This window comes from Pseudomonas sp. GW823-FHT06B06 (assembly GCF_058795195.1).
The window spans coordinates 111,224-166,465 of the sequence record NZ_JBXAHO010000001.1 but is presented as its reverse complement, the minus strand read 5'-3'; the positions used below and the strand labels follow the sequence as shown (position 1 = coordinate 166,465).

Below are 55,242 nucleotides of genomic sequence, written 5' to 3'. Positions count from 1 at the left end.
CAATCTTTTCCGCGGCCCAGGGCAAGTCGGCCGGATTGCGAATGGCGCTGACCGCGATACGGTCGCCGTTGACGGTCAGGCTTTCCTGATCATGCTGGACATCGGCGTCGAACGTGCCGTGAACCGTGTCGTACTTGAGCAAATGCGCATTGATTGCGCTGTCACCCAGGTCGTTGATGGCGACGATCTGCAGATCCTGGCGATAGCCTTGGGTATAGAGTGCTCGGAGGACGTTGCGACCAATACGGCCAAAACCATTGATTGCGATTCGTAGAGTCATTTGTCAGCGCCGCCGTCGTTTTGTTGTTGGAATTACAAGATTATTCGCAAAAAAATAGAAAACAAGCCTTTTTAATGGCAATATTTTCTTCAATCTACAACGAGTGACCTGAATCAACTGGTCCGAATGGTCAGAAAAGCCGTCTGTCATCCCATCGACACCGGTGTTTGATCAGCATAGACAATCAGGTCGCCACATCCGTTAGCCTGGAGTTCTACACATGCATCCCCGCGTACTTGAGGTCACCGAACGGCTTATCGCCCGCAGCCGCGCCACGCGTGAGGCTTACCTTGCACTGATCCGTGATGCCGCCAGCGACGGTCCGATGCGCGGTAAGCTGCAATGCGCCAACTTCGCCCACGGCGTGGCCGGTTGCGGCAGCGACGACAAGAACAGCCTGCGGATGATGAACTCCGCCAACATCGCAATTGTTTCGTCATATAACGACATGCTCTCGGCGCACCAGCCGTACGAAGTCTTCCCGGAGCTGATCAAGAAAGCCCTGCGCGAAATCGGTTCCGTCGGCCAGTTCGCCGGCGGCACCCCGGCCATGTGCGATGGCGTGACCCAGGGCGAGCCGGGCATGGAACTGAGCCTGCCGAGCCGTGAAGTGATCGCGCTGTCCACCGCCGTGGCGCTCTCGCACAACATGTTCGATGGCGCGCTGATGCTCGGCATCTGCGACAAGATCGTCCCGGGCCTGATGATGGGCGCGCTGCGCTTCGGCCATCTGCCGATGATCTTCGTGCCGGGCGGGCCGATGGTGTCGGGTATTTCCAACAAGCAGAAAGCCGACGTGCGCCAGCGCTACGCCGAAGGCAAGGCCAGCCGTGAAGAGCTGCTGGAGTCGGAAATGAACTCCTACCACAGCCCTGGCACCTGCACCTTCTACGGCACCGCCAACACCAACCAGTTGCTGATGGAAGTCATGGGCCTGCATTTGCCGGGCGCTTCCTTCGTCAACCCGAACACGCCACTGCGCGACGCCCTGACCCGCGAAGCGGCGCACCAGGTGACGCGCATTACCAAACAGAACGGCGACTACCTGCCGATCGGTGAAATCGTCGACGAGCGTTCGCTGGTCAACTCCATCGTTGCCCTGCACGCCACCGGCGGCTCGACCAACCACACCCTGCACATGCCGGCGATTGCCATGGCGGCGGGCATCCAGTTGACCTGGCAAGACATGGCCGACCTCTCCGAGGTCGTGCCGACCCTGAGCCACGTCTACCCGAACGGCAAGGCCGACATCAACCACTTCCAGGCTGCGGGCGGCATGTCGTTCCTGATCCGCGAACTGCTGGACGCCGGGTTGCTCCACGAAAACGTCAACACCGTGCTGGGCCACGGATTGCGCCGCTACACCATGGAACCGTTCCTCGATAACGGCGAACTGGTCTGGCGCGAAGGCATCACCGAAAGCCTCGACGAAAGCATCCTGCGTCCGGTTGCCCGGGCGTTCTCGCCGGAGGGCGGCCTGCGTGTGATGGAAGGCAACCTCGGTCGCGGCGTGATGAAGGTGTCGGCCGTGGCATTGGAAAACCAGATCGTCGAAGCGCCGGCCATGGTGTTCCAGGATCAGCAAGACCTGGCTGATGCGTTCAAGGCCGGTTTGCTGGAGAAGGATTTCGTCGCGGTGATGCGTTTCCAGGGCCCGCGTTCCAATGGTATGCCGGAATTGCACAAAATGACGCCGTTCCTCGGCGTGCTGCAGGATCGCGGCTTCAAGGTTGCCCTGGTCACTGACGGGCGCATGTCCGGCGCGTCGGGGAAAATCCCGGCGGCCATCCACGTCAGCCCCGAGGCCTACGTGGGTGGGCCTTTGGCGCGGGTGCAGGAGGGCGATATCATCCGCGTCGATGGCGTCAAAGGCACCCTGGAGCTTAAGGTGGACGCCGAAGAATTCGCAGCGCGCACGCCGGCCAAGGGCCTGTTGGGCAACAACATCGGCACCGGTCGCGAACTGTTTGGTTTCATGCGCATGGCCTTCAGCTCGGCAGAGCAGGGGGCCAGCGCCTTCACTTCTGCCCTGGAGACGCTTAATTGAAACTGGCTTTGGTCGGTGACATCGGTGGCACCAACGCACGGTTCGCGTTGTGGAAAAACCAGCAGCTGGAATCGGTCCAGGTGCTGGCGACGGCCGACCATGCCAGCCCGGAAGAGGCCATCAGCCTCTACCTGGACGGGCTGGGCCTGGCGCCGGGTGCGATCGGTTCGGTGTGCCTGTCGGTGGCAGGCCCCGTGAGCGGCGACGAATTCAAGTTCACCAACAATCACTGGCGCCTGAGCCGCAAGGGTTTTTGCCAGGCCTTGCAGGTGGATCAACTGCTGTTGGTCAACGATTTCTCGGCCATGGCCCTGGGCATGACGCGTTTGCAGCCGGGCGAATTCCGCGTGGTCTGCGAAGGCACGCCGGAGCCGTTGCGCCCGGCGGTGGTCATTGGCCCGGGCACGGGTTTGGGTGTCGGCACCCTGCTAGATCTCGGGGAAGGGCGTTTTGCCCCGCTGCCGGGGGAGGGCGGTCACGTCGATCTGCCGCTGAGCAGTCCGCGCGAGACTCAACTGTGGCAGCAGATCTTCAACGAGATCGGACATGTCAGCGCCGAAACGGCATTGAGCGGCGGCGGCTTGCCCCGAGTCTATCGGGCGATCTGTGCGGTGGACGGCCACGAGCCGGTGCTCGACACGCCAGAAGCGATTACGGCTGCCGGTCTGGCGGGTGATCCGATTGCAATGGAAGTACTCGAGCAATTCTGCTGCTGGCTCGGTCGCGTGGCGGGCAACAACGTGCTGACCACCGGTGCGCGTGGTGGCGTGTACATCGTTGGCGGGGTGATTCCACGCTTTGCCGATTTCTTCCTCGAAAGTGGGTTCGCCCGGTGCTTTGCCGACAAGGGGTGCATGAGCGATTACTTCAAAGGGATACCGGTGTGGCTGGTGACGGCGCCGTATTCGGGGCTGGTTGGCGCGGGTGTGGCGCTGGAGCAGGCATAAGACCGCGTCGTGCCATTCGCGAGCAGGCTCGCTCCCACAGGATCGCCGATAATCTTGTGGGAGCGAGCCTGCTCGCGAAGAGGCCCGCACAGACACCAAAGATTTACGCTCAATCAGGCATAATCCGCCCAATTCAAACAACAAGGACGCCGCCCCGTGAGCTCAGTCAACAAGTCGATTTTGTTGGTCGATGACGATCAAGAGATACGCGAGTTGCTGGACACCTACCTGACCCGCGCCGGGTTCCAGGTGCGTACCACGCCCGATGGAGCGGGCTTTCGCCAGGCCCTCAACGAGGCCCCCAGCGACCTGGTGATCCTTGACGTGATGCTGCCGGACGAAGACGGTTTCAGCCTGTGTCGCTGGATTCGCCAGCACCCGCGCCAGTCGCAGGTGCCGATCATCATGCTCACCGCCAGTTCCGACGAGGCCGACCGGGTCATCGGCCTGGAACTGGGCGCCGACGACTACCTAGGCAAACCTTTCAGCCCTCGCGAATTGCAAGCACGCATCAAGGCTTTGCTGCGCCGGGCGCAGTTCGGTCAGGAGCGCTCCGGCAGCGAAGTGCTGGCCTTCGATGACTGGCGCCTGGACATGGTCAGCCATCGCCTGTTTCACATCGATGGCGAAGAGGTGATTCTGTCCGGTGCCGATTTCGCCCTGTTGAAGCTGTTTCTCGACCATCCGCAGGAAATCCTCGACCGCGACACGATTGGCAACGCCACCCGTGGCCGCGACTTGATGCCTCTGGATCGCATCGTCGACATGGCGGTCAGTCGCTTGCGCCAACGCCTGCGCGATACGGAAAAACCACCGCGACTGATTCGCACCGTACGGGGCAGCGGTTATCAGTTGGCAGCCAGTGTGGTTGCCTCCAATGGTCACTGATTTCTTGCGCAAGCTGGCCGGCCGCGTGCCGGTGCCACGCTCGCTGCTCGGGCGCATGTTGTTGCTGACGCTACTCGCGGTGTTGTTCGCCCAGGCATTGTCGAGCGTGATCTGGGTTTCCCAACTGCGTGCGACCCAGCTTGAAGGCCTGGTCACCAGTGCGCGCAGCCTCGCTCACTCGATGAACGCCAGCGTCAGTTACCTGCGCTCGTTGCCGGTGGCGTACCGCCCGTTGGTGCTCGACCAGTTGCGCAGCATGGGCGGCACGCGTTTCGTGGTGACGCTCAATGACAAACCCCTGGGCATGGAAGTGCTGCCGATCACCCCGCGCAAGGAGGCGGTGATCAACGCGGTGGACGAAGTGCTGCGCCAGTCCCTGGGGCAGGACACCGACATCTCGGTGACCTTTGTCAGCCCCGAAGACCTGCGGATCTTCAATGGCGGTCTCAAGCTCGACGAACTGCCGCGTTCCTGGGCGCACTACGCATTGACCCTGGAACCGGTGAACCCGCCGGTGCTGGTCACGCAGATCCAGATGGCGCCGGGGGAATGGCTGTACATCGCCTCGCTGCTGCCCGAACCCTACACCAGCCTCGAAGAGCAGGGTCTGCCGGCGCAGCAAGTGTGGTTCATCGTCCTCACCAGCGGTTTCCTGCTGTTGTTCATCGGCCTGCTGGTGCACTGGCAAAGCCGGCCGCTCAAGCGCCTGGCGCGGGCGGCGCGCGACCTGTCGCTGGGTGCCGACGTCGAGCCGGTGGCCGAAGGTGGCGGCAGTGAAGTGGTCGAGGTCGGCCGCGCCTTCAACACCATGCGCGAACGGATCAGCCGTTACCTGACCGAACGCAGCCAGTTGTTCAGTGCGATTTCCCACGACCTGCGCACGCCCATCACCCGTTTGCGACTGCGCGTCGAGTTGTTGGAAGACGAAAAGCTGCAAGCCAAGTTCGGTCGCGATCTGGATGAGCTGGAGCTGCTGGTCAAGGGCGCACTGCAGTGTGTGAAAGACACCGACATCCACGAGAACATCGAACCGGTGGACCTCAATCATGTGCTCGAGTGCCTGGTGGAGCCGTACCTGTCGCCCACCGGTAACGGTCGCGTGACCCAGGAAGGCCGTGCCCTGGCGGCCTATCCGGGCAAACCGCTGGCGCTCAAGCGTTGCATTGGCAACCTGATCGACAACGCCCTGAAGTACGGCCAGAACGCCCACCTGCACATCGACGATGACGACAGCGCCTTCGTCCTGCATGTAGACGATGAAGGACCGGGGGTTCCCGAACAGCGGCTGGAGCAGGTGTTCGAGCCGCACTTTCGCTTGGCTGGGCAGCAGCAGGGGTATGGGTTGGGCTTGGGGATTGCGCGCAACATTGCCCATAGTCATGGCGGTGAAGTGAGTTTGCAGAATTTGCGCGAGGGCGGTTTGCGGGTGACCCTGCAATTGCCTCGTAGTGTTGATTAGGGATACCGCGTCATCGTTCTTCGCGAGCAGGCTCGCTCCCACAGGAATCGGTGGTGACTTTGTGGGAGCGGGCTTGCTCGCGAAGGCGCCAGGCCATTCAGTACATCCTTCAAGGTAAATGTCACAGCTTGGTGACATAACTCCCCCCCTTCGTTACAAGCCCGCCATCGCCCGTTGTTTAGACTGCCCCTCAGTCATAACAACAAAAAAGGCACCCCATGGACTCCTCTCAACCCGCCTTCAGCAGTTGGCTGAACGCCCCCGCCCACCAGCAATGGCTCGCCGCCGAAGGCTTGCGGCTGCTGGCATTTGCCAAGGCTTCGAAGCTCCCCGAGGGCTTCGGCAACCTTGATGAAAAGGGCCGCTTGCCGGGCGACGCGCAAGCACAAACCATGAACACCGCGCGTATGACCCACAGCTTCGCCATGGCGCACATCCAGGGCCTGCCGGGTTTTGCCGAGCTGGTGGATCACGGCATCCGGGCCCTGCGCGGGCCGTTGCGCGATGCCGTGCACGGCGGTTGGTTCGCGGTTGCCGAACACCGCGACGGCAACACCGGCAAAAATGCCTATCTTCATGCCTTCGTGGCCCTGGCCGCCAGTTCCGCGGTGGTTGCACAACGGCCCGACGCGCAAGCCTTGCTCGATGACGCGGTCGACATCATCGACACGTACTTCTGGAGTGAGGAGGAGGGCGCCATGCGCGAATCCTTCAATCGCGACTTCAGCTGCGAGGAAGCCTATCGCGGCGCCAACAGCAACATGCACGCCACCGAAGCCTTCCTCGCCCTGGCCGATGTCAGCGACGACAAGCGCTGGTTGTGCCGCGCCCAGCGCATCGTCGAGCGGGTGATTCATGGCCGCGCCGCCGCCAACGGCTTTCTGGTGATCGAACATTTCGACCGCGACTGGCAGCCCCTGCGCGAGTACAACCGCGACAACCCGGCCGACGGTTTCCGCCCCTACGGCACCACGCCAGGCCACGGTTTCGAATGGGCCCGATTGCTCTTGCATCTGGAAGCCGCGCGTGTGCACGCCGGCATGCTCACGCCGGGATGGTTGCTCACCGACGCGCAAAAACTCTTCGAACAGAACTGCGTGCACGGCTGGGAGATCGATGGCGCACCGGGCATGGTCTACACCCTCGACTGGGACAACAAGGCGGTGGTTCGCCATCGCCTGCACTGGACCCATTGCGAAGCCAGCGCCGCTGCCAGTGCCTTGCTCAAGCGCACGGGCGATGAGCAGTACGAACGCTGGTACCGACTGTTCTGGGAATTTTGTGAGTGTCATTTCATCGACCGTGAATGCGGCAGCTGGCACCACGAACTCGACCCATTGAACCGCCCCAGCGGCGATATCTGGGCGGGCAAACCCGATCTCTATCATGCCTGGCAAGCGGTGCTGATCCCGCGCCTGCCGCTGGCGCCGAGCATGGCCAGTGCGCTGGCAGCGTTGTCCCAGAGCGTTTCCATGTAACCATGCGGTGACATTCGCGCGTCCCTTCGTTACCTGCGAAGGGACTTCCCCTGTTTAAACTCCTCTGCAGCGCAAGCACCAGACTTGCATGCATAACAACAAGAAAGGTACTTATCGATGAATGCGATTTCTCGCCTCGCTACTGTCATTTCTCTCGTCTCCCTGTCTGCGCTCCCTCTCAGTGTGCTTGCCGCCGAATCCAAGGGTTCCGTGGAAGTCGTTCACTGGTGGACGTCGGGTGGTGAAAAAGCAGCGGTCGATGTCCTCAAGGCTCAAGTCGAAAAAGATGGCTTCACCTGGAAGGATGGCGCAGTCGCCGGTGGTGGCGGTTCCACGGCCATGACCGTGCTCAAGAGCCGCGCTGTAGCGGGTAACCCGCCGGGCGTTGCCCAGATCAAGGGGCCGGACATCCAAGAGTGGGGCAGCACTGGCCTGCTCAGTACCGAAACGTTGAAAGACGTCGCCAAGTCGGAAAACTGGGACAGCCTGCTGCCTGTGAAAGTCTCCGACACCGTGAAATACGAAGGCGATTACGTCGCCGTGCCGGTGAACATCCACCGCGTCAACTGGCTGTGGATCAACCCGCAAGTATTCAAGAAAGCCGGGATCGAGAAAGCGCCAACCACCCTCGAAGAATTCTATGCCGCTGGCGACAAGCTCAAGGCCGCCGGCTTCATCGCGCTCGCCCACGGTGGCCAGCCTTGGCAGGACAGCACCGTGTTTGAAGACGTGGTGCTCTCGGTCATGGGCGCCGACGGTTACAAGAAAGCCCTGGTAGACCTGGACCAGAAAACCCTCTCGGGCGCCGAGATGACCAAGGCCTTCACCGAGCTGAAAAAAATCACCACCTACATGGACCCGAACCGCGCCGGTCGTGACTGGAACATCGCCGCCGCCGACGTGATCAACGGCAAGGCCGGCATGCAGATGATGGGCGACTGGGCCAAGAGCGAATGGACCGCGGCGAAGAAAGTCGCGGGCGAGGACTACCAGTGCGTGGCGTTCCCGGGCACGGAAAAAGCCTTCACCTACAACATCGACTCCATGGCTGTGTTCAAGTTGAAAGCTGATCGCAAGGGCGATATCGCCGCGCAGCAAGACCTGGCCAAGGTCGCCCTGGGTAAAGATTTCCAGAAAGTTTTCAGCATCAACAAGGGCTCGATCCCGGTGCGTACCGACATGTTGAACGACATGGCTGGCCAGGGCTTCGATTCCTGCGCCCAAGCGGCGGCCAAGGACTTCCTGGCGGACGAGAAAAACGGCGGCCTGCAACCGAGCATGGCGCACAACATGGCCACCTCCCTGGCCGTTCAAGGCGCGATCTTCGACGTCGTCACCAACTTCATGAACGACAAGGACGCCGACCCGGCCAAGGCCAGCGCCCAACTGGCTTCCGCGGTCAAAGCGGCCCAGTAATCCCTGACACCGAGCACCCCTCTGTGGGAGCGAGCCTGCTCGCGAACGCGGTCTGACATTCAGAAATGATGTCGACTGAAACACCGCCTTCGCGAGCAGGCTCGCTCCCACAAGGGATCACTGTGTCGATCATTTCTCTAACCTGGATTATCCCGATGAGCTCTGTGGCGGTTTTCAGCAAAGCCTCACCGTTCGATGCGCTGCAACGCTGGTTACCCAAGTTGGTACTCGCGCCGAGCATGCTGATCGTGTTGGTTGGCTTCTACGGTTACATCATCTGGACATTCATACTGTCCTTTACCAACTCCAGCTTCATGCCGACCTACAAGTGGGTCGGCCTGCAGCAATACATGCGCCTGATGGACAACGACCGCTGGTGGGTCGCGAGCAAGAACCTGGCGCTGTTCGGCGGCATGTTCATCGGCATCAGCCTGGTGCTGGGCGTGTTCCTCGCCGTGCTGCTGGACCAGCGCATCCGCAAGGAAGGCTTCATCCGCACCGTCTACCTGTACCCGATGGCGCTGTCGATGATCGTCACCGGTACCGCGTGGAAATGGCTGCTCAACCCAGGGCTCGGCCTGGACAAGATGCTGCGTGACTGGGGCTGGGAAGGCTTTCGCCTGGACTGGCTGGTGGATCAGGATCGCGTGGTCTACTGCCTGGTGATCGCCGCAGTGTGGCAAGCCTCCGGCTTCGTGATGGCGATGTTTCTGGCCGGCCTGCGCGGTGTCGATCAATCGATCATCCGTGCCGCGCAAGTCGACGGTGCGAGCCTGCCGACCATCTACCTGAAGATCGTGCTGCCGAGCCTGCGCCCGGTGTTCTTCAGCGCCTTCATGATCCTTGCGCACATCGCGATCAAGAGCTTCGACCTGGTGGCGGCGATGACCGCTGGTGGCCCCGGATACTCGTCCGACCTGCCGGCGATGTTCATGTATTCCTTCACCTTCAGCCGTGGCCAGATGGGCATCGGTTCGGCCAGCGCCATGCTGATGCTCGGCGCCGTGCTGACCATCCTCGTGCCGTACCTGTACTCCGAGCTGCGAGGCAAGCGACATGACTAATCAACTCGCAAAACCAGGCATCAGCTTCAGCCGCATCGCCATCTACGCCACCCTTTTGCTGGCCGCGGCGGTGTACCTGATCCCGCTGGTGGTGATGCTGCTGACCAGCTTCAAGACTCCGGAAGACATCCGCACCGGCAACCTGTTGAGCTGGCCGACCGTGATCGACGGCATCGGCTGGATCAAGGCCTGGGACGTGGTCGGTGGCTACTTCTGGAACTCGGTGAAAATCACCGTGCCAGCGGTACTGATCTCGACCTTCATCGGCGCCATGAACGGTTATGTGCTGTCGATGTGGCGCTTCCGTGGTTCGCAATTGTTCTTCGGCCTGTTGCTGTTCGGTTGCTTCCTGCCGTTCCAGACCGTGCTGCTGCCGGCGTCGTTCACCCTCGGCAAGTTCGGCCTGGCGAACACCACGACGGGGCTGGTGCTGGTGCACGTGGTCTACGGTCTGGCGTTCACCACGCTGTTCTTCCGTAACTACTACGTGAGCATTCCGGATGCGCTGGTCAAGGCCGCGCGGCTCGACGGCGCGGGCTTCTTCACGATCTTCTGGAAGATCCTGCTGCCGATGTCGATCCCGATCGTGATGGTCTGCCTGATCTGGCAGTTCACCCAGATCTGGAATGACTTCCTGTTCGGCGTGGTCTTCGCCAGTGGCGATGCCCAGCCAATTACCGTGGCCCTGAACAACCTGGTCAACACCAGCACCGGGGCCAAGGAATACAACGTTGATATGGCCGCCGCGATGATCGCCGGGCTGCCGACACTGCTGGTCTACATATTCGCTGGCAAGTATTTCCTGCGTGGGCTGACGTCCGGCGCGGTCAAGGGGTAGAACATGGCAACTCTCGAATTACGCAACGTCAACAAGACCTACGGCGCCGGTTTGCCGGACACCCTGAAGAACATCGAACTGAAAATCGATGACGGGGAATTTTTGATCCTGGTCGGCCCGTCCGGCTGCGGGAAATCCACCTTGATGAACTGCATCGCCGGGCTGGAAACCATCAGCGGCGGCGCGATCCTGGTGGACGACGCCGACATCAGTGGCATGAGCCCGAAAGATCGTGACATCGCCATGGTGTTCCAGTCTTACGCGCTGTACCCGACCATGAGCGTGCGCGACAACATCGCCTTCGGCCTGAAGATTCGCAAAATGCCGACCGCCGACATCGACGAAGAAGTCGCCCGGGTTTCCAAGCTGTTGCAGATCGAGCACCTGCTCAGCCGCAAGCCCGGCCAACTCTCCGGTGGCCAGCAACAACGCGTGGCAATGGGGCGCGCCCTGGCGCGGCGGCCGAAGATTTATCTGTTCGACGAGCCGCTGTCCAACCTCGACGCCAAGCTGCGGGTCGAGATGCGCACCGAAATGAAACTGATGCACCAGCGCCTGAAAACCACCACGGTGTACGTGACCCACGACCAGATCGAAGCCATGACCCTGGGCGACAAAGTGGCGGTGATGAAGGACGGGATCATCCAGCAGTTCGGCACGCCGAAGGACATCTATAACAACCCGGCCAACCTGTTCGTGGCGAGCTTCATCGGCTCGCCGCCGATGAACTTTATTCCCCTGCGCCTGCAACGCAAGGACGGGCGTCTGCTGGCGTTGCTCGACAGCGGCCAGGCCCGATGCGAGTTACCGCTGGGCATGCAGGACGCCGGTCTCGAAGACCGCGAAGTCATCCTCGGCATGCGCCCGGAGCAGATCATCCTGGCTAATGGCGAAGCCAACGGTTTGCCGACCATTCGCGCTGAAGTCCAGGTCACCGAACCGACCGGTCCCGACACCCTGGTGTTCGTCAATCTCAACGACACCAAGGTCTGCTGTCGCCTGGCGCCTGACGTCGCACCGGCCGTGGGCGAGACCCTGACCCTGCAATTCGATCCGGCCAAAGTGCTGCTGTTCGATGCCAAGACCGGCGAGCGCCTGGGGACGGCTGGCTTGCCGAAAACCGAATCACACACGGCCAACGTCACCCAATTCAAAGGCCGCTGAAGATCAAAAAACTGTGGGTGATCGATGTGGGAGCGAGCCTGCTTGCGAAAGCAGTGTGTCAGACGACATCTGTGTTGAATGCCAGACCGAATTCGCGAGCAGGCTCGCTCCCACTAGGGGCATCGCTCACTTGGGGAATCCGCGGTGCGCGGCCTGTCGCGCACCGCACCCGATGTAAACCGCGTTAAACAAAAAAGTTAATAACAATAAGACGAGGAAGTAGGGATGAAGAAGAACAACAGCGCTCAGCTTATCTGCCAGTTATCGGCCGTTGCAGCCATGATGCTGGCCGGCAGCGTTCACGCGGCTGAAGCGTTCAGCGCCGATTCCGAATGGATGACCGGCGATTGGGGGGGCGAGCGGACCAGGCTGATCGAGCAGGGCATCGACATCAAGATGGACTACGTCGGTGAAGTGGGCGGCAACCTCCACGGCGGGTTCAACGATGACAAGACTGCACGCTACAGTGACCAGTTTGGCCTGGGCGCGGCGCTGGACCTGGAGAAACTGTTCGGCTGGGATAACACCCAGGCCAAGATCCAGCTCACCAACCGTAACGGTGAAAACATCTCCAATGACCGTATCGGCGACCCGCGTGCCGGCACCTTGAGTTCCTCGCAGGAAGTCTACGGTCGTGGGCATATGGTCCGGCTGACCCAACTGTGGATCAAGCACCAGTTCCTCGACAATAAACTCGACATCAAGGCCGGTTACTTCGGTGAGGGTGAAGACTTCAACTCCTTCCCGTGCGAATTCCAGAACCTGGCGTTCTGCGGCTCCCAGGTGGGTAACTGGGCCACCAACATCTGGTACAACTGGCCGGTCAGCCAGGCCGCTATCCGCCTGAAGTGGAACATCTCGCCTGAGTTCTATGCGCAGATCGGCGCCTACAACCAGAACCCGTCGCAACTGGAACACGGCAATGGCTTCAAGCTCAGCGGCAGTGGGACCGAGGGCACCGTCCTGCCGGTCGAGCTGGTGTGGTTGCCTAACCCTGGCAACCTGCCGGGCGAATACCGTGTCGGTTACTACAAGAGCACGGCCAGCGCCGATGACGTTCTTGAAGACGACAACGGCAATAACGCGGCAACCAGCGGCAACGCCTATCGCAGCCACAGCAGCAAGCACGGCTACTGGTTCGTTGCACAACAGCAACTCACCAGCCATAACGGTGACTCGACCCGCGGTCTGAACATTGCCGCCAACGCCACTTTCCACGACAAGGACACCAACATCGTCGACAACTACCAGTCGCTGATGTTTGTGTACAAGGGGCCGTTCGATGCGCGTCCCAAAGATGACCTGGGCATCGGTTTCGCCCGTATCCATGTCAACGATGACGTGAAGAAGAACGCTGAACTGGTCAACGCCTCCAATGGCGTCAGCGACTACAACGATCCACTGTTCTCGCCGCTGCGTGACACCGAATACAACTACGAGCTCAACTACGGCTTCCACGTGACCAACTGGCTGACCGTGCGTCCGAACCTGCAATACATCACTCACCCAGGTGGCGTCGATGAAGTTGATAACGCTTTGGTCGCCGGCCTGAAAATTCAGTCGGTGTTCTAACGCGACTGCGATAAGCTCTTCTCCATGTGCGCATTTTGCGGACGGCTATGGCTGTCCGCTTTTTTTTGCGGGTCGCGCACCCCGGTAACAGATGATTTTCAGGACCGTGGCACATGCTTGAGCATCCGCTACAACGCTTCTTCAAATCCCTGCGTGAACGGCCGGTGTTCGCATGGGAGCGCTATCAGAAGCGCGACGTGTTGGTGATCGATCATCCGCTGTGTCAGGCGGTGTTCAGTCGTCAGGGTGCGCAGTTGCTGCACTTTCAGCCCAAGGGCCAGAAGCCCTGGCTGTGGTGCGCGGCGAAGTGGCCGCAGGTCGGGGCCATTCGCGGTGGCGTGCCGGTGTGCTGGCCATGGTATGGCCGACATCCAAGCGAAAACGCCTGGCCATCCCATGGTTGGGCGCGGTTGCTTGACTGGAAACTGATCGACAGCAGTAGCGATGACGATGGCGTGCGCCTGCATTGGCAGCTTGAGCTGTGCGACTGGCAGGTGGACCTGCACGCGCACCTCGGTGAGCGCATGGATTTACGTCTGAGCACTGAGCATCAGGACGACATGCCGTGCCAATTGAGTCAGGCTTTGCACGCTTACTGGCGTATTGGCGATGTCAGTGAGATAGCGCTGTCTGGGCTGGAAGGTGTGCAGGGTTATGACCAGTTGAACCGCCAGGTTTGCCAGCAGGAAGGCGAGTTGCGCGTCGATGGAGGTTGTCAGCGGGTGTTCCAGCATAACGGTGAACTGCAGCTCAACGACCATGCCTGGCAGCGGGCGTTATGTATCGATACGGGCGCCAGTGCCGACACGGTGGTCTGGCATCCGGGCTCGCGGCCGTTGCTGGGGGTGAGTTGGAATGAGATATCTGAATTCGTTTGCGTAGAGGCGGCGAGCGGCGGCACCGACAGCCTGTGCCTGAAGCCTGGGGATCGGGCGTATTTGAGTTTGCAGGCGCGGGTTGGGGCATGATTTTGCGGTGTTGCGGCTGGCCCCTTCGCGAGCAGGCTCGCTCCCACAGTAGATCTTCAGTGAACACAGTATTTGTGTTGAACAAAGGTCCACTGTGGGAGCGAGCCTGCTCGCGAAGAGGCCGGGCCAGGCAATGAAGCTGTCGTCAGCTGAACTCGTCACCCACCGGATACCGGCTGGCATTCAAGCTCTCCTTGATCTTGCGCAAATGCGGCTGGAAATCCACCCCGCGGCGCAAGGTCATGCCGGTGGCGAGCACATCGAGCACCGTCAACTGAATGATCCGCGAAGTCATCGGCATGTAGATGTCGGTGTCTTCCGGCAGCGGGATATTCAGGCTCAAGGTACTGGCCTTGGCCAGGGGCGAGTTCTCGGCGGTCAGGCCAAGTACCGAAGCGCCGTTCTCCCGGGCGATGCGCGCCACTTCCACCAGTTCGCGGGTGCGGCCGGTATAGGAAATGATCACGAACAACTCGCCGGTGTGCGCAACCGAAGCAATCATGCGCTGCATCAGCACGTCGGCATGGGCGGTCACAGCCAGGTTGAAACGGAAGAACTTGTGCTGTGCATCCAGTGCCACAGGGGCTGAAGCGCCCAGGCCGAAGAAGTGAATCTGTCGGGCCTGGATCAACAGGTCGACGGCGCGGCTGATCAGGTTCGGGTCCAGTGCCTGGCAAGCACTGTCCAGGGACGCGATGGCGCTACCGAAGATCTTTTGCGTATAGGCTTCGGGGTTGTCGTCGGCCTCCACCGCACGGCTGACGTAGGCCGCGCCACTCGCCAGGCTCTGGGCCAGCTGCAACTTCAGCTCGGGGTAACCGCTGACGCCGAACGAACGGCAGAATCGGTTGACCGTCGGTTCACTGACCGAGGCGGCCTGGGCGAGGGCGGCGATGCTGAATCGGGTGGCCTGCTGTGGATTGAGCAGGATCACCTCGGCCACTTTGCGTTCGGCCTTGTTCAGCTCTTCAAGGCGATTCTGGATCTGCTCCAGTAAATTTCGCACGCGGTCCATATGAGTTTCCTTGATTCACCTGCGCCAATAAGCGCGCGGCTAATGCAAAAAGGGCCTTTGGTGAGGCCCGTAACGGTGGCCTATCCTACTGATGGCTCCGACCGACCACCACTCGGAATCTGTATTTTGCGAAAATGTTGTGGTTATTACTACATTTTCCCTTGAGTGATGCCTTGAAAAAAGGTATTTGTAGCTTAACTTGATAAAAGAACAAACATCATGCCTTCGATTACGGTTGAACCGTGCACCTTTGCCTTGTTCGGCGCTTTGGGCGATCTGGCCTTGCGCAAGCTGTTTCCTGCCCTTTATCAACTCGATGGCGCAGGCCTCCTGCACGAGGACACGCGCATTATCGCGCTGGCCCGCGAGCCGGGTAGCGCGCAGGAGCACCTGGCGTTCATTACCTCCGAGCTGCGCCGCTACGTCGGTGCCAAGGAGCTGGACGAAGCCGTGGTCGAGCGTTTCCTTGCGCGCCTGAGCTACCTGCACGTCGACTTCCTCAAGCCTGAAGATTACATCGCCCTGGCTGAAGTGGCCGGCAGTGCGCAACGGGTCATCGCCTATTTCGCCACGCCAGCGGCGGTCTACGGCGCGATCTGCGAGAACCTGGCCAAGGTTGGCCTGGCTGAAAATACCCGCGTGGTACTGGAAAAGCCCATCGGTTCGGACCTGGAATCCTCGCGCAAGGTCAATGACGCCGTGGCGCAGTTCTTCCCGGAGAACCGCACTTATCGCATCGACCACTACCTGGGCAAGGAAACCGTACAGAACCTGATCGCCCTGCGTTTCGCCAACAGCCTGTTCGAGACCCAGTGGAACCAGAACTACATCTCCCACGTGGAAATCACCGTGGCCGAGAAGGTCGGCATCGAAGGCCGCTGGGGCTACTTCGACAAGGCCGGCCAGCTGCGCGACATGATCCAGAACCACCTGCTGCAACTGCTCTGCCTGATCGCCATGGACCCGCCGGCCGACCTGTCCGCCGACAGCATCCGTGACGAGAAAGTCAAAGTGCTCAAGGCGCTGGCGCCAATCAGCCCGGAAGGCCTGACCACCCAGGTAGTGCGTGGCCAGTACATCGCCGGGTACAGCGAAGGCAAACCGGTGCCTGGCTACCTGGAAGAACCCAATTCCAACACCCAGAGCGACACCGAGACCTTCGTCGCCCTGCGTGCCGATATTCGCAACTGGCGCTGGGCCGGCGTGCCGTTTTACCTGCGCACTGGCAAGCGCATGCCGCAGAAGCTGTCGCAGATCGTCATCCACTTCAAGGAACCGTCGCACTACATTTTCGCTCCCGAGCAGCGCCTGCAGATCAGCAACAAGCTGATTATCCGCCTGCAACCGGACGAAGGCATTTCCTTGCGTGTGATGACCAAGGAACAAGGCCTGGACAAGGGCATGCAGCTGCGTAGCGGTCCGTTGCAGCTGAATTTTTCCGACACCTGGCGCAGCGCACGGATCCCCGATGCCTACGAGCGGTTGTTGCTGGAAGTAATGCGTGGCAATCAGAACCTGTTTGTCCGTAAAGATGAAATCGAAGCCGCGTGGAAGTGGTGTGACCAGTTGATCGCCGGGTGGAAAAAATCCGGTGATGCGCCCAAGCCGTACGCGGCCGGGTCCTGGGGACCGATGAGTTCCATTGCTCTGATCACGCGGGACGGGAGGTCGTGGTATGGCGATATCTGATTTGAAACTGCCCAAGGGCGTCCACGCACATGCGTTCAAGAGCCCGGTGCTATTGGCTGAAAGCCTGGCGCTGAACGTGGCCAAGCAACTGAGCGATGCCATAGAGGCCCAAGGCACGGCGACCCTGGTGGTCTCCGGTGGCCGCAGCCCGGTGGCGTTCTTCCAGCACCTGGCCAAGCAGGCGCTGGACTGGTCGAACGTGGTGGTCAGCCTTGCCGACGAGCGTTGGGTGCCGGTCGAGCATGCCGACAGCAATGCCGGCCTGCTGAAAAAATACCTGTTGCAGGGGCCCGCAGCCAAGGCGCAGTTCCTGAGCCTGTACAGCGCCAGCGCCAACCTGGAGCAGGCCGCCGAGCAGGCCGATCGTTTGCTGTCCGAACTGCCGGTGATCGACGTGCTGGTGCTGGGCATGGGCGATGACGGCCACACTGCCTCGCTGTTCCCCAACAGCCCGAACCTGGACGAAGCCTTGAAGGCGGATGGCATTCGTCGATGCTGGCCGATGCTCGCACCGACCGTACCGCATCAACGCCTGACCATGAGCCGTGCGCTGTTGGCCTCGGCCAAACACAAGATTCTGTCGATTTCCGGTCAGTCCAAGTTGACCACCCTGAGTTTCGCGCTGGCCGGTGACGATGTCGCCGAAATGCCGGTGCGCGCCTTTCTGCAACCCACGTTAGAGATTTACTGGTGCCCATGAGCCAAGGAACAGCCGCTATGACAAACCCATCCCCGACCGTTTCCATGGCGGATAAAGTTGCCCTGATCGACAGCCTCTGCGCCAAGGCGCGGATCCTGCCGGTGATTACCATTGCCCGCGAGCAGGACATCCTGCCGTTGGCCGACGCCCTCGCAGCCGGTGGCCTGACCGCCCTGGAAGTGACCTTGCGTTCGCAGTTCGGCCTCAAGGCCATCCAGGTCCTGCGTGAGCAGCGTCCGGAACTGGTAACCGGTGCCGGCACCGTACTCGATCGTCACATGCTGGCTGCGGCGGAAGCAGCCGGTTCGCAATTCATTGTCACGCCAGGCATCACCCGTGACTTGCTGGAAGCCAGCGTTGCCAGCCCGATTCCGCTGTTGCCGGGCATCAGCAACGCCTCGGGCATCATGGAGGGCTACGGCCTGGGCTATCGCCGCTTCAAACTGTTCCCGGCAGAAGTCAGTGGTGGCGTCGCCGCCATCAAGGCGCTGGGCGGTCCGTTCGGCGAAGTGAAATTCTGCCCGACCGGCGGCGTGGGGCCTGCCAATATCAAGAGCTACATGGCACTGAAAAACGTCATGTGCGTGGGCGGCAGCTGGATGCTCGATCCGGAGTGGATCAAGAACGGCGACTGGGCCCGCATTCAGGAATGCACCGCCGAGGCCTTGGCGCTGCTGGACTGATCAGCTTTACCTGACACGTAGTTGTGTGTTTTACGGCTTTACGGTGCGCTTGGTCGGTGCACCGTTTTTTTTTGCCTGTGTGTAGGAGCGAGCATGCTCGCGATGGTCGTCAACGATAACGCGGGGAGCCTGACACCCCATGGCGTTCTCGAGTCCATCGCGAGCATGCTCGCTCCTACAACACAGGAAGCAGGCGTCAGCGCAGTTCGGTGAGTGCCGTGGTCAACAGCATCATGTCAGCCGCGGTGGTGGTCAGTCCCGGCGTGATGCGGATACACGGACCACAGGCCGCACCGCTGCGAACCACGGTGAACAGGTTGTAGTCGCGCAGCAAGCGTTCGACCATCGGCTGTTGGTCGGCATGCGCGACAAAGCGCATCGACGTAATGCCGCAATACAGCCTCGGGTCATCCGGCGTCATGACTTCAATGCCCGACAGTTCGCGTGCTGGCTTTACCCAAAGGTTGCGCAAATAGTTCAGCCGCGTCCCCTTGGCTGTCGAACCGCCCATCGCATGATGTTCCTCGATGACCAGCGGCAGGGTCAGCAAGGCAGGAATGTTCGGTGTGCTGTAGGGCGTGCGGGCGCGGATGTCGGTCACCGGGAAGTGCATCTCGCCCATGTCGGGGTCGATGTCGGCCAGGCGCTCGGGGGCGATGAAGATGAAACCCAGGGTCAGAGGCGCTCCGATCCACTTGTGCAGGTTGTAGGCGGCGAAGTCGATACCCAGCTCATTGAGATCGAATTCGAACTGGCCCAACGCGTGGGCGCCGTCGAGAATCACGTCGATGCCATGTTCCCTGGCGGCGGCTGCAATCGCCTGGACGGGCATCACCAGGCCGGTGCGGTGGGTGACGTGGGTCAGGGCCATCAGCTTGAGTCGCGGGTAACGCGTGAAGGCTTCGCGATAGGTGTTCAGCAGGCTGTCGAAACTGGCGGGATGCGGGTGCTCGATCTCGATCACTTCGACGCCTCGATTGCGCGCCAGCCAGCGCATGGCGCCCTTGACCGTGTCGTACTCGAGGTCGCTGAAAAGAACCTGGTCGCCCGGCTGCAAGCGGTTGTAGTTGCGGATCAACGCTTGCAGCCCTTCCGTCGCATTGCGGGTGAGGGCGACGCTTTCTGCGGCAACGCCAATCAAACCGGCCACCTGCGAACTGATCTTCTGGCTCTCGCCTTGTTCGAAACGCTGGCGCACATAAACCGAGTTGCTGCGGTTGATCAGCTCGATGTTGCGTTGGTATTCCTCGACCACCGTGCGCGACATTCGCCCGAAGTAACCGTTTTCCAGATTGATCGGGCCAGGTTGGACTTCGTAGCGGTCGGCAAAGGTTCGCCAGAAAGCTTCATCACGGGCACGGAGGGTGTTGTCGGGCATGGATTACTCGATGAGTGGGCGATTTCAATGACGGGGCGCGGGTTTGCCATGTTTGGCGCGCAAGGGTTCGAGCAACTCGGACAAGCCGTTGTGATCGATTTCCTGCATCAGGGCCAGCAAGCCACCCAGTTCGCCATGGGGGAAACCTTCCCGGGCGAACCAGTTGAGGTAGGGGCCGGGCAGGTCGGCGATGATTCGCCCCTTGTATTTGCCAAAGGGCATTTGGCGAGTAATCAGCAATTCGAGCTTTTCAGGGTTCATCAATCGGTCGCCTTGAATCAATCAGTCTCGAAAATACAGGCATTCTGCATGCAGGCCAAATGACAGATCATGCAAATAAAACGGGTACAGATTTTCTGTTCTATTCTAACTTATTGAAAATTAACAAATTAACGATCGGTTCCAGGCTGGCATGACCAGTGCAATACCTATTGCATCTTTCATCAACCCGCAAGGAATTGAAAAATGACCGACATGAATAAAGAAGCGATTTCTGTACTCAACGACCTGATTGAAACCAGCAAGGACGGTCAGGAAGGGTTCAAGACTTGCGCTGAAGACATCAAGCACCCTGAGCTCAAAACCCTGTTCGTGCAACGTTCGGCCGACTGTGCCGCGGCGGCTGCAGAACTGCAAAGCGCCGTGCGCTCCATGGGTGGCGATCCGGAAACTTCCACCAGTGTCAGCGGTGATCTGCACCGTCGCTGGGTCGACGTGAAGTCGATGTTCACCGGCAAGGACGAAGAGGCCGTGCTCAATGAAGCCGAGCGTGGTGAAGACCATGCACTGAAGGCCTACAGGGACGCCATGGAAAAAATCAACAAGCACAACCTGGTGGGCATTCGCGACCTCGTAGAGCGTCAGTACCATGGCGTACAACGCAATCACGATCAGGTGAAAGCCCTGCGCAACCAGGCTCGCGCACGCTCGTAAGCGTCCGTTAGCTGTCAAAAACGCCAGCCAGTCTGGCGTTTTTTTGTGTTATGGATTTACTGCTGGACGCGATATAGATAGCTAGCTAATAATTTGTTTTCAAGTTACACGGCTCAGGCCGACTATCGTTCGTTAAATCGTGCTCCCAAGAGTCCATTCCGTGCCTATCACTTTGCAGGCCTTGTTCCTGCCCGACCGCCGCGCCGTGCAATTCGCGATCAAGACCTTGATCGGCGGGGGCGTGGCGTTGTGGCTGGCGTTGCGCTTGGGGCTTGAGCAACCGGCCTGGGCGTTGATGACGGCCTTCATCGTGGCCCAGCCGTTGTCCGGTATGGTGCTGCAAAAGGGCCTGGCGCGGCTGCTGGGGACCCTGGTCGGGACAATAATGTCAGTCGTGTTCATGGGTGTCTTCGCCCAGACGCCCTGGTTGTTCCTGCTGGCCCTGGCGTTGTGGCTAGGGCTGTGTACCGCCAGTTCAACGCTGTTGCGCAGCGCCTGGTCCTATTCATTTGTGTTGGCCGGCTACACGGTGGCGATCATTGCCTTGCCCGCTATCAACCATCCGCTGACGGTGTTCGATCAGGCGGTGGCGCGCTGTACGGAAATCTGCCTGGGGATTATCTGCGCAACGGCCAGCAGTGCCTTGCTCTGGCCGCTGCGGGTCGAACGGCAATTAGCCGATCAGGCCCGGGCTGCCTGGCAAAGCGGTTTCAATGCGGCGCAGGCGACCCTGGCCGGTGATGCCCAGGCGCGCAAGGGGCTGCTGGAAATCCTCGGACGAATCGTCGCGGTGGACGCCCAGCGCGAACATGCCTGGTTCGAAGGCAGCCGTGGTCGGCAACGTGCGCGGGCCATCAGCGGCTTGAGCCAGAAGCTGTTGATGCTGCTGCGTATTGCCCGTTCGGTGCGCAGGCAGTGGAAGCAGTTGGCGCCGCCAGAGTCCGAGCTGTTGTTGCCCTGGATGAACGAGGTTCAGGAGGCGCTGAACAACGCCGATACCGCGACCCTGCAAGCATTGCGCCCGCGCTTGCTCGATGCTTCCCATGATCCGGGCATCAGTTCTGCGCAGAGTTACTGCCTGGTCCGTTTCACCTTGTTGATAGATACCGCCATGGCGGCAAACGCAGCGTTGAAAGTGGTGGAGCAGGGCGGCCAATCACTCGACCCACCGAGAACCCTGACACCACATCGCGATCTGTCTCTGGCCCTGGTCTTCGGCGCCCGCAGCGCACTGGCCTTCCTGGTGGTGTCGTGCTTTTGGCTGGCGACCGCCTGGCCCGCCGCAGCCGGTGCACTGGTATTGACCTGTGTGGTCTGCAGCCTGTTTGCCAGTCGCGAGAACGGTGCGCAGATCGGCATGAGTTTCATGCGCGGCATTTTTCTGGCTATTCCGGCGGCGTTTATCGTCGGGCAAATTCTACTGCCGCAATGGAGCAGTTTCGCGATGCTTTGCCTGGGCATGGGTGTACCGCTGTTTTTTGGTGCCTTGGGCATGGCCAAGGCGCAGATCGGCGCTACTGCCACCTCGTTTTGCCTGCATTTCATCGTATTGGTCGCCCCGTTGAACCAGATGCAGTTCGACGTCGCAACGTTCTTCAACAGCGTGCAGGCCATGGTGATTGGTGTCGGTGCGGCGGTGCTGGCGTTTCACTTGCTGATCCTGCGCAACCCGGCCTGGCATGGCCGACGCCTGCTGGCGGCAACCCTGGACGATCTGGTACGCCTGACACGGCGTAACCTGGCGGGCGCTGAAAGCTGGTTCGGTGGGCGCATGGCCGACCGCTTGCTGCAATTGGCGCGGCACTATCCGGAACTGCCGGAGCCAGCGCGCAGTCGTTGGGACGATGGCTTGCTCGGCCTGGACATCGGCGATGAATTGTTGCACCTGCGCTTGAGCCTGGCGGTGGCGCAGGTGCCGGTCACAGAGCCGCAACGGCGTTATCTCGATGACCTGGAAAATGTCCTGCGCCAAGGTCCCGCTGGCAGTCGCGCCGAGGCATTGGCCGAACCGAGTGCAGCGTTGCTGCAAACCTTGTACGCCTTGCCACCCGGCGATGCGGTGAAACTGGCCCAGGGTGCGGTGCTGCAATTGCAAAACAGCTGGCGCGCCTGGTGCCGCCAGCAGGAGGACATTGATGGGCTTGCGTGAGTGGTCAGTGGGCGGCGTGCTGCTCAGCCCGTTCCTGATTTATGTGGTGTTGGCGCTGCTGGTGACCGGCGCCTTGCGCCTGCTGTTGCGCCTGACGCCGGTGAGCCGCTGGATATGGCATGAAGCGTTATTTGATTGCGCCTTGTACGTCTGCGTATTGACCGTGATCACCGTCGTCCTCGGACCCTTGTAAGGAGTTGAATATGCGTACTTCCGTACGTGTCGCGGTCACCCTGTGCCTGGTGGCGGTGGCAATTTTTGCCGGCTTTCATTTGTGGCAGTACTACATGCTGACACCCTGGACCCGCGACGCGCGCATCCGTGCCGACGTGGTGGTGATTTCCCCGGATGTGTCAGGTTGGGTGCGCGAGCTCAAGGCCTACGACAACCAGCAGGTCAAGGCCGGCGACCTGTTGCTGAGCATTGACCGCGACCGTTTCGAAGCCGCGTTGGAAAAGGCTGAAGCCGTGGTGCAGACCCGCCAGCAACAACTCAATCTACGCGAGCGCGAAGCCAGCCGGCGCGCCAGTCTTGGGCCGCAGGCGATCAGTGCGGAGCTGCGGGAAAACGCGCAGATCAACGCCGGCATCGCCCGTGGCGAACTGCGCGAAGCCCAGGCCGAAGCCAAGGCTGCGCAAATCAATCTGGACCGAAGCCAGGTCCACGCCCCGCGCAACGGGCACATCACCAATCTGCGCCTGGCCCAAGGCAACTATGTGAATGCCGGGCAATCGGTGATGGCCCTTATCGATGACTCGACCTTTTATGTGCAGGCGTATTTCGAAGAAACCAAACTGCCGCGCATCCATGTCGGCGACCCGGTGAAAGTCTGGTTGATGAGCGCCGGGGATGCCTTGCAGGGGCGGGTGGAAAGCATCAGTCGGGGGATTGCCGACCGAAATACCACGCCGGATGGCCAGTTGTTGGCAGAGGTGGAGCCGACATTCAACTGGGTTCGGCTGGCGCAACGGATACCGGTGCGCATCAAGTTGGAGAACGTGCCTGAGGGGCTCAACTTGAGTGCGGGGATGACGGCGAGCGTGCAGGTGCAGGAGGGTTCACACTGATCGTTCCCCACGCTCCGCGGGGGAATGCAGCCCGGGACGCTCTGCGTCCCAAAAAGCCGAACGCGGAGCGTCCGTTGAGGCATTCCCACGCGGAGCGTGGGAACGATCATAACGACACGTCAGCCAATGCTGATCGGCGGCAACTCGGTCAAGGTCACCGACTGTTGCTTGCGCGGTGCGAGGATCTGCGCCTCGCCGTCCACCACCAGCTCATCGCGCTGGTTGAACACGCGAGTGGCAATGCGCACGCGAAACTTCGGCAGTTTCTCGAGGATTTCCAGGCGCACCGTCAGGGTGTCGCCAATCTTCACCGGCTTCTGAAAGCTCATCTGCTGGCCGATGTAGATAGTGCCCGGCCCAGGCAGCTCGCAGGCCACCGCGGCACTGATCAGTGCACCGCTGAACATGCCGTGGGCGATTCGCTCCTTGAACATGGTACTGGCGGCGTATTCGGCGTCCAGGTGCACCGGGTTGTGGTCGCCGGACATCGCGGCGAACAGCTGGATATCGCGCTCTTCAACGGTTTTGCTGAAGCTGGCGGTCTGGCCGACTTCGAGGTCTTCGTAAGGGGTGTTGGTAACCTGGGTCATGTCTCTCGATTCCTGTGACGAATTAAAAAATTCACAAAAAACTATTCGGTTCGGTGTGGTCGTGGACTGCTCAACGCCTGGTTGATCCAGGCCAACACGTCGCTCGTCACTTCATCACGGTTGATGTCATTGAACAGTTCGTGCCGCGCCTGCGGGTAAACGGTCAGTTGCAAGTTCTGGCTGCCAGCCTTGCGCAGCGCGTTGGCCAGATCCTTCAGACGCTTGCCCTCACTCACCGGATCACATTCGCCGCCAATCACCAGCAGCGGCAGGCCCGGATCGATCTGGGCGAGATTGGACGCTTTGCTGATTTGCTGCAACCCGCCGAGCAAGTCGATCCAAAGCTGGTTGGTACAACGAAAGCCGCACAGCGGATCGTTGGCGTACAGGTCGACTTCCACCGGGTCACGGCTGAGCCAGTCGAAGCGGGTGCGCGCCGGTTTGAATTTTTTGTTGAACGAGCCAAACGACAGCCATTCGATCAGGGCGCTGCGGCCCTTGGGGCCCTGGCGCAGGCGTTCGACACGGGCGATTTGCCGGGCTGCACGATAAAGCGCCACCGGCTGGAAGTTCGAACCGCTGAGAATGGCCCCGTGCAGGCTGGCACTGTGATGCAACAGATAGGCCTGGGCGATGTAGCTGCCCATGCTGTGCCCAAGCAGCACGATAGGCACCCCGGGGTGTTGCTGGCCGATGTGCTGGTTGAGGCACGCCAGGTCACCCACCACTTTGGCCCAGCCGTCACTGTCGGCGAAATGGCCGAGCGTCCCGTTTTCGGCAGTTTTGCCATGTCCGCGCAGGTCCGGCGCGTAGACACCGTAACCCTGCTCGCAGAATTTTTCCGCCAGGCGCGCGTAGCGGCCGCTGTGTTCTGCCATGCCGTGAGCCAGCAAAATCACGGCCTTGAGCTCGCCAGCAGGTAGCCACTGGTTGGCGAAGAGGCGGTTGCGGTCACTGGTGGTCAGCCAGAACGTGTCGTGGATCATGGCGATTCCTTTCCATGCAGGGTGCGCGAGGTGGTTGCATTGTATAGCGCATAAAGCCGCTGGCATCAGCCCACGCCACGGCGGGAAGATTCACACGATCAATGACGCCTTGGCCCATATTTGCCTGATTCACCATAGCTGCTAGTGTCCGTGAAGCTCCGCGTTCTGTTGTTGCGAAAAGACAGGGCAGCGGCCCCGGATAGGTTCAGGTAAAGAGGACAAGAACAATGCAACCTGATTTCTGGAATGACAAACGCCCGGCCGGCGTCCCCCTGGACATTGATGTCGCTGAATACAAGTCGGTCATCGAGGTGTTCGAACGTTCCTGCAAGAAGTTCGCGGATCGCCCGGCATTCAGCAACATGGGTGTCACCCTGACCTACGCCGAACTGGAACGCTACAGCGCAGCGTTCGCCGGTTACCTGCAAGCCCACACCGACCTGATGCCGGGGGATCGCATCGCGGTGCAGATGCCCAACGTCCTGCAATACCCGATCGCCGTATTCGGCGCCTTGCGCGCCGGGCTGATCGTGGTCAACACCAACCCGCTGTACACCGCGCGGGAGATGCGCCATCAGTTCAAGGACTCCGGTGCCCGGGCACTGGTGTACCTGAACATGTTCGGGGCCAAGGTCCAGGAAGTGCTCCCGGACACCGACATCCAGTACCTGATCGAAGCGAAGGTGGGCGACCTGATGCCCACCGCCAAGGGCTGGTTGGTCAATACGCTGGTGAGCAAGGTGAAAAAAATGGTCCCGGCCTATTCCTTGCCCCAGGCCATTTCCTTCAAAAGCGCCTTGCATCAGGGCAAAGGGAAGAGCATCAAGCCGCTGAACGCCGGCCTCAAGGATATTGCCGTGCTGCAATACACCGGCGGTACCACCGGCCTGGCCAAGGGGGCGATGCTGACCCACGGTAACCTGGTGGCGAACATGCAGCAGGCGCGGGCCTGCCTTAGCCAGTTCGCGGCCGACGGCCAGGCGCTGCTGCGCGAAGGCCAGGAGGTGATGATTGCACCGCTGCCGCTGTACCACATCTATGCCTTCACGGCCAATTGCATGTGCATGATGGTGACCGGCAACCACAACGTGCTGATCACCAATCCGCGGGACATTGGCGGCTTCATCAAGGAGCTGAAAAACTGGCGGTTCTCGGCATTGCTGGGGCTCAACACGCTGTTCGTCGCGCTGATGGACCACCCGGATTTCAAGACCCTCGACTTCTCCAGCCTGAAACTCACCAACTCCGGCGGCACCGCACTGGTCAAGGCCACGGCCGAGCGCTGGGAGCAGTTGACCGGTTGCCGCATCACCGAAGGTTACGGCCTGACCGAAACCTCGCCGGTGGCCTGCACCAACCCGTACGGCGACCAGTCGCGCATCGGCACGGTCGGCCTGCCCGTGCCGGGCACCACGTTGAAGGTGATCAACGACGAAGGGGTCGAGCAGCCATTGGGCGAGCGGGGCGAGTTGTGCATCAAGGGCCCGCAGATCATGAAGGGCTACTGGCAGAAACCCGAAGCGACCAACGAAGTGCTGGATGCCGAGGGCTGGTTCAAGTCGGGTGACATTGCGGTGATCGACCCGGACGGCTTTGTGCGCATCGTCGATCGCAAGAAGGACATGATCATCGTCTCGGGTTTCAACGTGTACCCGAACGAAATCGAAGACGTGGTCATGGCTCACCCGAAAGTCGCCAACTGCGCGGTGATCGGTGTGCCGGACGAGCGTTCGGGCGAGGCGGTGAAGTTGTTCGTGGTGGCTCGTGAGGCAGGGGTCAGCCTTGAAGAGCTGAAGGCCTACTGCAAGGAAAACTTCACGGCATACAAAGTGCCCAAGCACATCGTCTTGCGTGAATCGCTGCCGATGACGCCGGTCGGCAAGATTCTGCGGCGGGAGTTGCGGGATATCGCATAACCGCCAATAAATTGAGGCGATCCCAAAAGATCGCAGCCTTCGGCAGCTCCTACAATGGAACGCGATCCCTGTAGGAGCTGCCGAAGGCTGCGATCTTTTGCTTTGATACCCCGATTTACGGGGCTTTCAGCGACATATAGGTTTTTTGCTCTAAAATGACCGATTAGCAATCTTGAGTCATGATTGTGACCGTAGAGGCCGATTTTGGCTCTAGTCGACCCTTTTTAAAGCTGCTACTCTCGGCGCGCTTTGTGACTTCTCGGCCTAGTAAAAGCCAGACTCACCTATAGACAAACACCAATAATAATCGCATCAAATGCGGTGTTGAATTCGCGTTGCTGAGGAGTGGGCTTCCATGATCGAAGACTTTTGGAAGGATAAGTACCCAGCTGGAATTGCTGCCAACATCAATCCAGACGAGTACCCGAATATTCAGGCAGTGTTGAAGCAGTCCTGCCAACGCTTCGCCAACAAACCGGCATTCAGCAACCTGGGCAGGACAATCACCTACGGTGAGCTGTACGAATTGTCCGGTGCCTTTGCCGCTTACCTGCAACAGCATACCGATTTACAGCCGGGCGATCGAATCGCCGTGCAACTGCCTAACGTGTTGCAGTACCCGGTTGCCGTCTTCGGCGCCATCCGAGCCGGCTTGATCGTGGTCAACACCAACCCGCTGTACACCGCGCGGGAGATGGAGCACCAGTTCAACGACTCCGGTGCCAAAGCCCTGGTTTGCCTGGCCAACATGGCGCACCTGGCTGAAACCGTCGTGCCGAAAACCGGGGTCAAGCATGTAATCGTCACAGAAGTTGCGGACCTGCTGCCACCGCTCAAGCGCCTGCTGATCAACAGCGTGATCAAGTATGTGAAGAAGATGGTGCCGGCCTATCACTTGCCCAAAGCCGTCAAGTTCAACGATGTGCTGAGCAAGGGCCATGGCCAGCCCGTGACCGAAGCCAGCCCGGCCAGCAGCGATGTCGCGGTGCTGCAATACACCGGCGGCACCACTGGCGTCGCCAAGGGCGCGATGCTGACCCACCGCAACCTGGTGGCGAACATGCTGCAGTGCAAGGCGTTGATGGGCTCCAACCTTAATGAAGGCTGCGAGATCCTGATCACGCCGCTGCCGCTGTACCACATCTATGCCTTCACCTTTCATTGCATGGCGATGATGCTGATCGGCAACCACAACATCCTGATCAGCAACCCGCGCGACCTGCCGGCGATGGTCAAGGAACTGTCGAAGTGGAAGTTCAGCGGTTTCGTCGGCCTCAACACCTTGTTCGTGGCCCTGTGCAACAACGAAGGCTTCCGCAAGCTGGATTTTTCGGCGCTGAAAGTCACTCTGTCCGGCGGCATGGCCCTGCAACTGGCGGCGGCCGAGCGCTGGAAAGCAGTCACCGGTTGCGCCATCTGCGAAGGTTACGGCATGACCGAAACCAGCCCTGTGGCCACGGTCAACCCGATCCAGAACATCCAGATCGGCACCATCGGCATTCCGGTGCCGTCGACCCTGTGCAAAATCGTCAATGATGCCGGTGTCGAACAGCCATTGGGCGAAATCGGTGAGTTGTGCGTGAAAGGCCCGCAAGTCATGAAGGGCTACTGGCAGCGCCAGGAAGCCACTGATGAAATCCTCGACAGCGAAGGCTGGTTGAAAACCGGCGACATCGCGCTGATCCAGGCGGATGGCTACATGCGCATTGTCGATCGCAAGAAAGACATGATCCTGGTGTCCGGCTTCAACGTGTACCCGAACGAGCTCGAAGACGTGCTGGCGACCCTGCCGGGCGTGCTGCAATGCGCGGCCATTGGTGTACCGGACGAGAAATCGGGCGAGGCGATCAAGATATTCATCGTCGCCAAGCCGGGCGTGACCCTGACCAAGGAGCAGGTGATGGAGCACATGCGCGCCAACGTCACCGGCTACAAGGTTCCGAAAGCCGTGGAGTTCCGCGATGCGCTGCCGACCACCAACGTCGGCAAGATCCTGCGTCGTGAACTGCGTGATGAAGAGTTGAAGAAGATCAACGCGAAGAAAACCGCCGCGTAATCAAACAAAAAGCCCCGCAGATGCGGGGCTTTTTGTTTGTGTTCTGATCGTTCCCACGCAGAGCGTGGGAACGATCAAGCAAGAGGGGCGTTATTGGCGGAACGGCGCGAAATTAACGTTGGTGCCCGCCGGGCGCATGTCCTGCAGGAACGAGTCCTTGTCGGCGCTCAGTTCCAGGCTCAGGGCCGCCTTGCGCTTGCCTTCGTTGCGTACCACCAGGCCTTCGAGTTTTTCGCGCAGGAACACCGTCGGCACTTTCAGGTGCAGCAGTTCGTCGGTGTCTGGCGTGTGCATCAGCAGGTGAATCCACTCGTACTGGCCAACAGCCAGGCGCGACACCGGAATGTCGAACCACCAGATGTTGCGGTTGCGGTTCAGTTCGGTGAAGTGGCAATTGTTGACGCCAAGCACAGCACCGCCGAGTTCCTGATTTCTGCGGGCAATGGCCTGCTTTTTATCGAGTTTCATAACATTCCTACAAAATTGGATCTTCAGCGCCAGGGCCTGAATACGTTGCGCATTCTCGGGGGTTGGCCGGTAAACATAAAGCCCAACCTGCTCGGATCGATGAAATGTCGCGATAAAAATAAATGAAACTCCGTGCAAACGCCTCCGGTCAACCTTCTGTAACCACTTTATTCATCAATATGTTCGGGAGAAATACCATGAGCAGCACAGGCGATAAAGTTAAAGGCATGGCCAATGAAGCCGCTGGTAACGTCAAGCAAGGCGTTGGCAAGGCTACCGGCAACGACAAGATGCGCGCCGAAGGCGTTGTGCAGGAAAAGAAAGGCGAAGCTCAGCAAGCCGTGGGCAAAGCCAAGGACGCTGTCAAAAAAGGCGTCGACAAGGCCTGATTCGGCCTGATTGGCAAACGCGACGGCCATCCACGGATGGCCGTTTTTGTGTCAGCCTGAACTTGAGCACGGAAATCGTTTCAAAGTCGCCAAGTAAACTGCTTTGATGTAGAAAACAGCCCCTGAGTCGCCACGACTTCAACCCTATCTTGATTGCGGCGAATGGAGACGCTAATGATTTTTCCAGACATGAGAGGCCTGCCTATCCACCGTGTGATGATGCGCACGGTCACCGAGTTCGTCGATGACGAGATGTCGACCTATGCCTCGGCGCTGGCCTATCAGATGCTGTTTTCGTTGTTTCCTTTCATCCTGTTCCTGATTGCCCTGATCGGCTTCCTGCATCTGCCAGACTTTTTTTCCTGGTTGCGCCTGCAATCGGAGCTGGTGTTGCCACCCCAGGCGCTCGAGCAAGTGAACCCGGTGATCGACCAGCTCCAGCAATCCAAGGGGGGACTGCTGTCGGTGGGTATCGTGATTGCCCTGTGGACCGCGTCGGCCGGCGTGCGCTTGATGATGAGCGCGATGAATGCCGCCTACGATGTGGTTGAAGGCCGGCCGGCGTGGAAGCGCTTTCCGCTGTCGATCATCTACACCGTCGGCATCGCCGGTATGCTGCTTATCGCTGCCGCCCTGATGGTGCTAGGGCCGCAGGTGATGAGCTGGATCGCATCGCAAGTTGGTCTTGAGTACTTCATTGTCACGCTGTGGAGCATCGTGCGCTGGCCGATGATCGTGATTTTGTTGATGGTTGCCGTCGCTTTGATCTACTACGTCATGCCCGACGTCAAACAGGAGTTCCGCTTCATCACGCCAGGTTCGGTGCTGTCGGTGGTGGTTTGGATCATTGCGTCCCTGGGCTTTGGTTTGTACGTCAAGGAATTCGCCAACTACAACGCCATGTATGGCAGTATCGGTGCGATCATCGTGCTGTTGCTGTACTTCTACATTTCCGCCGCGGTGTTGCTGCTGGGAGCGGAAATGAACGCGGTAATCGAGCACATGTCGCGAGAGGGCAAAGACCCTGGCGAGAAGGTTCCCGGCGAGCATGGACCCGTCCATGAGGAAAAACACCACGTGTCGGGACTGGGCCGGGATCATTCAAAACCCAAACCGACCATTGACGAAACCTGACCATGATCCGTGAAATCCTGAAAATGGGCGATGAACGCCTGCTGCGCATCGCCCCGCAAGTGCCGGCCGAGATGTTCGACAGCCCCGAATTGTGGCAACTGATCGACGACATGTTCCAGACCATGGAAAGTGTCGGCGGGGTAGGCCTGGCCGCACCGCAGATCGGAGTCGACCTGCAGCTGGTGATCTTCGGGTTCGAGCACAGCGAACGTTACCCGGACGCCGAAGCGGTGCCGCAGACCATTCTGATCAATCCGCTGATCACGCCGCTGAGCCCGACGATGGAAGAAGGTTTCGAAGGGTGCCTGTCGGTGCCTGGCCTGCGCGGCGCGGTGGATCGATATCAACACATCCGCTACGAAGGGTTCGACCCCAAGGGCGAGCCGATCGTGCGTATCGCTTCAGGGTTTCACGCGCGGGTGGTGCAGCATGAGTGCGATCACCTGATCGGTCGGTTGTACCCGTCGCGCATCAGCGATTTCAGCAAGTTCGGGTTTACCGAGGTGATGTTCCCGGACCTTGATCCCAACGCAGACGACTGACTGTTACGGCTCCAGGCCCATGGCAATCATCGGCTTGCTGCGCGCGTAGCGACTCAGGCGCTCGACCATGGCGTAGGGCATTGGCGGATCGAAGGCAAAGCCACGACGTTGGTAAAAATCACGCAAGTCCGGATGACAGAACAGCCATACCGGGCTTTCAATGTTTTGGGTGGCGGCGGCGATCAATGCCGCGGCGACACCCTGTCCGCGACAGGCCGGGTCGACAAACAGCCCGGTCAACCAATGCCCGCCGGACACCGGCCGCAAACACAGCGCCGCGACGATCCCGTCGCGCCGCGCAACCCACAATTGTGCGTCGCGGACCGCCTTCATCGACGATTGGTGGGCGCGATAAAACTTGTTCATCAGCGGCCATGACGGCTCGTCGAGACGGGTGTACTGGGTGTCGGGCATGGTCTGGGACTGTCGGTGCGCAAAGCGGGTGATTATAAAAGAACACGCCGCCGAAGATAGGTGTATACCTGATCTCACATCCCCAGTCAGTGGAGTACGCATCATGTCCAAAGGTATGGATTCGAAGAAAGCAGCGAAGAAAAAACCGCTGAAAACCGCCATCGAAAAGCGCACCGAAAAGAAAGCCAAGAAGGTAGGCGTGTTCGGTCACTGAGCTGGCGTTGATGGCCGCTCCCATGCAACATGGGAGCGGTCCTTATGAAAAAATCTGCAAAAATTGCCCCTTTGAATCGTCTGAGAGAAGTCTGCATGGAGCTCAAGACCAACGCGACGCTGATCATCATCGACCAACAGAAAGGCATCCTGCATCCCAAACTCGGTCGGCGGAACAATCCCCAGGCCGAGGAGCGCATGCTGCAACTGCTCGGCCATTGGCGCCGTAGCGCTCGGCCGGTGATTCACGTGCAACATTTGTCCCGTTCAGAGGATTCAGTGTTCTGGCCTGGGCAGACCGGGGTGGAGTTTCAGACGCGGTTTCTGCCTGCTCCTGGCGAACGACACGTTCAAAAACAGGTACCGGACGCGTTTTGTTCGACGGGGCTGGAAGCCGTTTTGCGCGAGGCGGGGATCGAGCAACTGGTTATCGTTGGCGTGGCGACTCACAACTCGGTGGAGTCCACGGCGCGCACGGCAGGCAATCTGGGGTTTGAGACCTGGGTCGTGGAGGATGGCTGCTTTACCTTCGACAAGGCCGATTTTTTCGGCAATGCCCATTCAGCCGAAGAGGTTCATGCGATGTCGCTGGGGAACTTGCACGGCGAGTACGCCACCGTCACCAGCACCGCACATATCCTGAACAACGACTGATTCTACGTAGGAGCCAGGCTTGCCGGCGAACCAGGCAGCGCGGTGTGTCAGCCTGCCGCTTTCTGCAAAGCGTCGACCCGACAAGCTAGCCCTACAGATCAGCCGATCAAGCGCCGTGGCACTTCTTGAACTTCTTGCCGTTGCCGCATGGGCAAGGATCGTTGCGGCCGACGTCTTTCAAGGCGTTGCGCACCGGTTCCTGGTGTGCGTGGCCGCAGTTCGGGCCGTGAACATGGCCATGGTCGTGATCATGCTGGTGATGGTCATGATCGTGGTTGCAGTCTGGGCCATGAACATGGGGTTGCTGGGTCATCGAGGTTGCTCCGGAATTAGATCGGCGGGGATTATCACGCCATTACGCGCCAGGTGCACGTAGTGAGCGATGAATAAACCGGTTTCCATCTCACCTTCAAGACGATAGGGAATGGCCTGCTCGGAGTTTTTCAGTTGTTTGACCAGGTCCCTGACCTTAGGCCACAGGTTGGTGCGGATCGGCACCTTGTAAAAACGACTGCTCTTGGGGTTTACGGTGATCCAGTGCTCGTGCTCGCCCTCGGCCAGCAGGATGTCGCCCAAGTGGATGCGGTACTCCAGGCCGCGCACGGTCAGCTCGCTGTCATTGCGGTTGTCGATGCGAAAATGCAGGACGAACCGCTGCTCCAACAGCTTGGCCCGCACGACTTCGACCCTGACCAGATGCACCTCGGGGTCTGGCTCATCGTTACTGAACCAGGACGCGCAGCCGCCGAGCCCCAGGCAAAGAGCCAGTATGAGCAGAATGCGTGCGAGTTGCTGGGTGATCATGGTCGTTTTTCTCTCCCTAGAACCCCAGTCTAGCCGCTAAAAGATCGCAGCCTTCGGCAGCTCCTACAGGGTGTACGTCAATTCGACGTAGGAGCTGCCGCAGGCTGCGATCTTTTGACCTTGTATCAGCTACCGAAATACCCCGAACAGCACTTCTTGAACTTGTGCCCGCTCGCGCAAGGGCAGGCGTCGTTGCGCCCGATGTCCAGTTGCACGGTAGGGTCGATGAAGTACCAGCGTCCGGCATTCTGTACAAACGATGAGCGTTCACGATGGCTGTGCTCGCCGCTGCCGTCGTGCCAGCGTGCGGTGAACGTGACGAAGGCATGCTCCGGCTGGCCGCCGAGCACTTCGGAGCTTTCGACTTCAAGGCCCAGCCAGGTGCTCTGGGCACTCCAGTCAGTAATCGATTGGCGATCGAGCCCGCTTTGCTGGGCGGGCAGGGTGGTGGCCACCAGGTAATCGATCAGGCCCAGCACGTAGGCGCTGTAGCGCGAGCGCATCAGGGCTTCGGCGCAGGGTGCCGGATGTCCGGCATGGTAATGGCCGCAGCAGGCATCGAGCAGGGTGCCGCTGCCGCAAGGGCAAATGGATGTACTCATTGCGTTACCACCAGTATTTCCCAAAGTTTTCCGGATTGGCCCAGAACCGCGAGTTGAGCCAGTCGGGTACTTGTTTGTAGTCAAGCAGATCATAAGTGAACAGCGTCAGCACCTGCTCGTCACGCTGGAAGCGTTCGCTGGCTTGCAGTGCCAGGGAGAAAAAATCGGTTTCCTGCCAGCCGCTCGCGGGCAAGTCGGCCAGCACCGCGATGCGGCTGGCATTGAGGTTGCGAATGCCACCGAGCAGGTTCAGCCCATCTCGCTTGGGCAGGTGTTCGAGGCAGTCGACCACCAGCGCGAGGTCAAAGCGGCGCGCCGCCAGCTCGGCAGGCAGCGGTCCGGGCGCCGTATGCGCCACGCTGCTGTCCGGATGCGCAAGCTTGAAGGCCTCAAGCGCGGGGAATTCGCTGGCGCCAATCAACAACAGGCGCGCAGGGGCATAACGGTCCAGCAAAGCAGCCAGCGCCTGCTGCGGCGTGCGTGAAGAAATACCTGCATTCATTGAAGATCCTCAATCAGATTTGCCAAGACTAGCCTGCCCGCTTGTTCGATCCTAGAGCGGCTTTGCGTGAAAAGTCACGATCCCCTGTGAACACGAGATAAAACTGCCATGGCCTATTGCTGGCGGAGATTAAAACTCCGGTCTTTACTCCCTGAATCGGTTCTAAGCCGATCCTTCAGGAGAAAACTAGATGAGCATAGTTCGGACAGCATTACCCCTGGTTCTGCTAACCAGTGTGTTGACTGGTTGCGCAGGTTTGCAGAAAACCGACTGGCCGACCTGTGCCGCGGTCGGTGGTGTCGTAGGTGCGGGTCTCGGCGCGACCGAGAGTTCATCATGGGCCGGTTATGGCGCGTTGGTAGTCGGTGCTACGGCGGCAGCCTATTGCTGGGTTCACGGTGATGGTGACGAAGATGGCGATGGTGTGCTCGATAGCCGCGACAAGTGCCCGGGCACGCCACGGGGCGTGAAGGTCGATGCCGATGGTTGCCCACCACCAGCGCCTGCTCCAGTGGTTGAAGAGGTCGTGGTCGTCAAGGAAGAAACCATCGTCATCCGCGATGTCAACTTCCAGTTCGACTCGGCCAAGCTGACAGCCGCCGATAAAGAGAAGCTCAACACCATCGCCACTCGCCTGAAACAGGAAGCAGCCAGCGCCCAACTGACCGTGACCGGTCACACCGACAGCGTGGGCAGCGATGCCTACAACCAGAAACTGTCGGACCGCCGCGCGCATTCGGTGGTGGAATACCTGATCGAAAGTGGTGTGCCTCGCAGTAGCTTCGTATCGGTCTCCGGGGCCGGGGAAAGCCAGCCGGTTGCCGACAACAAAACTGCTGACGGTCGCGCGATGAACCGTCGCACGGAAATCAAAATCAACCGCTAGAGCCCTCGCATCCACGGCTTGTGCAGTCGTGGATGCGGGTCTTTACTCCTGTGTAACCGGCATCGGCCGGTGGCACAGGAGCTTTCAAAAATGAGCAATTTCACAAGGACCGTCTTGCCGGTTCTGCTGCTTGGCAGCCTGTTGACCGGTTGCGCTACTCACAGCGATGGCACCGCCCCCCTCAATCAACGTACCTGGCCGATCTGCAGCCTCATCGGCGGACTCGTCGGTGGAGGTCTGGGCGCTATCCAAAGTAGCGGTTGGGCGGCCGGTGGAGCGGCGCTCGGGATCTTGAGCGGTGGTTTGATCTGTTATGCCCAGGATGGCGACGAAGACGATGATGGCGTATTCGACCGTCGCGATCGCTGCCCCGACACGCCCGCCAATACCCCTGTGGAACATCATGGCTGCCCGCTGCCGCAATACCCGGCCAGCGTGAAGGCTGAACCTATGCAAGCCGAAGTCATTACCCTGAGCGATGCCGACGATGTGCTGTTTGCCTTCAATAGCGCTGACTTGACCCCCAGCATGCAAAGCAAGCTGGATTCGGTGATGGGTAAACTGCAGGACCCCAGCGTCGCGAGCATCAAGGTGGTCGGGCATACCGACAGCGTTGGGTCGGATGAATACAACCAGGAACTGTCGCAAAAACGTGCCAGCAGCGTCGCCGAGTATCTGCTCAGCCAGCACGTTGCGCCCAATAAAGTCACCAGCGAAGGCAAGGGCGAGAGCGAGCCCGTTGCCGATAATGATACCGAAGAAGGACGCGCGCAAAACCGCCGCGTGGAGTTGCACCTCAATCGCTGAACCGCGCAATAGAGCCGTCGGGCGATGATTTACGTCGTTCCGTCGGCCATTTGCCATCTTCGTCCGGAATTTTCGCTTGCCCTCTGGCTTATCCCGCGTGGTAGCCGTTACTGTGCGAGCAAATAATAATTCTGATCGGGGGTGCGTATGAACGTGATATGGGGGCTGGGGAAGCTGTTGACCCTGGTGTTCTGGCTGGTGGTGCTGCTCAATCTGCTCACGCCGTTCATCTATCCGCTGCACCCGTTGGTCAACCTGGCCGGCTGCCTGCTGGCGGGGCTTCATCTGCTGGAGGCGCTGTTCTGCTACCGCAGCCTCAGGGGCCGCGCCCACCCTTGGCTCGATCGCTTGAAAGTGCTCTTTTTCGGCGTTTTCCACCTGCAAACCATCCCGGCTCCCATCCCGTCTAAGGCTTCCCATGCGTAAATTCTGTCTGCTCGCCGCCCTCATCAGCCCATTGGCTTGCGCCCAGGTGGTGAGTGTCGAAACCAACTCGCTGATGCGCCTGCCCAACACTGCCAGCACCTTGCAACTGGAACGCCTGGAAGTGGCCGACTACGGCACCTTGCTGATTCCCTCGAACGTGACCGAAGTCAGCGTCGGTGAACTGCGCCTGGGCCGTGACGCGCGGATTACCATTGTCCCTGGTGAGCAGGCGCTGGAGTTGAAGGTCAACCGAGCCGAGCTGTCCGAGGGCAGCCAGATCACCGCGCGCGGCGCACCGGGGACTTACCAGAAGGCTGCCCGCTCCGGGCGCAACCTGAACTTGCAGATCAAGGCACTGACGGCACCGCAACTGCTGGTGGATGGTCGCGGTGGCGCGGGCGCACCAGGATTCGTCGGCCTCGACGGGGCCAACGGCCAGGCACCAGGTTGCGCCTGGGGCCAGGCGGGTCGCGGTGCCGACGGCAGCGATGGCAGCAATGGCCAGGCCGGTGCGCCTGGCGCGGCGGTCAGGCTGGCGGTGCCTCGCGATTACCCCGCAGACAAGATCAAGGTTCAAGTGGCCGGCGGTGCCGGTGGCGTGGCCGGGCCAGGTGGTAAGCCGGGGGCGGGCGGTAAAGCCAAGGGTTGCCTGGTCTACAAGGCCGATGGCGGCAAGAGTGGCAAGCCTGGCCTGGACGGGCAACCGGGAGAGGAGGGGGCTGCAGGTTCGGTGACGGTGCAGCGGTTGTAACCCCCATCCCCCAGACCGATCGTTCCCACGCAGAGCGTGGGACCGATCACAACGTCGGCCGAACCGCCGCAATCGCCACCAACACCAGACCTACAATCAGATTGATCCCCACCAACCGGCGAATCCTCCCCAGCACCGCAGCTCCCGCCGGCCAATCCTGGGTTGTCACCGCGGCGCGCAACTCCGGCAACATCAACGCCTGGATCCGTATGAACAGCGCGGTCATCACCACATACAACCCCATCATCACCTGCACGTAACGCGGCGCGGCTTCAAATCCTGTGTATTGCAGATGAATCATGCCCACGCCGCTGATCGGCAACAACAGTACCGCGACCCAGACCCAGCGGAAAAAACCCTGAAACACTTCTAGCCACAGCTTCAACCGGGCAGGGCCCTCCAACGCCTTCAAGGCCGCGGGGCGCAAGACCATCCAGGCGAAAAACATGCCGCCGACCCAGACCAGGGCCGCCAGTACATGCAGGCTATATATGAGGCTAAAAGGTGTCATCGGGTTACTCCGTTCTGCGCGGGATTCATTAGCGGGGTATGATAGCGGCCGAACCGAACTACTGAAAATTTATCCAGCGTTTTTTGCGCCCGACAATTCATGATCAGCACTGAACTCAAAACCACGATCCAGGGCGCCTATTCGCGTTTTCTCGAAGCGAAGAGCCTCAAGCCGCGTTACGGCCAACGCCTGATGATCGCCGAAATCGCCAAGGTCCTCGGTGACATCGACACCGACGACGAAGGCCGGCGCAGTGGCGACCCCGCGATTGTCGCGGTGGAAGCCGGCACCGGTACCGGCAAGACCGTGGCCTACAGCCTGGCGGCCATCCCCACGGCCAAGGCGGCCGGAAAGCGCCTGGTGATTGCCACGGCCACCGTCGCCTTGCAAGAGCAGATCGTCTACAAGGATCTGCCCGACCTGATGCGCAACAGCGGGTTGAATTTCAGTTTTGCGCTGGCCAAGGGGCGTGGGCGCTACATGTGCCTGTCCAAGCTCGACATGTTGCTCCAGGAAGGTCACGCACAAACCGCCACTGCCCAGTTGTTCGAGGAAGAAGGTTTCAAGATCGAGGTCGATGAGGCCAGTCAGAAGCTGTTTACCAGCATGATCGAGAAACTCGCCGGCAATAAGTGGGACGGTGACCGCGACAGCTGGTCCACTGCCCTGGAGGACGCCGACTGGGCGCGCCTGACCACCGATCACAGCCAGTGCACCAACCGCCATTGCCCGAACTTCGGCCAGTGCGCCTTCTACAAGGCCCGCGAAGGCATGGGCAAGGTCGATGTGATTGTCACCAACCACGACATGGTCCTGGCAGACCTGGCACTCGGTGGCGGTGCCGTGCTGCCCGATCCACGCGACACCATCTATGTGTTCGACGAAGGCCATCACCTGCCGGACAAGGCCATCGGTCATTTCGCCCACTACACGCGCCTGCGCTCCACCGCCGATTGGCTGGAAACCACCGCCAAGAACCTCACCAAGCTGCTGGCCCAGCATCCCTTGCCGGGTGACCTGGGCAAACTGATCGAGCAAGTGCCAGAGCTGGCGCGGGAGATCAAGACGCAGCAGCAGTTCATGTTCACCGCCTGCGAACAGGCTGCCGATTTCAAGCCCGGCGAAGACGTCGAAGGCCGCGAACGCCCGCGTCACCGTTTCGTCGGCGGGGTGATTCCCGAGCACATGCGCGAAATGGGCATCGAACTGAAGAAAGGCTTTGCGCGCCTGACTGATTTGTTCACCCGCCTCACTGAATTGCTCAAGGAAGGCATGGACGGCGAGGTCAATATCGGCATCGCCAGTAACCAGGCCGAGGAGTGGTATCCGCTGTTCGGCAGCCTGTTGTCCCGTTCTTCGGGCAACTGGGAGTTGTGGGTCGCGTTCACCGCTGAAGACCCCGAAGACAACCCGCCCATGGCGCGCTGGCTGACCTTGTCGGAAAGCGGCTCGCTGTTCGATATCGAGGTCAACGCCAGTCCCATCCTGGCGGCGGAAATGCTCCGGCGCAACCTGTGGAACGTGGCCTATGGTGCGCTCGTAACCTCCGCGACCTTGACTGCCCTGGGCACCTTCGACCGCTTTCGCATGCGCGCCGGCCTGCCGAAAAAGGCCGTGACCGCCGTGGTGCCGAGCCCGTTCCATCACGCCGACGCCGGCGTGTTGCGGGTGCCGAACCTGAACGCCGATCCGCGGGATGCAGCGGCCCATACCGCGGCGATCATCCGCGATCTGCCGGAACTGGTCGAAGGCTCAAGGGGCACGCTGGTACTGTTTTCCTCGCGCAAGCAGATGCAGGACGTGTTCGATGGCCTGGATCGCGACTGGCGCAAGCAAGTGTTCATTCAAGGCAACCTGTCGAAGCAGGAAACCCTGAACAAGCACAAGGCGCGGGTCGATGGCGGGGATTCGAGCGTGTTGTTCGGCCTGGCGAGTTTCGCCGAAGGGGTCGACTTGCCGGGCGCGTACTGCGAGCACGTGGTGATCGCGAAGATTCCATTCTCGGTACCGGATGACCCGGTGGAAGCGGCATTGGCCGAATGGATCGAGGCCCGTGGTGGCAATCCATTCATGGAAATCTCGGTTCCCGATGCCTCGCTGAAACTGGTCCAGGCCTGCGGCCGCCTGCTGCGCACCGAAGAGGACCGCGGCACCATCACCTTGCTCGATCGGCGCCTGGTCACCCAGCGCTATGGCAAGGCGATCCTCAATGCGTTACCTCCCTTCCGACGTGAAATTTCCTGATAAACCGGTGGGCAGTTTTGCCCACCGCGCTGTCTATCTCTCTACCATCGCTTTTCCATTGGCCCATCCGGGTCGCTAGGGAGAATATCGTTCTCATGATTCGCCGTTATGTGCGTCGCTCGCTACCTGCCGTTCTTGCCCTGTTCGCAACGCCCTTGTTGGCCGCACCCGCAGGCCAACAGACGCTGTTCAACTTTGTGCGCCCCGCCGATGTAGTCCAGGTGGCGACCCAGGACGCCAGCCTGCCGCAATCCAACGCCGAACAAACCGCCGAGGGTGAAGTGCTGCGTCGGGTGACGTTCAACCCGGTAGCCCGGCCGACCCTGCGCCTGTCTCCGCAGAGTGGGGCATGGGACTGGTCGCAGTCGGGCGTGATGAGCTTGCGGATCCAGAGCGCGATGAACTGGGCCGTGACCCTCTACGTGACCATCCAGAGCAACGACGGCAAGACTTTGGTCAGTCGCGTCGATCTTCCAGCCGGCCCAGCGCAGACCCTGCTGGTGCCATTGCAGCCGACTTCGCCGCTCAGCCAAGGCATGAAGGCGGGGCCACCGATGCCGATGACGGTCGACGGCCAGCGCGTCCTGCTGGCCAGCAGTGCCGGTGAACTGGACCGTAGCCAGGTAGTGTCGGTCAGCCTGTCCATGGATCAGCCGAAAGTTGCCCAAAGCATCCTGCTGGAGCGTTTTGGGGTGCAGGACGGCGAAGGGGTGACCCAAACGGTCTATGGCGCGTTGGTGGACACTTATGGCCAATCGACCCGGGCCAAATGGCCAGAAAAAATCAGCAGCGACGAACAACTGAAAAGCGTCGCCGCCAAGGAGCAACAGCAGCTGAAAACCTGGCTGGCTGAGCGCGAAAAGTCTTCCCTGGACAAGTTCGGCGGGTGGACCAACGGGCCGACGTTCAAGGCCAGCGGCTTTTTTCGCACAGAAAAACGCGACGGCCGCTGGTACCTGGTGACGCCACAAGGTCACCCGTTCTACTCGCTGGGGGTCAATGCCGTTACGGCGGACGTCAACCAGACCTACGTCGCCGGTCGTGAATGGATGTTCGAATCCCTGCCCAAGGCTGACGAGCCGCTGGCCAGTCACTACGGTGAAGGTGATAACCGCGGTGGTAATGGTGTGGATCAGGGCCGCGGCTTCAATTTTGGCCAGTGGTACGACTTCTACGGCGCCAATCTGCAGCGTCTGTATGGCGACCCCTGTGCATTGGGTAGCAATAACAAAGCCGGAGTCGCTGAGGCGGCCAAGGCTGACGCGGTAGAGGCAACGGCCGAGAAGGCTGCCGAGCCCACCGTCGCGCCATCAACCGCCGAATCCGGTGTCGCCGAAGCCGCCAAGGCCGGCGCCGTCGATGCGACGGTGGCGAAAGCCGCGGAGCCGACACCTGTCGAGCCGTGCAAGGCGACGTTTGATGAACGACGCTGGACCGCTCACACCCTCGATCGCCTGCAAGCCTGGGGCTTCAACACCCTCGGCAACTGGAGCGCCTCGAGCCTGGGTGACGCGGAACGCGTTCCCTACACCTTGCCGCTGTCGATCGTCGGCGATTACGCCAGCATCAGCACCGGCAGCGACTGGTGGGGCGGGATGCCCGACCCGTTCGACCCGCGTTTCGCCATGGCGACCGAGCGCGCCGTGGCCATTGCCGCCCGCGATCACCGTGACGATCCATGGCTGATCGGTTACTTCGCCGATAACGAACTGGCCTGGGCCGGTCCCGGCGACGACCCGAAAGCCCGTTACGCGCTGGCGTACGCCACCTTGAAAATGACCACCGACGTGCCGGCCAAGCGCGCGTTCCTCAAGCAGTTGCGCGACAAATACCGCAACCAGGCGGGCTTGTCGAAAGCCTGGGGTATCGATCTGCCGGCCTGGGAACTGATGGAAGACCCAGGCTTCGTACCGCCGTTGCCAAGCGCCGAGCACCCGGAAATCGAGGCTGACTTCAAATATTTCCAGAAGGTTTTCGCCGACTCCTACTTCAAGACCATTTCCGATTCCCTCAAGTGGCACGCGCCCAACCAGTTGCTGCTCGGTGGCCGGTTCGCCATCAGCACCCCGGAAGCCGTGGAGTCCTGTGCGCAGTATTGCGACGTCCTGAGCTTCAACATGTACACCTTGCAACCGCAGGATGGTTACGACTTCGCTCAACTGCGCAGCCTCGACAAGCCGGTGTTGATCACCGAATTCAACTTTGGCTCAACCGATCGCGGCCCGTTCTGGGGCGGCGTGACGCAATTGGCGAAGGAAGAAGACCGTGGCCCGGCCTACGCGAATTTCCTGAAACAGGCGCTGAACGAACCGTCGATTGTGGGGTTGCACTGGTTTCAATACCTTGACCAACCCGTGACCGGGCGCCTGCTGGATGGCGAAAATGGTCACTTTGGCTTGGTAGGCGTTACCGATCTGCCATTCCAGGGCTTTGTCGACAGTGTGCGCAAGAGCAACCTGTCGGCGCTTGATCAGTTGGGCAAAGAGGCCCGGAAGGCTGCAGCTGAGGTCGACAAAGCCAGCCACGACGCCGAGGGCGGGCGCAAGGCCGAAGCCGGGAAAGGCCCGGGGAAGGGCGCTGGTGGGCATTCCGGCAAAGGTCATTGAGTCCGATCCCTGTGGGAGCGAGCCTGCTCGCGAAGGCGCCTGAACAGACACTCCAAATGTCCAGTCATTTTTGCGAGTGATTGACCGCCCAGCCCGCACCTGTTCCCAAAACCCTCAAGGGCTGGAACAATGCGGGCCACTTTTACAGAACGTTCTTCGGGGAGTCGCGGGTGCAGATTCAGGGTCATTACGAGCTTAAGTTCGAGGCAGTGCGCGAAGCGTTCGCGGCGTTGTTCGACGATCCTCAGGAACGTGGCGCCGCGTTGTGCATCCAGATCGGCGGCGAAACCGTCGTCGACCTGTGGTCCGGCACCGCCGACAAGGACGGGGCCGAAGCCTGGCACAGCGACACTATTGCCAACCTGTTCTCCTGCACCAAGACCTTCACCGCCGTCACCGCCCTGCAGCTGGTGGCTGAAGGCAAGCTGCAACTGGATGCCCCGGTGGCTCGCTACTGGCCGGAATTCGCCGCCGCAGGCAAAGAATCGGTCACCTTGCGCCAGCTGCTTTGCCATCAGGCCGGGCTGCCGGCGTTGCGCGAGCTGCTTGCTCCCGAAGCGCTGTACGACTGGCCAACCATGGTCGAGGCGCTGGCCGCCGAAACGCCCTGGTGGACGCCAGGCGAAGGTCACGGTTATGCGGCCATCACTTATGGCTGGCTGGTCGGAGAACTGTTGCGCCGTGCGGATGGTCGTGGTCCCGGTGAGTCCATCGTGGCGCGGGTTGCCAAGCCTTTGGGCCTGGATTTTCACGTCGGTCTGGCCGATGAAGAGTTCTATCGCGTGGCGCACATTGCCCGCGGCAAGGGCAATGTCGGCGATGCGGCGGCCCAGCGCCTGCTGCAAGTGACCATGCGTGAGCCAGCGGCCATGACCACCCGCGCTTTCACCAATCCGCCGTCGGTTCTGACCAGTACCAACAAGCCGGAGTGGCGACGCATGCAGCAGCCGGCGGCCAATGGCCACGGCAATGCCCGTAGCCTGGCCGGGTTTTACACCGGGTTGCTCGATGGCAGCCTGCTCGAAGGCGAGTTGCTCGATGAACTGACCCGCGAGCACAGCCTCGGCGAGGACAAGACCTTATTGACTCGAACGCGCTTTGGCCTGGGCTGCATGCTCGATCAACCGGATGTGCCCAATGCCACCTTCGGACTGGGCGCGAGAGCGTTCGGGCATCCGGGTGCTGGCGGCTCCGTTGGTTTCGCTGACCCCGAGCATGATGTGGCGTTCGGTTTTGTGACAAATACCCTGGGGCCGTACGTCTTGATGGATCCGCGCGCGCAAAAGCTTGTGCGGGTACTGGCCACTTGTCTGTAAATCACGCTCAACGGTTCCGGAGCTGGAACCCGATGGCCTTTTCAGTTTCCAACCGTCTGTTTATGCGGGCCGATCCGGCCTGATTTTAACTACTTCATTTTTGTGGATATCCAATGTCAACCAAACCCACCCTCGCCTTGGCACTGTGCTTCGCTATTACAGGTTGCGCACAGACTCCTAAAAGTGATGTAGACGGCGGCAGCTGGTGGCCGTTCGGGTCTTCCGACAAAGTCGCGGCCAAGGAGCCAGCGCCAGCCCCGGCAGCGCTGAAACCCGTTGCCGCACCGGTTGCCAAGGCTGAAGGTTCCAGCCCTTGGTACTGGCCGTTCGGTTCCGAGGAAGCGCTCGATAAAAAACCAGAAGTAAAACCTGCAGCCAAGCCGGTCGAAGTGGCCAAGGCCAAGGCTGAGGCTGATGCAGATGGCAAGTGGTGGTGGCCGTTTGGTGGCAAAGAGCAGAGCACAGCCAAAGCCGTGCCGATGCCCGATCCGAAAGTCACCCAGGCTTGGCTGGACGACTACGAACCGCGTCTGCGCACAGCGATCAAGGACAGCAACCTGCAACTCGAACGCCGTGAAAACGTATTGGTGGTGACCGCGCCCGTAGAGGGCTCGTTCAACCCGGACCGCCCGGCCATGCTCTTGCCGGTGACGCTCGGCCCGTTCACTCGCGTTGCGAAAATCCTTGAAGCTGACCCGAAGACCGCCGTGCTGGTACTCGGCCACAGCGATACCTCGGGCGCAGCGCCCGCCAATGTGAAGCTGAGTCAGGAGCGTGCGCAGTCCGTGGCGGCGATCTTCCGCCTCAGTGGTCTGCAGCGTGATCGCCTGATGCTGCGTGGCATGGGCGGCGAAGCTCCGCGTGCCGCCAACGACAGCGTTGAGGGCCGCGCCTTGAACCGTCGAGTGGAGCTGTTGGTAACGCCGCAAAACACCATGGTCGCGTTGCTGAGCAAGTACAATATGCCGGCCCCGGCGCCTGTGCGCGTGGTTGCAACCCAGGACATCAAGCCGGTGGCCAAGCCTGTGACTCCAGCACCAAGCGAAGCGAAGAAAGCGGCTGCACCGGTGGCGAAAAAAGCGCCGGCCAAGAAAGCCGCCAAGGCTCCAGCCAAGAAGGCACCGGCTAAAACCGCAACGCCAGCGAAAAAGACCGCACCGGCCAAAGCCGCTGCCGACGCGACCAAAGTCGCCGCCGATACCACAAAGAAGTGATTCGTTAACCATAAGGATTGCGCCATGACCAAGGCCCTGGCTGATATGCGCCGCGACTACACCCGTGATGGCCTGACTGAGGCACAAGCCCCGGCCGAGCCGTTTGCGCTGTTCCACCAATGGTTTGCCGATGCGGTGAAAACCGAGCAGGCACCGGTGGAGGCTAATGCCATGACCTTGGCCACTGTCGACCAGGACGGGCGGCCGCATTGCCGGATTCTGCTGCTCAAGGGACTGGATGCGCAGGGCTTCACCTTTTTCACCAACTACGACAGCGCCAAAGGCCAGCAGCTGGAGGCGAATCCATTCGCGGCCATGACGTTTTTCTGGCCGACGCTGGAGCGTCAGGTACGGATTGAAGGTCGGGTGGTGAAGGTCACGCCCGAGGAGTCCGATGCGTATTATCAGGTGCGCCCGCTGGGCAGCCGCCTCGGTGCCTGGGCTTCGCCGCAGAGCCGGGTGATAGCCGATCGTAGCGAACTGGAGTCGCTGCTCAAGGATACCGAGCAGCGTTTCAGCGATACCCAGCCACATTGCCCTGAACATTGGGGTGGGTATCGTTTGCTGCCAGAGCGCATCGAGTTCTGGCAGGGTCGTCCAAGCCGTCTGCACGACCGGCTCAACTATCGTCTGCAGGGCGCCAACTGGATTCTTGAACGTCTGGCGCCTTAAGCAGTCTACCGCTCGGAATAGCTTGCCGCTGCGGCCTCGAGCCACCGCGGCAGGTCTCGACGCTTGATTTTCTGCGCATGAGCGCTTGCCAACTGTTCGAGCATGAAGGCTTTTTTCTGCTCGTCCTTGCCAGCCAGCGCTAATGCCAGGTCACGGTCCATCCAGCGTCTGATGCGCACATATAGCCACCCATGGAAGTACAGTCCAGCGACGGTTGTGACGACAATGATAAAGTAATCCATATAGATCCCTGGTCAGTGGCGCAGTTTTGCAAATAGCCACAACTGTGTGGTGAGCTCGTCAAGGGGCCTGTACAGAGCCTGAATCGAAGCAATTTTCTCCAGGCAAGGCCGTGACAGGCGTTCAGCTGCGGAGTTTAATGGTTACTTGTCCTTTGGAGTTGATGCTATGCGTAAGTCTGTTCTGCTGGTTGCTTCCTTTTCCACCATGGCGATGTTGCTCACTGGCTGCCAATCGAGCTTGACCGGTGACTCCTATTCCCGTGACGAAGCGCGTCGCGTGCAGACGATTCGCATGGGCACCATCGAAGCCCTGCGGCCGGTGAAAATCGAAGGTACCAAGACCCCGATCGGCGGCGCTGCGGGTGCAGTGGTCGGCGGAGTTGGCGGCAGTGCCATCGGCGGCGGCCGAGGCAGTATCGTCGCAGCGGTCATCGGCGCAGTGGCCGGCGGGCTGCTGGGCTCGGCTACCGAAGAAGGCCTGACCCGCACCCAGGGCGTGGAGATCACCGTGCGTGAAGACGACGGCAGCATGCGTGCCTACGTGCAGCAGGTTCAGGAAAACGAAGTGTTCCGCGTCGGCGAGCGCGTGCGTATTGCCACGGTTGATGGCACCAGTCGCGTTTCTCACTAAGCGGTAATACGGGTAAGAGAAAACCCCGACCAGGGTGACTGGTCGGGTTTTTTTTGCGCCGGTTTCCGGCATCGGGCTAAAAATCGTTCTTTAGGGCTGTTTCAATGACTTGCTCGGGTATTAATTCTCGAGCGTCGTCCCCATCACCAAAATATTCGCCGGGCCAGATAAAAAGATCGGAAATACGAGCATCTGGAATATTGAGGGCCAACATTTGCAGCCAAAAGCAGGTGGCGTGTTCCGGGATATCCGCATCCATGACTCTTCGAGCCATTTCGATCATTTCAGGTTGGGAGATATCCTTCAGGCGGCGCTCATAAGGCCCCATCAGGATCTGGCGAACCCAAGTGTCATGATCCTGGGCTTCGTCAATACCTGGAAAATCGAGAGAGGTCAGATCCGTCATAGCCTCTCGATTGAATTGAGCCAGCTGATCCCTGGTCTGATCCTGATTTGCGCCATCAATTTGCGCAGCAAGGTTTGCAAGGCGAGCAACCTTGGTTTCGCAAAGGTGCGGGGGCATCAGTTCCTGACGTAGCGCCATAACCCTCTCCAAAATTGCTGAATTTGACCATGTCTGCATAAAGCAAAAGGCACGGTCACAAATCGCAACGTTAACGAGAAAGGCTTGGGGATTTATGCAGGCAGCTTCCGTAAAGCTCGTAGGAAGAATCCGAAGTTCTGTACGGTTTTTTGTAGGAGCGAGCTTGCTCGCGAAAAACCTGAAAACACCGTTGGGTTTCAGATTTCCCGCATCATCGTTGACGTCCATCGGAACGCCGCCTGGAGCCAGCTTGGTCCTACAGGTGCGCCGTTTGCAGTGCAGGCTTGCGACTCGCCGCAGCCGTGACGGCATAGCCAATCAAGGCCGCCAGAATCGAACCGGTGAGAATCCCCATCCGATCCATCCCCGCGTAGTCACTCACGCCTGGCTCAAAGGCCAGCGAACCGACAAACAGGCTCATGGTGAAGCCTATGCCGCAAAGAATCGCGACACCCAGCACCTGGCCCCAATTGGCACCCTGGGGCAGGGCGGCGATGCCGGTTTTCACCGCCAGCCAGGTCAGGCCGTAGACGCCGATTGCCTTGCCCAGAAGCAGGCCAATCGCGATGCCCATTGGCACGTTATGGGTGAAGCTCTCGGCGGTAACGCCACTCAGCGACAGGCCGGCGTTGGCGAAGGCGAACAACGGCAGGATGCCGTAGGCCACCCAAGGGTGCAGCGCGTGTTCCAGTGTCAGCAGGGGCGACGGTTCGGCGTTTTTCGTGCGCAACGGTATGCAGAAGGCCAGGGTCACGCCCGCCAGCGTGGCATGCACACCGCTCTTGAGTACGCAGACCCAGAGGATCAGGCCGATGATCATGTACGGTCCGAGCTTTACCACGCCGAGCCGGTTCATTCCGATCAGCGCCGCGATGCAGGCTGCAGCCAGTGCCAGGGACAGGGTCGACAGCTCGCCGGAGTAAAAAATCGCGATGATGATGATGGCGCCGAGGTCGTCGATGATCGCCAGGGTCATCAGGAACAACTTCAGCGAGACCGGAACGCGTTTGCCCAGCAACGCCAGTACACCCAGCGCGAAAGCGATGTCGGTGGCTGTCGGGATCGCCCAGCCGTTCAGGGCCGGCGGGTTGTCGCGGTTGAGGAACCAGTAGATCAACGCTGGCACGACCATGCCGCCAATGGCGGCTGCGCCGGGCAGGACGATCTGCGACGGCTTGGACAGTTGCCCGTCGAGGACCTCGCGCTTGACCTCCAGCCCGATCAAAAGGAAGAACATCGCCATCAGCCCGTCATTGATCCATAGGAGCAGGGGCTTGGCGATTTTCAGCGCGCCGATCTGGGCGACAACGGGGGTTTCCAGGAGGCCGTTGTACAGCCACGACAGCGGGGAGTTATTGATGATCAGCGCGAGGATAGCCGCGGCGATCAATAACAGACCGCTGGCAGCTTCCAGCTGAAAGAAACGCGTGAACGTGCTACGCAGAGGCACAGTCGCTCTCCATCGATTAGTCAAAAGGTGGCACACCCTAACCCGTACCGTTAGTTGTTAAAACAAAAGTTATATTCTTTTTTGTTATATGTCGTAACAGCACGATTCTGCGGCAAGGTCTTGAGCCTAGCAGTTGCCGGATGCATTGGAACCCAGCTGTATCTGTGCTGGATGTAGGATTTTTCCTAAGCTTGAAGGCTCAGGCTTGTGAAAAGGCCGCCAATTGCCCGATCCATCGAGATAACTACCATGAGCGACATCCGACAGTGGTCCCGCGAAGCCATCCGGATCATCGAAGCCGATTTCCAGCGCAGCGCCGACACTCATCTGATCCCCTTGTCGCTGCCAGGCTTTGCCGGCATCGAGTTGTACTTCAAGGATGAGTCGAGCCATCCCACCGGCAGCCTGAAACACCGTCTGGCGCGTTCGCTGTTCCTGTACGCGCTGTGCAATGGCTGGCTCAAGCCCGGAGCGCCAGTCATCGAGGCGTCCAGCGGTTCGACGGCAATTTCCGAAGCGTACTTCGCGCGTTTGCTGGGGGTGCCGTTCATTGCGGTCGTGCCGGCCAGCACCTCGAAGGAGAAGATTGCGCAAATCGCTTTCTATGGCGGGCAAACGCATCTGGTCACGGACCCTACACAGATCTACGCCGAATCCGAACGCCTGGCGCGCGAACACGATGGCCACTTCATCGACCAGTTCACCTACGCCGAGCGCGCGACCGACTGGCGGGCGAACAACAACATCGCCGAATCGATCTTCCAGCAGATGCGCTTCGAAAAGCACCCGGAGCCGAGCTGGCTGGTGTCCAGCCCCGGTACCGGGGGCACGACGGCGACCCTGGGACGTTACGTACGCTATCGCCAGCACGCCACCCGCGTGTTGTGTGCCGATGCCGAACGCTCGGTGTTTTTCGATTACTACCAGAGCGGTGATGCCAGCCTGCGCCTGGCTCACGGTTCGCGGGTCGAGGGCATTGGACGACCCCGGGTGGAGGCGTCATTCCTGCCCAAGGTCATCGATGCGATGGTCAAGGTGCCGGACGCGTTGTCGTTGGCAGCCATGCATTACCTGGCGAAACGTCTGGGGCGTCATGTCGGCGGATCGAGCGGGACCAACCTGATCGGCGCCTTGATGGCCGCGCAGCAGATGGCTGCAGCGGGGGAGGAGGGGTCGATCGTGGCGATTCTGTGCGACAGCGGCGAGCGCTATGCCACGACGTATTACGATCAGGCCTGGCTTCAGGCCGAGGGGTTTGAACTGGGTGGGTTGATCGATGCGGTGGCGGCGACGGTCGAGCGCGGCGAGGCGCTACCGGCTACGGTGTTGCGCGCCAATATCTGAATTCGTCATGCGCAGAAATCACTGTGGGAGCGAGCCTGCTCGCGAAAGCGGTAGATCAGTCAACATTTCTGTTGAGTGTTAATCCGCCTTCGCGAGCAGGCTCGCTCCCACAAGGGATATGCGTCAGGCCTGCAAGCCCAGGATGTCCCGCGCCACGGCTTCGGCGATGCGAATGCCATCGACACCCGCCGACAGAATCCCACCCGCATAACCTGCGCCTTCACCCGCCGGGAACAGGCCCTTGACGTTCAGGCTTTGCATCGACTCGTTGCGGGTGATGCGCAACGGCGACGACGTGCGGGTCTCGATCCCGGTCAACACGGCATCGTGCAGCGAGTAACCGCGAATCTGTTTCTCGAATGCCGGCAAGGCTTCGCGAATCGCTTCGATGGCGAAGGCCGGCAAGGCCAGCGCCAGGTCACCCAGGGCAACGCCCGGTTTGTAGGACGGTTCAACGCTGCCCAACTCGGTGGACGGCTTGCCGGCGATAAAGTCGCCGACCAGTTGCGCCGGTGCCTCGTAGTTGCTGCCGCCGAGCACAAAGGCGTGGGATTCCAGGCGTTCCTGCAACTCGATACCGGCCAACGGGCCGCCCGGGTAATCGACTTCCGGGGTAATCCCGACAACGATCCCGGAGTTGGCGTTGCGCTCGTTACGCGAGTACTGGCTCATGCCATTGGTCACCACGCGATTTGGCTCGGACGTCGCCGCCACCACCGTGCCGCCCGGGCACATGCAGAAGCTGTAGACGGAACGGCCATTCTTGGCGTGGTGCACCAGTTTGTAGTCGGCGGCGCCGAGTTTCGGGTGGCCTGCGTACTTGCCCAGGCGCGCGCGGTCGATCAGCGACTGCGGGTGTTCGATGCGGAATCCTACCGAGAATGGCTTGGCTTCCATGAACACGCCACGGCCGTGCAACATGCGGAACGTGTCCCGGGCACTGTGGCCGAGGGCCAGGATCACGTGTTTCGAGTGGATCTGCTCGCCGCCATCGAGTTCGACGCCAACCAGTTGGCCGTCCTCGATAAGCACGTCGGTAACCCGCTGCTGGAAACGCACTTCACCGCCCATGGCGCGAATCTGCTCACGCATGTTTTCCACCACGCCTGTCAGGCGGAACGTACCGATGTGCGGTTTGCTGACGTAGAGGATTTCTTCCGGGGCACCGGCCTTGACGAACTCATTGAGGACTTTGCGCCCGATGAACTTCGGATCCTTGATCTGGCTGTAGAGCTTGCCATCGGAGAATGTCCCCGCGCCGCCCTCGCCGAACTGTACGTTGGACTCGGGGTTGAGCACGCTTTTACGCCACAGGCCCCAGGTGTCCTTGGTGCGCTGGCGCACTTCGGTGCCGCGTTCGAGGATGATCGGCTTGAAGCCCATTTGCGCCAGCAGCAAGCCGGCGAAGATCCCGCATGGACCAAAGCCGACCACGACAGGGCGCACACTCAGGTCGGCCGGCGCCTGGCCGACCATTTTGTAGCTGACATCCGGTGCCACGTTGACGTTACGGTCATCGGCGAACTTGTGCAGCACCGAGGCTTCATCGCGAACATCGAGGTCGATGGTGTAGATGAAGCACAGCTCGGAGGACTTTTTGCGCGCATCGTAGCTGCGCTTGAACAAGGTGAAATCGAGCAAGTCATCGCTGGTGATGCCCAGGCGCTGCAGGATGGCAGGGCGCAGGTCTTCATCGGGATGGTCGATTGGCAGCTTGAGTTCGGTGATTCGTAACATGGCAGGATCCGGTTCGCGGGGCGCACAACTGCGCCAGGGCGTTTGAAACCGGCGATTATAAGCCTCAAAGGCTCAGGCCCGTGAGGCTTAAACGATCAGTCGTCGCGCGATCCGCCGAAATACCCACAACCCCGTTGCACCTGGCCGTTGATCCGCAGTTCAGCACTCATGTGCTGGATGCTGCCGGTGCTGTTGTCGACGCAGCGTTGCGGTGCGACCCACAGTTCGATGTGCTGCTGGTTGGCTTCGGTGCTGAGGTTGAAGCGGCCTTCGCCCAATTGCTCCTCGACATAGGGCACGGCCAACGGCGCCTGGCCGGCGCGTTCAAGGACCATGCCTTTGCCGGTGACTCTCACGCTCCACTCAGGGGCATGGCCGGCGGCGCGCAGGATCAGCTTCTTGAAGTCGGGATCGGCACAGGCATTGCCCGAACGCTCGATGCGATACAGCTGTTCGAGGTCCAGTTGCCCGTCGCCGGAGCCGGAAACGATCCGCCCGCGCACATCGGCAAACAGTTTGCCTTGGGCATCGGCCAGGCTCGCGGCCTGTTGCAGGACGCTGGTACCGCCCGTGTCGTTGACCGCATAACGTTTCTGCTCGCCGCACGGCTGGAACAACAGCTTGCCGTCGGCTGCGCTCAATTGGCCCTGCATACGGGCCTGGCCGACGTGGGAAGCGCTTTCCCTCGAGCCATCGAACAACTGGCATGCGGCGAACAGTGGAAGAAGGGCAACGAGGACTAAGGAACGGGCAGCACGCATCTTGGGGTCTCCTGACAAGTGCCGTCACGTTACTCAGCCTGACCGTTCATCACAAGGCTTTAGCCCACGTGAAAGGTCTGACCTGTCTGCAAGCCTTCGACACTCTTTGCGTAGGCCAATGCCACATCGGCCGCCAGAACCGGTTTGAAGCCGCGGAAGTAAGGTGCGTATTTGCCCATGGCTTCGACCAGCACGTTCGGGCTGATCGAGTTGACCCGCAGGCCACGCGGCAATTCGATCGCGGCGGCACGGACAAAGCTGTCCAGGGCACCGTTGACCAACGCGGCGGACGCGCCGCTGCGGATCGGATCGTGGCTGAGCACGCCGGTGGTGAAGGTGAACGACGCGCCGTCATTCGCGAACTCGCGACCGACCAGCAGCAAGTTGACCTGGCCCATCAACTTGTCTTTCAGGCCCAGGGTAAAACTCTCTTCGGTCATTTCATCCAGTGGCGCGAAGGTCACGTTGCCGGCGGCGCAGACCAGCGCATCGAACTTGCCCGTTTGCTCAAACAGTTTTCGAATCGAGGCGCTGTCACTGATGTCCACTTGGAAATCACCGCTATTGCGGCCGATGCGCACGATCTCGTGGCGCTGGGACAGTTCCTTGTCGACGGCCGAACCAATGGTGCCACCTGCGCCGATCAAAAGAATTTTCATGCGGGCTGATCCTCGTATCGATAAGTGAGGCCTCAGTTTAGAGTGGTTTTTTCCACGGATAAGCGCGCTAATAGGCAACCTTTGGTTTTCAAATGGAAACAATCCATGAGCGAGATGGATGACCTGGCGGCATTCGCCGTGTTGGTCGAAGCAGGCAGCTTTACCTTGGCGGCGCAGCAATTGGGTTGCAGCAAGGGCCAGTTGTCCAAGCGCATCAGTCAGTTGGAAGCGCAGTTTTCCGTGGTCCTGCTACAACGCACCACGCGACGCTTGAGCCTGACGGCGGCAGGCGCTGCGTTGTTGCCCCAAGCCCAGGCGCTGGTGGTGCAAGTCGAGCGCGCGCGCCAGGCCCTGGCACGGTTGAAGGATGACATGGCGGGCCCTGTGCGGATGACCGTACCTGTGTCGCTTGGGGAAACGTTCTTCGATGGCTTGTTGCTGGAGTTCTCGGCCCAGTATCCCGAGGTGCAGATCGAACTGGAGCTCAACAACAACTACCGCGATTTGTCCCGTGACGGCTTCGATCTGGCGGTCCGCTCCGATGTGGCGATTGACCAGCGCCTGGTGGCGCGCCCGCTACTGGCGTGGCGGGAGTTGACCTGTGCCAGCCCGGCCTATCTGGAGCAATACGGTGAGCCGCAGTCCCCTCAGGCGCTGGCCGGGCATCGCTGCCTGCTCAACAGCCACTACAGCGGTCGGGAGGAGTGGTTGTATCACCAACAACACGAGTTGTTGCGGGTGCGGGTTTCGGGACCGTTCGCCAGTAATCATTACAACCTGTTGAAAAAAGCCGCACTGGCTGGCGCCGGCATTGCCCGCTTGCCGTCCTATGCATTGCCGGCGGAATTGGCTGACGGGCGTTTGCGCTGGCTGCTGCGTGATTATCAGACACGCAGCATGCCGATGTATCTGGTGCATCCGTATCAGGGTGGGCTGCCCAGGCGTACGCAGGTGCTGGCGGATTATTTGATGGGCTGGTTCAAGCGCAGCGGCGAGGCGCTGGACAGGCTCTAAACCATCACGCCCCCCCTGTAGGAGCGAGCATGTCGAATCGTCGCACCGTCGCGATGGTCGTTAACGATAAAGCGGGAAGCCTGATGCCCCGCGGTGGCCTCAGGTTCTTCGCGAACATGCTCGCTCCTAAAGGGGGGGGCGATGTTGTTGAAGTTTGGTGGGCATAAAAAAACGGCCCGCAAAGGCCGTCTTTTTGTTTACCGCAAAGGCTTAGCCACCGAGGTACGCATCGCGCACTTTCGGATCGGTCAACAGCGCTTCACCGGTGCCTGTCATCACCACCCGGCCGTTTTCCAGCACGTAGGCGCGGTCAGCGATTTTCAGCGCCTGGTTGGCGTTCTGCTCGACCAGGAACACCGTTACACCGTCCTTGCGCAGCTGTTCGATGATATCGAAGATCTGCTGGATGATGATCGGGGCCA

56 protein-coding genes (2 of these 56 only partly in view) are annotated in these 55,242 nt (G+C 60.4%); 36 read left to right on the top strand and 20 right to left on the bottom strand.

Going from position 1 to position 55,242, the window contains the following annotated elements; genetic code table 11:
* Positions 1–280: the 5' end (the start) of a type I glyceraldehyde-3-phosphate dehydrogenase gene (gene gap / locus AC1Q8Q_RS00815; protein WP_020797045.1), read on the bottom strand. It extends 722 nt beyond the left edge of the window; the window shows 280 of its 1,002 coding nt (coding positions 1–280); its start codon is at positions 278–280; the stop codon falls past the left edge of the window.
* Between the two features lie 220 nt (positions 281–500).
* On the opposite strand from gap, the gene edd reads away from it, so the two are divergent.
* From edd to AC1Q8Q_RS00760, 11 genes are all read left to right on the top strand, one after another.
* Complete coding sequence (gene edd / locus AC1Q8Q_RS00810; protein WP_020797044.1) at positions 501–2,327, top strand: phosphogluconate dehydratase; 1,827 nt, start codon at positions 501–503, stop codon at positions 2,325–2,327.
* The gene (locus tag AC1Q8Q_RS00805; protein WP_492614743.1) at positions 2,324–3,274 is read left to right on the top strand and encodes a glucokinase; all 951 of its coding nucleotides are present in this window, start codon (positions 2,324–2,326) and stop codon (positions 3,272–3,274) included. Before edd ends, AC1Q8Q_RS00805 begins: the two co-directional genes overlap by 4 nt.
* Positions 3,275–3,430: 156 nt before the next feature.
* Positions 3,431–4,162, top strand: coding sequence for a response regulator (locus AC1Q8Q_RS00800; protein ID WP_020797042.1), 732 nt, complete (start codon positions 3,431–3,433; stop codon positions 4,160–4,162).
* A complete protein-coding gene (locus AC1Q8Q_RS00795) occupies positions 4,152–5,621 on the top strand; it encodes an ATP-binding protein (RefSeq protein ID WP_492614742.1) in 1,470 nt (489 codons plus the stop codon). Before AC1Q8Q_RS00800 ends, AC1Q8Q_RS00795 begins: the two co-directional genes overlap by 11 nt.
* Positions 5,622–5,839: 218 nt before the next feature.
* Entirely contained in the window at positions 5,840–7,099 is a 1,260-nt protein-coding gene (locus tag AC1Q8Q_RS00790; RefSeq protein WP_168757342.1) for a D-mannose isomerase, read from the top strand.
* 117 nt (positions 7,100–7,216) lie between these two features.
* On the top strand, positions 7,217–8,515 hold the full coding sequence (locus AC1Q8Q_RS00785; protein ID WP_492614741.1) for an ABC transporter substrate-binding protein: 1,299 nt from the start codon (positions 7,217–7,219) through the stop codon (positions 8,513–8,515).
* 155 nt (positions 8,516–8,670) lie between these two features.
* On the top strand, positions 8,671–9,579 hold the full coding sequence (locus AC1Q8Q_RS00780; protein ID WP_033041184.1) for a carbohydrate ABC transporter permease: 909 nt from the start codon (positions 8,671–8,673) through the stop codon (positions 9,577–9,579).
* Positions 9,572–10,417 carry a carbohydrate ABC transporter permease gene (locus tag AC1Q8Q_RS00775; protein ID WP_020797037.1) on the top strand — a complete coding sequence of 282 codons (846 nt, stop codon included), beginning with the start codon at positions 9,572–9,574 and terminating at the stop codon, positions 10,415–10,417. The genes AC1Q8Q_RS00780 and AC1Q8Q_RS00775 overlap by 8 nt, the downstream gene beginning before the upstream one ends.
* 3 nt (positions 10,418–10,420) lie before the next feature.
* Positions 10,421–11,581, top strand: coding sequence for an ABC transporter ATP-binding protein (locus AC1Q8Q_RS00770; RefSeq protein ID WP_492614740.1), 1,161 nt, complete (start codon positions 10,421–10,423; stop codon positions 11,579–11,581).
* Between the two features lie 225 nt (positions 11,582–11,806).
* Positions 11,807–13,153 carry a carbohydrate porin gene (locus tag AC1Q8Q_RS00765; protein WP_020797035.1) on the top strand — a complete coding sequence of 449 codons (1,347 nt, stop codon included), beginning with the start codon at positions 11,807–11,809 and terminating at the stop codon, positions 13,151–13,153.
* Between the two features lie 113 nt (positions 13,154–13,266).
* A complete protein-coding gene (locus AC1Q8Q_RS00760) occupies positions 13,267–14,121 on the top strand; it encodes a D-hexose-6-phosphate mutarotase (protein ID WP_492614739.1) in 855 nt (284 codons plus the stop codon).
* 145 nt (positions 14,122–14,266) lie between these two features.
* Here AC1Q8Q_RS00760 and AC1Q8Q_RS00755 read toward each other — a convergent pair whose 3' ends face one another.
* Positions 14,267–15,127, bottom strand: a complete 861-nt coding sequence (locus AC1Q8Q_RS00755; protein ID WP_173667176.1) for a MurR/RpiR family transcriptional regulator — start codon at positions 15,125–15,127, stop codon at positions 14,267–14,269.
* Positions 15,128–15,355: 228 nt separating this feature from the next.
* Here AC1Q8Q_RS00755 and zwf point away from each other — a divergent pair, with 228 nt between their 5' ends.
* From zwf to AC1Q8Q_RS00740, 3 genes are read left to right on the top strand one after another with little or no spacing between them, the layout of a single operon-like run.
* Positions 15,356–16,825 carry a glucose-6-phosphate dehydrogenase gene (zwf, locus tag AC1Q8Q_RS00750; protein ID WP_020797032.1) on the top strand — a complete coding sequence of 490 codons (1,470 nt, stop codon included), beginning with the start codon at positions 15,356–15,358 and terminating at the stop codon, positions 16,823–16,825.
* Positions 16,812–17,525: a 6-phosphogluconolactonase gene (gene pgl / locus AC1Q8Q_RS00745; RefSeq protein ID WP_020797031.1), complete on the top strand. Its 714-nt coding sequence runs from the start codon at positions 16,812–16,814 to the stop codon at positions 17,523–17,525. The genes zwf and pgl overlap by 14 nt, the downstream gene beginning before the upstream one ends.
* Positions 17,526–17,542: 17 nt before the next feature.
* Positions 17,543–18,208 carry a bifunctional 4-hydroxy-2-oxoglutarate aldolase/2-dehydro-3-deoxy-phosphogluconate aldolase gene (locus AC1Q8Q_RS00740; RefSeq protein WP_020797030.1) on the top strand — a complete coding sequence of 222 codons (666 nt, stop codon included), beginning with the start codon at positions 17,543–17,545 and terminating at the stop codon, positions 18,206–18,208.
* Positions 18,209–18,404: 196 nt separating this feature from the next.
* Here the strand turns inward: AC1Q8Q_RS00740 and AC1Q8Q_RS00735 are convergent, their stop codons facing one another.
* Complete coding sequence (locus AC1Q8Q_RS00735; RefSeq protein WP_492614738.1) at positions 18,405–19,586, bottom strand: aminotransferase class V-fold PLP-dependent enzyme; 1,182 nt, start codon at positions 19,584–19,586, stop codon at positions 18,405–18,407.
* 24 nt (positions 19,587–19,610) lie between these two features.
* Positions 19,611–19,847: a DUF3820 family protein gene (locus AC1Q8Q_RS00730; RefSeq protein WP_008056784.1), complete on the bottom strand. Its 237-nt coding sequence runs from the start codon at positions 19,845–19,847 to the stop codon at positions 19,611–19,613.
* Positions 19,848–20,051: 204 nt separating this feature from the next.
* Here AC1Q8Q_RS00730 and AC1Q8Q_RS00725 point away from each other — a divergent pair, with 204 nt between their 5' ends.
* The 4 genes from AC1Q8Q_RS00725 to AC1Q8Q_RS00710 all read left to right on the top strand — a co-directional run bounded on the left by AC1Q8Q_RS00725 (position 20,052) and on the right by AC1Q8Q_RS00710 (position 23,735).
* Positions 20,052–20,519: a ferritin-like domain-containing protein gene (locus tag AC1Q8Q_RS00725; protein WP_020797028.1), complete on the top strand. Its 468-nt coding sequence runs from the start codon at positions 20,052–20,054 to the stop codon at positions 20,517–20,519.
* 160 nt (positions 20,520–20,679) lie between these two features.
* On the top strand, positions 20,680–22,668 hold the full coding sequence (locus tag AC1Q8Q_RS00720) for an FUSC family protein (RefSeq protein ID WP_168757345.1): 1,989 nt from the start codon (positions 20,680–20,682) through the stop codon (positions 22,666–22,668).
* A complete protein-coding gene (locus AC1Q8Q_RS00715) occupies positions 22,655–22,861 on the top strand; it encodes a DUF1656 domain-containing protein (RefSeq protein WP_020797026.1) in 207 nt (68 codons plus the stop codon). Before AC1Q8Q_RS00720 ends, AC1Q8Q_RS00715 begins: the two co-directional genes overlap by 14 nt.
* Before the next feature lie 10 nt (positions 22,862–22,871).
* Complete coding sequence (locus AC1Q8Q_RS00710) at positions 22,872–23,735, top strand: efflux RND transporter periplasmic adaptor subunit (RefSeq protein WP_168757346.1); 864 nt, start codon at positions 22,872–22,874, stop codon at positions 23,733–23,735.
* Between the two features lie 119 nt (positions 23,736–23,854).
* On the opposite strand, the gene AC1Q8Q_RS00705 is transcribed toward AC1Q8Q_RS00710, so the two are convergent.
* The gene (locus AC1Q8Q_RS00705; RefSeq protein ID WP_008056792.1) at positions 23,855–24,325 is read right to left on the bottom strand and encodes a MaoC family dehydratase; all 471 of its coding nucleotides are present in this window, start codon (positions 24,323–24,325) and stop codon (positions 23,855–23,857) included.
* A 41-nt stretch (positions 24,326–24,366) separates the two neighbouring features.
* Complete coding sequence (locus tag AC1Q8Q_RS00700) at positions 24,367–25,311, bottom strand: alpha/beta hydrolase (RefSeq protein WP_020797024.1); 945 nt, start codon at positions 25,309–25,311, stop codon at positions 24,367–24,369.
* Positions 25,312–25,538: 227 nt separating this feature from the next.
* Here AC1Q8Q_RS00700 and fadD2 point away from each other — a divergent pair, with 227 nt between their 5' ends.
* Entirely contained in the window at positions 25,539–27,227 is a 1,689-nt protein-coding gene (fadD2, locus tag AC1Q8Q_RS00695) for a long-chain-fatty-acid--CoA ligase FadD2 (RefSeq protein ID WP_492614737.1), read from the top strand.
* Positions 27,228–27,582: 355 nt separating this feature from the next.
* Positions 27,583–29,283: a long-chain-fatty-acid--CoA ligase FadD1 gene (fadD1, locus tag AC1Q8Q_RS00690; protein WP_020798092.1), complete on the top strand. Its 1,701-nt coding sequence runs from the start codon at positions 27,583–27,585 to the stop codon at positions 29,281–29,283.
* 90 nt (positions 29,284–29,373) lie between these two features.
* On the opposite strand, the gene AC1Q8Q_RS00685 is transcribed toward fadD1, so the two are convergent.
* On the bottom strand, positions 29,374–29,751 hold the full coding sequence (locus AC1Q8Q_RS00685; protein WP_008019269.1) for a hypothetical protein: 378 nt from the start codon (positions 29,749–29,751) through the stop codon (positions 29,374–29,376).
* A 197-nt stretch (positions 29,752–29,948) separates the two neighbouring features.
* Between AC1Q8Q_RS00685 and AC1Q8Q_RS00680 the strand changes: the two genes are divergently transcribed.
* From AC1Q8Q_RS00680 to def, 3 genes are all read left to right on the top strand, one after another.
* A complete protein-coding gene (locus AC1Q8Q_RS00680) occupies positions 29,949–30,140 on the top strand; it encodes a CsbD family protein (RefSeq protein ID WP_020798093.1) in 192 nt (63 codons plus the stop codon).
* A 174-nt stretch (positions 30,141–30,314) separates the two neighbouring features.
* The gene (locus AC1Q8Q_RS00675) at positions 30,315–31,274 is read left to right on the top strand and encodes a YihY/virulence factor BrkB family protein (RefSeq protein ID WP_020798094.1); all 960 of its coding nucleotides are present in this window, start codon (positions 30,315–30,317) and stop codon (positions 31,272–31,274) included.
* 2 nt (positions 31,275–31,276) lie between these two features.
* Positions 31,277–31,816 carry a peptide deformylase gene (gene def, locus AC1Q8Q_RS00670; protein WP_020798095.1) on the top strand — a complete coding sequence of 180 codons (540 nt, stop codon included), beginning with the start codon at positions 31,277–31,279 and terminating at the stop codon, positions 31,814–31,816.
* A 3-nt stretch (positions 31,817–31,819) separates the two neighbouring features.
* Here the strand turns inward: def and AC1Q8Q_RS00665 are convergent, their stop codons facing one another.
* Entirely contained in the window at positions 31,820–32,230 is a 411-nt protein-coding gene (locus tag AC1Q8Q_RS00665) for a GNAT family N-acetyltransferase (protein ID WP_020798096.1), read from the bottom strand.
* A gap of 309 nt (positions 32,231–32,539) precedes the next feature.
* Between AC1Q8Q_RS00665 and AC1Q8Q_RS00660 the strand changes: the two genes are divergently transcribed.
* Positions 32,540–33,097, top strand: a complete 558-nt coding sequence (locus AC1Q8Q_RS00660; RefSeq protein WP_168757349.1) for a cysteine hydrolase family protein — start codon at positions 32,540–32,542, stop codon at positions 33,095–33,097.
* 106 nt (positions 33,098–33,203) lie between these two features.
* Here AC1Q8Q_RS00660 and AC1Q8Q_RS00655 read toward each other — a convergent pair whose 3' ends face one another.
* The 4 genes from AC1Q8Q_RS00655 to AC1Q8Q_RS00640 all read right to left on the bottom strand — a co-directional run bounded on the left by AC1Q8Q_RS00655 (position 33,204) and on the right by AC1Q8Q_RS00640 (position 35,005).
* Entirely contained in the window at positions 33,204–33,410 is a 207-nt protein-coding gene (locus tag AC1Q8Q_RS00655) for an SEC-C metal-binding domain-containing protein (protein WP_008056806.1), read from the bottom strand.
* Positions 33,407–33,901: an LEA/WHy family protein gene (locus AC1Q8Q_RS00650; RefSeq protein ID WP_020798099.1), complete on the bottom strand. Its 495-nt coding sequence runs from the start codon at positions 33,899–33,901 to the stop codon at positions 33,407–33,409. The genes AC1Q8Q_RS00655 and AC1Q8Q_RS00650 overlap by 4 nt, the downstream gene beginning before the upstream one ends.
* A gap of 125 nt (positions 33,902–34,026) precedes the next feature.
* Positions 34,027–34,503 carry a YchJ family protein gene (locus AC1Q8Q_RS00645; RefSeq protein WP_008056808.1) on the bottom strand — a complete coding sequence of 159 codons (477 nt, stop codon included), beginning with the start codon at positions 34,501–34,503 and terminating at the stop codon, positions 34,027–34,029.
* A 4-nt stretch (positions 34,504–34,507) separates the two neighbouring features.
* Positions 34,508–35,005, bottom strand: a complete 498-nt coding sequence (locus tag AC1Q8Q_RS00640) for a DUF6231 family protein (protein ID WP_020798100.1) — start codon at positions 35,003–35,005, stop codon at positions 34,508–34,510.
* A gap of 190 nt (positions 35,006–35,195) precedes the next feature.
* On the opposite strand from AC1Q8Q_RS00640, the gene AC1Q8Q_RS00635 reads away from it, so the two are divergent.
* The 4 genes from AC1Q8Q_RS00635 (at position 35,196) to AC1Q8Q_RS00620 (ending at position 37,875) form a co-directional block, all read left to right on the top strand.
* Entirely contained in the window at positions 35,196–35,891 is a 696-nt protein-coding gene (locus AC1Q8Q_RS00635; protein WP_020798101.1) for a PA1041 family peptidoglycan-binding anchor lipoprotein, read from the top strand.
* Between the two features lie 90 nt (positions 35,892–35,981).
* Positions 35,982–36,698, top strand: a complete 717-nt coding sequence (locus AC1Q8Q_RS00630; protein WP_168757351.1) for a PA1041 family peptidoglycan-binding anchor lipoprotein — start codon at positions 35,982–35,984, stop codon at positions 36,696–36,698.
* Between the two features lie 147 nt (positions 36,699–36,845).
* The gene (locus AC1Q8Q_RS00625) at positions 36,846–37,124 is read left to right on the top strand and encodes a DUF1145 domain-containing protein (RefSeq protein ID WP_020798103.1); all 279 of its coding nucleotides are present in this window, start codon (positions 36,846–36,848) and stop codon (positions 37,122–37,124) included.
* Complete coding sequence (locus AC1Q8Q_RS00620) at positions 37,117–37,875, top strand: collagen-like triple helix repeat-containing protein (protein WP_020798104.1); 759 nt, start codon at positions 37,117–37,119, stop codon at positions 37,873–37,875. Before AC1Q8Q_RS00625 ends, AC1Q8Q_RS00620 begins: the two co-directional genes overlap by 8 nt.
* 46 nt (positions 37,876–37,921) lie before the next feature.
* Here AC1Q8Q_RS00620 and AC1Q8Q_RS00615 read toward each other — a convergent pair whose 3' ends face one another.
* Positions 37,922–38,386 (bottom strand): CopD family protein, encoded by a 465-nt coding sequence (locus tag AC1Q8Q_RS00615; protein ID WP_033043209.1) that lies wholly within the window; start codon positions 38,384–38,386, stop codon positions 37,922–37,924.
* Between the two features lie 99 nt (positions 38,387–38,485).
* Here AC1Q8Q_RS00615 and dinG point away from each other — a divergent pair, with 99 nt between their 5' ends.
* The 5 genes from dinG (at position 38,486) to pdxH (ending at position 46,438) form a co-directional block, all read left to right on the top strand.
* The gene (dinG, locus tag AC1Q8Q_RS00610; RefSeq protein ID WP_008056816.1) at positions 38,486–40,630 is read left to right on the top strand and encodes an ATP-dependent DNA helicase DinG; all 2,145 of its coding nucleotides are present in this window, start codon (positions 38,486–38,488) and stop codon (positions 40,628–40,630) included.
* Positions 40,631–40,725: 95 nt separating this feature from the next.
* Positions 40,726–43,236, top strand: a complete 2,511-nt coding sequence (locus tag AC1Q8Q_RS00605) for a beta-galactosidase (protein WP_492614736.1) — start codon at positions 40,726–40,728, stop codon at positions 43,234–43,236.
* 170 nt (positions 43,237–43,406) lie between these two features.
* Positions 43,407–44,552 (top strand): serine hydrolase domain-containing protein, encoded by a 1,146-nt coding sequence (locus AC1Q8Q_RS00600; protein ID WP_020798109.1) that lies wholly within the window; start codon positions 43,407–43,409, stop codon positions 44,550–44,552.
* 113 nt (positions 44,553–44,665) lie between these two features.
* Positions 44,666–45,766, top strand: coding sequence for an OmpA family protein (locus AC1Q8Q_RS00595; RefSeq protein WP_033043205.1), 1,101 nt, complete (start codon positions 44,666–44,668; stop codon positions 45,764–45,766).
* A gap of 24 nt (positions 45,767–45,790) precedes the next feature.
* Positions 45,791–46,438 (top strand): pyridoxamine 5'-phosphate oxidase, encoded by a 648-nt coding sequence (pdxH, locus tag AC1Q8Q_RS00590; protein WP_020798111.1) that lies wholly within the window; start codon positions 45,791–45,793, stop codon positions 46,436–46,438.
* 5 nt (positions 46,439–46,443) lie between these two features.
* Here pdxH and AC1Q8Q_RS00585 read toward each other — a convergent pair whose 3' ends face one another.
* Positions 46,444–46,680 carry a hypothetical protein gene (locus tag AC1Q8Q_RS00585; protein WP_033043204.1) on the bottom strand — a complete coding sequence of 79 codons (237 nt, stop codon included), beginning with the start codon at positions 46,678–46,680 and terminating at the stop codon, positions 46,444–46,446.
* Positions 46,681–46,846: 166 nt separating this feature from the next.
* Between AC1Q8Q_RS00585 and AC1Q8Q_RS00580 the strand changes: the two genes are divergently transcribed.
* Positions 46,847–47,311: an outer membrane lipoprotein gene (locus AC1Q8Q_RS00580; protein ID WP_020798113.1), complete on the top strand. Its 465-nt coding sequence runs from the start codon at positions 46,847–46,849 to the stop codon at positions 47,309–47,311.
* A gap of 76 nt (positions 47,312–47,387) precedes the next feature.
* On the opposite strand, the gene AC1Q8Q_RS00575 is transcribed toward AC1Q8Q_RS00580, so the two are convergent.
* Together AC1Q8Q_RS00575 and nhaA are read right to left on the bottom strand one after the other, a co-directional pair.
* Positions 47,388–48,083, bottom strand: coding sequence for a hypothetical protein (locus AC1Q8Q_RS00575; protein ID WP_225441878.1), 696 nt, complete (start codon positions 48,081–48,083; stop codon positions 47,388–47,390).
* A gap of 28 nt (positions 48,084–48,111) precedes the next feature.
* Positions 48,112–49,305, bottom strand: coding sequence for a Na+/H+ antiporter NhaA (gene nhaA, locus AC1Q8Q_RS00570; RefSeq protein WP_020798116.1), 1,194 nt, complete (start codon positions 49,303–49,305; stop codon positions 48,112–48,114).
* 249 nt (positions 49,306–49,554) lie between these two features.
* On the opposite strand from nhaA, the gene AC1Q8Q_RS00565 reads away from it, so the two are divergent.
* On the top strand, positions 49,555–50,649 hold the full coding sequence (locus tag AC1Q8Q_RS00565) for a PLP-dependent cysteine synthase family protein (protein ID WP_020798117.1): 1,095 nt from the start codon (positions 49,555–49,557) through the stop codon (positions 50,647–50,649).
* A gap of 123 nt (positions 50,650–50,772) precedes the next feature.
* Here AC1Q8Q_RS00565 and AC1Q8Q_RS00560 read toward each other — a convergent pair whose 3' ends face one another.
* From AC1Q8Q_RS00560 to AC1Q8Q_RS00550, 3 genes are all read right to left on the bottom strand, one after another.
* The gene (locus AC1Q8Q_RS00560) at positions 50,773–52,386 is read right to left on the bottom strand and encodes an NAD(P)/FAD-dependent oxidoreductase (protein ID WP_020798118.1); all 1,614 of its coding nucleotides are present in this window, start codon (positions 52,384–52,386) and stop codon (positions 50,773–50,775) included.
* Positions 52,387–52,481: 95 nt separating this feature from the next.
* Complete coding sequence (locus AC1Q8Q_RS00555; RefSeq protein ID WP_020798119.1) at positions 52,482–53,147, bottom strand: COG3650 family protein; 666 nt, start codon at positions 53,145–53,147, stop codon at positions 52,482–52,484.
* 59 nt (positions 53,148–53,206) lie between these two features.
* On the bottom strand, positions 53,207–53,806 hold the full coding sequence (locus tag AC1Q8Q_RS00550) for a short chain dehydrogenase (protein WP_492614735.1): 600 nt from the start codon (positions 53,804–53,806) through the stop codon (positions 53,207–53,209).
* A gap of 105 nt (positions 53,807–53,911) precedes the next feature.
* Between AC1Q8Q_RS00550 and AC1Q8Q_RS00545 the strand changes: the two genes are divergently transcribed.
* Positions 53,912–54,820 carry a LysR family transcriptional regulator gene (locus AC1Q8Q_RS00545; protein ID WP_020798121.1) on the top strand — a complete coding sequence of 303 codons (909 nt, stop codon included), beginning with the start codon at positions 53,912–53,914 and terminating at the stop codon, positions 54,818–54,820.
* A gap of 210 nt (positions 54,821–55,030) precedes the next feature.
* Here the strand turns inward: AC1Q8Q_RS00545 and AC1Q8Q_RS00540 are convergent, their stop codons facing one another.
* On the bottom strand, positions 55,031–55,242 hold the 3' end of the coding sequence (locus AC1Q8Q_RS00540) for an ABC transporter ATP-binding protein (protein WP_020798122.1). 490 nt of this gene lie beyond the right edge of the window; only the last 212 of its 702 coding nucleotides appear in the window; the start codon falls outside the window, past its right edge; the stop codon is at positions 55,031–55,033.

Bases quoted from the DNA above. Each gene is read 5' to 3' on its own strand.
- AC1Q8Q_RS00785 (WP_492614741.1), top strand. From the start codon at position 7,217: ATGAATGCGATTTCTCGCCTCGCTACTGTCATTTCTCTCGTCTCCCTG.
- AC1Q8Q_RS00705 (WP_008056792.1), bottom strand. From the start codon at position 24,325: ATGACCCAGGTTACCAACACCCCTTACGAAGACCTCGAAGTCGGCCAG.
- AC1Q8Q_RS00575 (WP_225441878.1), bottom strand. From the start codon at position 48,083: ATGGACGTCAACGATGATGCGGGAAATCTGAAACCCAACGGTGTTTTC.
- AC1Q8Q_RS00640 (WP_020798100.1), bottom strand. From the start codon at position 35,005: ATGAATGCAGGTATTTCTTCACGCACGCCGCAGCAGGCGCTGGCTGCT.
- fadD2 (WP_492614737.1), top strand. From the start codon at position 25,539: ATGCAACCTGATTTCTGGAATGACAAACGCCCGGCCGGCGTCCCCCTG.
- AC1Q8Q_RS00770 (WP_492614740.1), top strand. From the start codon at position 10,421: ATGGCAACTCTCGAATTACGCAACGTCAACAAGACCTACGGCGCCGGT.
- AC1Q8Q_RS00550 (WP_492614735.1), bottom strand. From the start codon at position 53,806: ATGAAAATTCTTTTGATCGGCGCAGGTGGCACCATTGGTTCGGCCGTC.
- zwf (WP_020797032.1), top strand. From the start codon at position 15,356: ATGCCTTCGATTACGGTTGAACCGTGCACCTTTGCCTTGTTCGGCGCT.
- AC1Q8Q_RS00655 (WP_008056806.1), bottom strand. From the start codon at position 33,410: ATGACCCAGCAACCCCATGTTCATGGCCCAGACTGCAACCACGATCAT.
- pgl (WP_020797031.1), top strand. From the start codon at position 16,812: ATGGCGATATCTGATTTGAAACTGCCCAAGGGCGTCCACGCACATGCG.
- AC1Q8Q_RS00710 (WP_168757346.1), top strand. From the start codon at position 22,872: ATGCGTACTTCCGTACGTGTCGCGGTCACCCTGTGCCTGGTGGCGGTG.
- AC1Q8Q_RS00650 (WP_020798099.1), bottom strand. From the start codon at position 33,901: ATGATCACCCAGCAACTCGCACGCATTCTGCTCATACTGGCTCTTTGC.
- AC1Q8Q_RS00680 (WP_020798093.1), top strand. From the start codon at position 29,949: ATGAGCAGCACAGGCGATAAAGTTAAAGGCATGGCCAATGAAGCCGCT.
- AC1Q8Q_RS00700 (WP_020797024.1), bottom strand. From the start codon at position 25,311: ATGATCCACGACACGTTCTGGCTGACCACCAGTGACCGCAACCGCCTC.
- def (WP_020798095.1), top strand. From the start codon at position 31,277: ATGATCCGTGAAATCCTGAAAATGGGCGATGAACGCCTGCTGCGCATC.
- AC1Q8Q_RS00555 (WP_020798119.1), bottom strand. From the start codon at position 53,147: ATGCGTGCTGCCCGTTCCTTAGTCCTCGTTGCCCTTCTTCCACTGTTC.
- AC1Q8Q_RS00585 (WP_033043204.1), bottom strand. From the start codon at position 46,680: ATGGATTACTTTATCATTGTCGTCACAACCGTCGCTGGACTGTACTTC.
- AC1Q8Q_RS00635 (WP_020798101.1), top strand. From the start codon at position 35,196: ATGAGCATAGTTCGGACAGCATTACCCCTGGTTCTGCTAACCAGTGTG.
- AC1Q8Q_RS00645 (WP_008056808.1), bottom strand. From the start codon at position 34,503: ATGAGTACATCCATTTGCCCTTGCGGCAGCGGCACCCTGCTCGATGCC.
- AC1Q8Q_RS00560 (WP_020798118.1), bottom strand. From the start codon at position 52,386: ATGTTACGAATCACCGAACTCAAGCTGCCAATCGACCATCCCGATGAA.
- AC1Q8Q_RS00630 (WP_168757351.1), top strand. From the start codon at position 35,982: ATGAGCAATTTCACAAGGACCGTCTTGCCGGTTCTGCTGCTTGGCAGC.
- AC1Q8Q_RS00595 (WP_033043205.1), top strand. From the start codon at position 44,666: ATGTCAACCAAACCCACCCTCGCCTTGGCACTGTGCTTCGCTATTACA.
- AC1Q8Q_RS00620 (WP_020798104.1), top strand. From the start codon at position 37,117: ATGCGTAAATTCTGTCTGCTCGCCGCCCTCATCAGCCCATTGGCTTGC.
- AC1Q8Q_RS00775 (WP_020797037.1), top strand. From the start codon at position 9,572: ATGACTAATCAACTCGCAAAACCAGGCATCAGCTTCAGCCGCATCGCC.
- AC1Q8Q_RS00765 (WP_020797035.1), top strand. From the start codon at position 11,807: ATGAAGAAGAACAACAGCGCTCAGCTTATCTGCCAGTTATCGGCCGTT.
- AC1Q8Q_RS00725 (WP_020797028.1), top strand. From the start codon at position 20,052: ATGACCGACATGAATAAAGAAGCGATTTCTGTACTCAACGACCTGATT.
- AC1Q8Q_RS00605 (WP_492614736.1), top strand. From the start codon at position 40,726: ATGATTCGCCGTTATGTGCGTCGCTCGCTACCTGCCGTTCTTGCCCTG.
- AC1Q8Q_RS00795 (WP_492614742.1), top strand. From the start codon at position 4,152: ATGGTCACTGATTTCTTGCGCAAGCTGGCCGGCCGCGTGCCGGTGCCA.
- dinG (WP_008056816.1), top strand. From the start codon at position 38,486: ATGATCAGCACTGAACTCAAAACCACGATCCAGGGCGCCTATTCGCGT.
- AC1Q8Q_RS00740 (WP_020797030.1), top strand. From the start codon at position 17,543: ATGACAAACCCATCCCCGACCGTTTCCATGGCGGATAAAGTTGCCCTG.
- AC1Q8Q_RS00615 (WP_033043209.1), bottom strand. From the start codon at position 38,386: ATGACACCTTTTAGCCTCATATATAGCCTGCATGTACTGGCGGCCCTG.
- AC1Q8Q_RS00730 (WP_008056784.1), bottom strand. From the start codon at position 19,847: ATGAACCCTGAAAAGCTCGAATTGCTGATTACTCGCCAAATGCCCTTT.
- AC1Q8Q_RS00625 (WP_020798103.1), top strand. From the start codon at position 36,846: ATGAACGTGATATGGGGGCTGGGGAAGCTGTTGACCCTGGTGTTCTGG.
- AC1Q8Q_RS00545 (WP_020798121.1), top strand. From the start codon at position 53,912: ATGAGCGAGATGGATGACCTGGCGGCATTCGCCGTGTTGGTCGAAGCA.
- edd (WP_020797044.1), top strand. From the start codon at position 501: ATGCATCCCCGCGTACTTGAGGTCACCGAACGGCTTATCGCCCGCAGC.
- AC1Q8Q_RS00790 (WP_168757342.1), top strand. From the start codon at position 5,840: ATGGACTCCTCTCAACCCGCCTTCAGCAGTTGGCTGAACGCCCCCGCC.
- AC1Q8Q_RS00780 (WP_033041184.1), top strand. From the start codon at position 8,671: ATGAGCTCTGTGGCGGTTTTCAGCAAAGCCTCACCGTTCGATGCGCTG.
- AC1Q8Q_RS00715 (WP_020797026.1), top strand. From the start codon at position 22,655: ATGGGCTTGCGTGAGTGGTCAGTGGGCGGCGTGCTGCTCAGCCCGTTC.
- AC1Q8Q_RS00660 (WP_168757349.1), top strand. From the start codon at position 32,540: ATGGAGCTCAAGACCAACGCGACGCTGATCATCATCGACCAACAGAAA.
- AC1Q8Q_RS00580 (WP_020798113.1), top strand. From the start codon at position 46,847: ATGCGTAAGTCTGTTCTGCTGGTTGCTTCCTTTTCCACCATGGCGATG.
- AC1Q8Q_RS00760 (WP_492614739.1), top strand. From the start codon at position 13,267: ATGCTTGAGCATCCGCTACAACGCTTCTTCAAATCCCTGCGTGAACGG.
- AC1Q8Q_RS00735 (WP_492614738.1), bottom strand. From the start codon at position 19,586: ATGCCCGACAACACCCTCCGTGCCCGTGATGAAGCTTTCTGGCGAACC.
- fadD1 (WP_020798092.1), top strand. From the start codon at position 27,583: ATGATCGAAGACTTTTGGAAGGATAAGTACCCAGCTGGAATTGCTGCC.
- pdxH (WP_020798111.1), top strand. From the start codon at position 45,791: ATGACCAAGGCCCTGGCTGATATGCGCCGCGACTACACCCGTGATGGC.
- AC1Q8Q_RS00565 (WP_020798117.1), top strand. From the start codon at position 49,555: ATGAGCGACATCCGACAGTGGTCCCGCGAAGCCATCCGGATCATCGAA.
- AC1Q8Q_RS00685 (WP_008019269.1), bottom strand. From the start codon at position 29,751: ATGAAACTCGATAAAAAGCAGGCCATTGCCCGCAGAAATCAGGAACTC.
- AC1Q8Q_RS00665 (WP_020798096.1), bottom strand. From the start codon at position 32,230: ATGCCCGACACCCAGTACACCCGTCTCGACGAGCCGTCATGGCCGCTG.
- AC1Q8Q_RS00675 (WP_020798094.1), top strand. From the start codon at position 30,315: ATGATTTTTCCAGACATGAGAGGCCTGCCTATCCACCGTGTGATGATG.